We start from the raw sequence: 55961 nt of genomic DNA on the forward strand, positions 1-55961 counted from the left end.
GTACCGCCCGGCCGGCGGCGCCTCGCCCTCCACCACCGGGCGGCCCCAGCGGGCGAGCACGACCTGACCGGCCACGAAGGACATCAACGGCACGCCCGCGCAGGACAGCGCCGCCACCAGGTCCAGCCCGGTCACCGGCAGCGACGAACCCACTATCGCGATCAGCATCAGCAGCGAACCGACGAGCGCACAGCCCGCGTACACCACCACCGCCCGCGCCGGCGCCGACCAGGTGGGCAGCAGCACCGGCGTGCGGGCCAGCGCGTCGGCCTGCTGCCCGAACACGTCGGCCTCCTCGGCCAGCCGCCCCGCCGCCGCCAGCTCCGACGCCGGGTCGCCGGCCCGCGGCGCCGGAACACCCCCCGAGGGGTACGCCCCGACGTCCGGCCGCCCCGGCGCGTCGGCTGCGCCGCCGGTCACCCCGTCCCCCGGTCCGGGCGCGGGACCGGGCGCTCCCCCACCGGCCACCATCGCCGGTGCCGTCACCTCCGCCGGGACCGACGTCATCGGCACGCCGATCGCCTGCCCGAGCCGGTCCAGGTGCTGCCCCTGGGCGGCGAGCCGCTGCCCGAGCGTGTCGACGGCGGACTGGAGGCCACGGCGGCGCTCCGCCTCGGCCGCGATCTCCCGCTCCCCGCCGCGCTGCCGGGTGGACAGCTCCCGCAGCAGCGCCGCGTACTCGTCGAATCCGCTCATGATGGATCTCCCCCGGTGGCGAACGGCACGATCAGCGCGGTGCGGTGCTCGTGCCGGTCCACCAGCAGGGCGCGCCCCTCGCGCGGGACGTACGCCAGGTCGTGCACGCCGAGGTGCAGGCCCAGGTCGGCGGCGGGGACGTTCAGCGCGACCAGGCCGGTCACGTCGTCGCGGTGCCCGCTGCCGCCGAGGTCGTCGGTGAGGCGGCGCAGCCCGCGCCACCAGCCGAGCACGTGCACCCCGCGCGCGGGGCCCTGGCGCAGCACGGCGCGCAGGTCGTCGTACCCGGAGCGGAACGTCGCCGGGTCGGAGGCGGCCAGCGTCGTCGCGGCGGCGTCCATCCCGAACACCACCAGGTAGGTGCGCCCGGTCGCCGGGGCGTCGCCGGTCGCGGCCTCGGCGAACTGGGCGCGCAGCGCTCCGGCGTCGAGACGCCGGACCGGGTGCCCGGCGGCGGCGAGCGTCATGGCCAGGTCGTCGGCGGCGTCCGTGGTGCCCGGCGCCAGCGGCGCGAACAGGAACCGTGCGGTGCCGGGGGCGTGCTGGCGGGCCAGGGACAGGGTGGCCGACCGGAGCAGGTCCGCGCCGGCTGCCGAGGTGCCGACCACCGCGAGGTGCCGGCCCGGGCTGGCGTCGAGCGCGAACCCGGCCGGGCTGCCGGGGACGTCGACCACGCGGCCGACGAGCGCGTACGGCGGGTCGGTGCCCGGGGTCAGCGCCGCCCAGGCGGGGTCGTCGGTGAGCCGGGGCGTCTCGTGTCCCCGGAAGACGGCAGGCGGGCGCGCCCCGGCCGGGCGGGACGCGTGCAGCTCGTGGCGCAGCGCGGCGAGGTCGGCCGAGGCGGCGTGCGCGTCGGGGAACCGCACCTCGGCGTCCGAGCCGGGCGCGCCCGCGCCGGTGTTCACCACTGCCGTGCCGACGGTGAGCCCGCGTGCGGCGTCGTTGCGCGGGTCCAGCACGGCGTCGCCGCCTGGTAGCGCGATCCGCAGCGGGAACTGCCCGAAGATCGCCTCGGCCCGGCCGTAGAGCGCCTCGACGCCGGTGGTGCTCTGGCTCGCCAGCACCAGGTGCAGGCCGTACGAGCGGCCCTTGCGGGCCAGTTCCTCGATCAGGTCGACGGCCTGCCGGGCCAGCGCGTCGTTGCCGGCGAACAGCACGTGGAACTCGTCGACGACGGTGACGATCCGGGGCGGCCGGGCGTTGGGCGGCAGGTCCGCCAGGCGGCTGACGCCGTGCCGCTTCAGCAGGTCGGCGCGGCGGCCCAGCTCGGCGCGCAGCTCGCGCAGCACCGCCACGCCGTACTCGCGGTCGGACTCGATGCCGACCGCGTCGGCGTGCGGCAGCCAGGACGGGTCACGGTCGGTGGGCACGAACTCGGTGAAGCTGACGCCCTCCTTGAAGTCGAGCAGCATCAGCCGCAGCTCGGCCGGGGAGTAGCGGGCGGCCAGCCCGTAGAGCACGTCGAGCAACAGGACCGTCTTGCCGGCGCCGGTCCGCCCGCCGATCAGCCAGTGCGGGGTGGCGTCGTCGAACGCCACGCTCAGCGGACGGCGTCCGGCCCGGCCGAGCACGGTACGCAGCCCGGAGGCGGCGGACCCGGCCCAGCGCTGTGCCGGGAGCAGGTCGGTGAACGTGACGCCGTCCTGGCCGGCGGCCTCGGCGTACCGGCGGGCCAGCGCGGTGACGGTGGCGTGCGACGGGTCGCCGTCGAGCACCACCGGCGCGGCCAGTCCGCTGCCGTCGGTGCTGAACGGGCGCCCGGGCGGGTCGCCGACGAGCGTGTACCGCTCGGTGACGCGCAGCTGGGTGGTGGCGCCCAGCGGCGGCGCGGCGGACGGCCCGGCCGGTGGGTGGCCGGCCAGCAGCACGCAGACCGCAGCGGCCGGGCCGGCGTGGGTGAGCGCGGCGAGCCGGGCCAGCTCCCGGGGCGGCGGCGCGGACGCGGCGACCACCACCAGCAGTTCGCGGTCCTCCGGCGCGGATCGCTGGGCGGTACGGGCGTGCCGCTCGGCCAGGTCGAGCAGGGCCGTCGTCTCCGCCTCGGTGGTCGCCGTCGCGGCGAGCACCCCGGCGTCGTGCAGCGGGCGCAGCGGCAGGAACGCCGCACCGAAGGCGGCCTGGTCGATGCCGGCGACCCGGATCGCGCCGGCCGGAGCGGCGGTCAGCAGCCGTACCACCACCGCCCGCAACAGCTCGCCGACGCGCGGGTCGCGGGCGTCCTGATCGAGCGCCAGGTGCGCGCCCGCGCCCACCGGCACGAGCACCGGGAACGCGCCGTCGACAGTGGTCGCGGCGCCGAGGCGTACCGGAACGGGGTGGGTCGCGACGCGGGCCGTGCCGGGCACCGCGGCGGCCAGCTCACCGCCGAGGCGGGCCAGCCGCGCGACCAGCTCGGGGCTGCCCACGGGCGCCGGGCCCGCGGCGCCCAGCAGCCGCCGGGCCGCCTCCCAGTGCCGCACCGCCCGCCGATGCCGATCGACCGCCTGCCGGTACGCCGCCGCGAGTCTGCCCACCGTCCGCCCTCCGACGTTTGCGATCGAAGGGAACCCTAACGGACGCGCGCCGCACCGGCACCTGGTGCTCCGCACCGGGGATTCGTCCACTGTTCACCCGGCTACGGACGGGCGCGCCGCCCGCCGTTCCCCCGGCCCCGCTTGCCTTCCGTCAGGCAATCGTGCGCACAGGAAGGCGACGACGTGACCACCTCACCTCTCCCCCGGCGGTCCCTGCTGCGCGGCGGCGTGGCCGGCGGCCTCGGCATCATGGTGGCCGGCAGCCTGGAGGCGATCGCCGGTCCGGCGGCGGCCCGGCCCGCGTGCCGCCCCGCCGTCGGCTACGGCGACCTGGTGCCGGACCCGGCCGGCCTGCTGGCGCTGCCGCCCGGCTTCTCGTACACGGTCGTCGCGAAGGCAGGCGCGACGCTGCTGGAGTCCGGGCAGCCCACCCCGAGCGACGCGGACGGCACCGGCTGCTTCCGCGGCCCGCACGGCTCGGTGCTGGTCAACAACCACGAGATCGGCGGCGACGAGCCGTACCCGGTGCCGGCGCTACCCGGCCTCACCTACGACCCGGGCGCCCGCGGCGGCACCACCACCATCGAGGTGGACCGGCACGGGCGGCGGCTGCGCGAGTACGTCAGCGTGGCCGGCACGCACAACAACTGCGCCGGTGGCATCACCCCGTGGGGCACGTGGCTGACCTGCGAGGAGACCGAGCAGCGGGCCGGCGGGCGGTATCTGAAGGACCACGGGTACGTCTTCGAGGTCGACCCGCACGACAGGTCCGCCAACACCGATCCGGTGCCGCTGACGTTCCTCGGGCGGTACTCGCACGAGGCCGTCGCGGTCGACCCGTACACCCACTCGATCTACCTGACCGAGGACGCGAGCGGGCCCAACGGCCTGTACTTCCGGTGGACGCCGCCGCCCGGCTTCCGGGCCGGCAAGGGCGCGCTGCGGGCGCTCGCCCAGCGGCCCGACGGCGGCACCGCCGGCAGCCTCGCCGCGATGCGCTGCCTGCGCGGCGACACGCACGTGGCCGACCTGTCCGAGGCCACCACGCCCGGCACCCGCTACCGGGTTGAGTGGATCGAGGTACCCGACCGCGACGCCCGCACCGTGTCCGTACGCAAGCAGTTCACCGACGCCGAGGTGACCCGCAGCCGCAAGCTGGAGGGCGCCTGGTGGGGCGACGGCGGCGCGTACTTCGTGGCCAGCTACGCCCGCCACGACGACGGCAGCGCCAACGAGCACGACGGTCAGGTGTGGTTCTACGACCCGCGCCGGCAGACCGTGACGCTGAAGACCATCTTCGGGGTGAACACCGACCCGGAGGCCGACACCGGCAACTACGACGGGCCGGACAACATCACCGTGTCGCCGTACGGCGGGGTGATCCTGGCCGAGGACGGCGAGGGCGTGTCGCACCTGGTCGGCGTCACCGAGCAGGGCAAGGCGTACCCGCTGGCGCGCAACGAGCTGAACGACAGCGAGTTCACCGGGCCCACGTTCAGCGCGGACGGGCGGACGCTGTTCGCCAACATCCAGTCACCGGGGTACGTGTTCGCGATCACCGGACCGTGGGGGCGGCCGGGCAACGGGCACCGCTGAGGAAGCGCCGGCCGGCGGTTCCCCTGGGGGCGGGAACCGTCGGCCGACCCGCCTCACCTCGGCGATCTTGCACTTGCGGCCCCGAAGGATGGGTGCATAAGCCGCAGTTCGCCGGCCGAAAGTGCAAGATCGGCGCGCTGCACCGCGCCGACGATATCCGCGCGGACGCTCTCGGCGATCGCGGAGCGTGGCGGGGTCAGCCGCGCCTCGTCATCCCCTTCCCACGGAGATCTTGGAAGCTGACGGCCCCCGGGAGGGCCGTCAGCTTCCAAGATCTCGCAGCGTCCGCGACTACGGCGACTCGGGACGCTCAGCGACGAACACCCCGAGGCCGTGTACGCCCTCTACCCATCCCTGCGTCTGAAGCACGAGGATGGCCTGGCGGACCACTGTCGTTGAGACGCCATGCTCCGCCTTGAGCTGCGCTGTGGACGGCAACTTGTCTCCGGGCGAGAGTTCTCCTGACTGAATCTGAGTGCGGAGCTGGTCCGCGAGCTGTTCCCACTTCGGTTTGACGGGCATATGGACTCCCAGGTCTGCCCCGCCATTCGATCACGCACAACTAGTCGTGACAAGCAACGTGTTGTCGTGCTTGCTATGCGTGACTAGTTGTGTAAAGCTCCAGCTGACCGGCTCCCAGGTCTGCAAACCGGAGTTGGTCCGTTCCCACCGCGCAAAGTGCTCGGTCGACCAATCCCCCGGTCGGCCGGGCGTGCGCACCTGTCATCCGCACGTCGTACCCGGCGGGAGGCCCGATGGGCGAGCGCACCGACAACCTCAACCCCGGCGAGCCCTTCGCCTCGGCGCAGGACCATGCCTGCCCGGAGGTGGCATGCACGCGCCTGACCAAGGCCGCCGTCATCCGTTCCGACGCTCCCCGGTGAAGGCCGGTCCCATCCTGGCGGGCGACCTCCTCCACCTCGACCGCGCAGCGAGCGTGCAATTCTGCCGCCCGATCACGGTGCGATTCATCCGGGAGATCACCGACCGCCAGACGTTCGACGGCTGGGCGTGGATCGAGGCGTACGAGTTGAACGCCGGGGGCGACGCGATCGCCAGGCGAAAACTGTTCGTCCAGCCGGCCGGGCTGCGCTGGCTCAACCCGGCCGTCGCCGACTGCGGCCACACGGCGAGACGACCACGGATACCGGCGTGAGCACCGGCGCACGCCCGCATCTGCCCATGCGCCCGCTCTGGATCTGCAAACGCTGCGCCTATCCGTGGCCGTGCGCGGAGGCTCGACTCGACCTGCTCGCCGAGTACGCGAACGATCGTGTCGCCCTGTCGATCTACCTGTGTGGGCAGCTCTATGACGCAGCCCACGAGCTACATCGACTCAACCCGTACGAGGCTCCCAGCCCACAAGCGTTGTTCGCTCGATTCGTCGGCTGGGCACGGCCGTGCCCGCCACTTCCTCCCGGACAGCGCAGCCCTTGATGCGTCACGTCAACAGACGGCCGGGCGACAAGACGTATCAATTCATGCCCGCCGGCGGGCGCAGGCCGTCCAGCGCGATGGCCAGGACGCGGTCGCGCTGGGCCGGGTCCGGGAACTGGTACGCGGCCAGCCCGCTGATCAGCCGGATCACGTCGTCGAAGCCGGCGTCCGTCCGGGCCGCCCCGGCCTGCTGCGCGCGGCGCAGCAACGGCTCGCCGGTCGCGTAGATCTCGGTGCGGCAGCTGCGGAACACCTCGGAGTCGTGCACCAGTTCCTCGGCCAGCGCCCGCTTGGTGGCGACGTAGGCGACGAACCGGTGCAGCCAGCCGACCAGGGCGTCCCACGGCGGCTCGTCGGCCAGGTCGGCGGCGGAGGCACTGAGTGCCCGCACCTCCTCGACGTAGACCGCCTCGAACAGCTCCCGCCGCTGCGGGAAGTTGCGGTAGAGCGTGCCGATGCCCACGCCCGCCCGGCGGGCGATCTCCTCGAGCGACGCACCCGCGCCGCGCTCGCCGAAGACCTCGCGGGCGGCGGCGATCAGCGCGTCGTAGTTGCGGCGGGCGTCGGCTCGCTTGGGGCGGCGCGCGAAGACCTCGCCGGACACGTCGACGTCAGCCATGACGCGCGTCACCCCTTCCGCCTTGCAACCGGAGGCACCCCTCCGCTAGGTTAATGGAGGCACGCCTCCGGTTGCTGACCGGAGCCACCCCTCCGGATAGCTTACTCCGGACTTCCGGCCGCCCTCCGGCCACGCGATCCTCGCGCCACGACACGGACCCGGGAGGTCCCACCATGCCCGCCGACCGCTGAGCGCCCGCACGCCCCGGCCGCCACCACCGCACGACTGCGCGAGCGGCCACCAGTCTCGTACCGACAACGGGGAGTTCTCCCACATGATCCACTCATCAGGGCGCGGCTCGCGCCGGCTCACCTTCCTCGTGCTGGCCGCCGGCACCGGATTCTTCGCGATGCTCCAGTCGCTGATCACGCCGGTGCTGCCCACCATCCAGCACGACCTGCACACCTCGCCCAACACGGTGACCTGGGTGCTCACCGCGTACCTGCTCTCCGCGTCCGTCTTCACGCCGATCATCGGCCGCATCGGCGACATGGTCGGCAAGGAGAAGACGCTCGTCTTCTCGCTCGCCGCGCTGGCGCTGGGCTGCCTGCTGGCAGCCGTCGCCCCCAGCATCGGCGTGCTGATCGCCGCCCGGGTGGTACAGGGCGTCGGCGGTGCCGTGTTCCCGCTGTCGTTCGGCATCATCCGCGACGAGTTCCCGGCCGCCCGGGTCAGCTCGGCCGTGGCCTCGATCTCCGCCGTCGTCGCCGTCGGCGGCGGGCTGGGCGTGGTGCTGGCCGGGCCGATCGTGGCCACCCTGGGCTACCGGTGGCTGTTCTGGATCCCGCTGGTGGTGGTCGGCCTGACCGCGCTCGCCGCGCACCGGTTCGTGCCACGCTCGCCGGTACGCACCCCGGGCCGGATCAACTGGCTCAGCGCCGTACTCCTGTCCGGCTGGCTGGTGGCGCTGCTGCTGCCGGTCAGCAAGGGCGCCGCGTGGGGCTGGGGTTCCGGCCGGGTGGTCGGGCTGCTGACGCTGGCCGCGGTGCTGGCGGCCGCCTGGCTGGCGACCGAGGCCCGCGCCGCGAACCCGCTGATCGACCTGCGGATGATGCGCCTGCCCGCGGTCTGGACCACGAACCTCGTCGGGTTGCTCTACGGCGCCTCGATGTTCGCCGTGTACGCGTTCCTGCCGCAGTTCGCGCAGATCCCGACCAGCGCCGGCTACGGCTTCGGCGCCAGCGTCACCCAGGCCGGGCTGCTGATGCTGCCGATGCTCGTCGGCATGTTCGTGGCCGGCCTGCTGGCCGGACGGTTGCAGTCCCGGTTCAGCGCCAAGGCGCAGCTGAGCATCGGCGCGGTGTTCAACGTGGCGGCCGCCGCCATGCTGACCGTCGCGCACGACACCCGCTGGCAGGTCGGTATCGCCGGTGGCCTGGTCGGCCTCGGCATCGGGCTGGCGTTCGCCTCGATGGCGAACCTGATCGTGGCGAACGTGCCGGCCGGGCAGACCGGCGCGGCGACCGGCATGAACGCCAACATCCGTACCATCGGCGGCGCGATCGGCGCGGCGCTCGCCAGCGCCGTGATCACCGCGAACCCGCAGCCGAGCGGGCTGCCCCGGGAGGCCGGTTTCACGGCGGGCTTCCTGCTGCTCACCGGCATCTCGGTGGCTGCGGCGCTGGCCGCGCTCGCCGTACCCTCCGGCCGCCGCCGGTGGCCCCGGCGGCGGATCGGGCCGGCGGTGCCGGACCTGGCGCCGGCGCCGGCCGCGGAGCTGGTCCCGGCCCGCTGAGCTGAGCCCTCTCGTTCCGTGGATCTTGGTACGCCCACGCCCCGCGCGGGGCGTGGGCGTACCAAGATCTCGCCTAGCGTGGGGCGACGCGGCAGCCGGGGTCGGGGCCGGTGTCGGCCACGCCGCAGTGGAACACCTCGACCGGGGCGGCGTCCACGTCGGGCACCTTCGGCACGGTGAGCAGCGCCAGCCGCTTCGCGACCGGTTCACCGGAGTCCGGGGCGTACCGGATGAGGCCGCTGACCCCCGGGTAGCCGCCGGCGGCGTTCTGCCGCAGCACCTCGGCGTGCACCCCGACCGGGTTGACCGAGCGGGGCTCCCAGCGGCGGCCGGTGTCGGCGTGGCGCAGCCGGGCGGCGAGGCTCTCCAGCGCGCGTACCGTCATCATGGTGGCGTCGTAGGCCAGGCTGACCCGCTCGCCGACCGGCGGACCGGTCCCGGCGCGGCATCGGGGCGGGTCGAGCAGGCCGTCCGCGCCGATCCAGGTGAGGAAACTGCCCCGGGCGTCGTCGCGCCCGGCCTGCGCGGTCCGCAGCGACGCACACGTGGCCAGCGCGGCCTTCGACACGTACGTGACCGGCAGGTTGCCCGGCGCGCTGGCGCGCAGCCCCGGGTTGGCCATGTAGCGGTTCACCGAGTCGTCGGCGACCAGGTGCCGGGGCGGGTTCGCGCCGCACTCCTTGAGTGCGCGCATGAACCCGTCGAACTCCGACCAGCGGCCGGCGAAGAAGAGCATCCCCGGGTAGCCGCACTCCTGGGTGAGCCGCCGCCCGCTGCGCCACTCGTCGAGCCGGGTGATCCGGTCGCCGAAGCGTTCCCGCAGGCCGTCGACGAGGGTGGCGACGTACAGGTCGTCGGCGAGCGAGCTGCCCTCGCCGGTGGTCCAGTAGACGTGCGCCTCACCCACCCGCAGCACCTGCCGGGCGTACGCCTCGACCATCCGGGCCTGGTCGCGGTTCGGCGCGGACATGGCCAGGTAGAGGCTGGAGTTGGCGTCCATCCGGTCGGCGGACAGCGTGGGGGCGAGCACCGGCAGGCCGACCCGGTTGAGTTCGCGCAGCGCCGCCGCCGTGCTGGTGCGGCTGTCCACCAGCCCGACCACGCCGAGCACTGTGGGGTCGTCGCGGGCCAGCCCTTCCAGCATCCGTACCGCGTCGCCGGCGTGCCGCATCTGCCGGCCGGCGTTCGCCACCACGATGTGCAGCAGCGCCGCGTCGTCCGCCGCCGCCGACTCCTGGAGCAGGGCGTACTGGGCGGTGGCCATGCCCTCCAGTTCCTCCCGCTCGGAGACGTAGGACTCCTCGTCCGCGCGGGTCCGGTTGCCGGTGAGGCTGCCCAGGTAGACGAGCGTCAGGTAGGGGCGGCGGTGCTCGCTGCGCCGCCACACCTCCTCGGCGGCCCGGTTCTGGGCGAAGATGCGCCGCTGCACGGCGCGCAGCCGGTCCTGCCCGGGTTCGCTGTTGAAGACCTGCCCGGCGGTGTCGCTGTAGCCGACGCACTCCCCTCCGACGAGCCGGACGGTGACCCGGTCGGTGGGCCAGGGGCGGCAGTCCGGCGCCCACCGCCCGTGCGCCCACACGCCCAGCCCGGCGACGAGCGCCAGGGCCACCGCGGCGGGCAGGAACCGCCGCGCCCACCAGGGCGGGTCGGGTGCGACAAGGGCTGGCGGGACGCCTCCCACCGGGGCGTCGACGTCCCGGTCGTCCGCCTCCAGCAGCATCAGCCAGGCGCCGGGACGGCGCAGCCGGCGGTTCTCCGGCAGCGCCTCGACCCACTCCTCGTACGCCTCCTCGGCCTCGGCCAGCGGCCGGGCCGCGGCCGGTTCCGGCGGCGGGTCCGCGGCGACCGCGACGACGAGCAGCGGGTCGTTGCGGCCGGTCTCGTTGCGGACCTCGTCGACGAGCCGGACCAGCGTGTGCCCGACGTTGTCCGGCCGCGCGCCGTCGAGCACCAGCACCGGATAGGCGGTGCGGCGCCAGTCCCCGGGCCGCCAGAACCGCCGCCGGTACGCCAGGCGCAGGTCCTCCAGGAACGCGTGCAGCAGCAGCTTCTCCACCTGGGCCGGGTGTTCGCCGTCGCGCCAGCCGGCGGTGAGCCGCTCGGCGAAGCCGAGGAACGTCACCGACTGCCGGGGCGCCAGGTACTGCTGGCGCATGAACCAGCGGTACTGCCGTCCGACGAGCGGCACCCGGCCGGAGACGGCGATCCGGAACACGACGCCGGGTACGGCCCGCCACAGCAGCCAGAGCAGCAGGTGCAGCGCGGCGCCGAGGCCGGAGTCGCCGCCGACCTGGGGGTCCTCTCCGGCACGCCGTCCCCGCCAGTCCCGTAGCCGGCGTACCAGCGCGGCCCGGCCGCTGTCGGCGGCGTCCAGGTCCACGGCGAGCGTCTGGTGCATCAGCCAGTCGGCCAGCGGGTAGTGCCGGAACCGCAGCCGGGGCGCGCCGAACGCCTCCACGGAGAGTTGCCGGTGCAGCTCGCGCAGCACGGACGCGACGTCGTCGCCGGCGGGCCGGCCGGTCAGGTCCAGCACGGCGTGCGGTACCCGCCGCCCGGCCCGGCGCGCCGCGAAGCGCCGTAGCAGGGCCGCGACCGCGCCGTCCCCGGCGGGCCGGACCAGCCAGAGCAGCGGGAGCCGGCGGTCGCCGCGGCGTGGACGCCGCAGCAGCCGGGCCAGCAGGGTGAGCAGCTCCGGGCCGCCGGCCGGGAGCTGCTCACGGACCGGACGCGGCCGGGTCACCGGTTCACGCATGGTCACCTCCGGGTCGCACGGGGTGTCGCACCATTGTCGACGTTCGATGCAACCCGGCACGGCGGGGCCCCGCTCGACGGACGGGTGTCGAGCGGGGCCCTCTCCTCATATGGGGCACTTCCTCACATGGGATCAGCCGATCGCGGCGGTCAGCGCGGCCAGGTAGCCGTAGCGGTAGCCGTTCGCGTTCGGGTGGTACGCCTCGATGACGCCGCTGACGTCACGGATCCACGGGTCGGCGGCGCACACGCCGTGCCCGGCGAAGAACGGCCGCGCGTCGACGAAGGTGCCTCCGGCCGCGGCGGCCCGGCCGGAGATGACGCCGTTGAGCGTGTCGGCAGCCTGGTTGAGGATGGTGCGCTTGTAGCTGCTCATGGCGAGCAGTCCACAGGAGCCGGTCTCGAACAGCCGCGGGTAGCCGAGCACCACCAGCCGGGCGTTCGGGGCCCGGTTGCGGATCGCGGTGTACGTGGCGTCGAGCCGGGCGGGCAGCGTGGCGGTGGCGAACGCCTTCGACTCGTTCACCGCGCTCTCGCAGCTGGACGTGCTGCCGAAGCGGCAACTGGTCATCACGTCGGCGAAGCCGGCGTCGTTGCCGCCGATGGTGATGGTGACCAGCGTGGTGCTGCTGCTGAGCTGGCCGACCTGGTTGTTCAGCACGTCGGCGGTGACCGCGCCGCCGCAGGCCGGGAACCTGAAGCTGGTGACCGAATGGGCGGCGGCCCAGAGCGGGGCGTACGACTTCTGGCTGCGCAGGCAGGTGGACAGGTCGTACGGGCCGGCGCCGACCCCGGAGGAGTAGGAGTCGCCGAGGGCGACGTAGTTGACGGTGGCCGCCCGGGCGGCGCCGGGCAGGAGCACGGCGCCGAGTACGGCCGCCAGGAGGGCGGCGAACACGGTACGGACGCGACGGGGCATGGCAGAGCCTCCACGGGGCAGGGGTGGTGGAGCCCGTTGACCGCGCGCGTGGCCGAGGGATCGGTGCTGTTACTGGTCGGTAATGCTATCGAAACATTCGTCGAAATTGAATAGCTCCGATCGGCCGGACAGGACAGATACGTTCACATGTGTCGATTAGCTTGACGGTGACGACACCCGACGGAGGGAGTCCCACCGTGCGACGCGCACTCACGGCGGCCATCGCCGCCCTGACCCTCACCACGGCCGGCACCACAGTGACCGGTTCCCCCGGCCAGGCCGCCCCCACCGGATGGGGCCGGCCGCAACCCGCGGCGGCCACCCCGACGCCGGGCAGCCCCGGGCTGGGCGACAGCTACTTCCCCGACTACGGCAACGGCGGCTACGACGTCGGCCACTACGACATACGGCTGCGCTACGAGCCCGCCACCGACCGGCTCAGCGGCACCACCACGATCCTCGCCACCGCCACGAAGGACCTGTCCCGGTTCAACCTGGACTTCGCCCTCGACGTCGAGTCCGTGCGGGTGAACGGGTGGGCCGCCGGGTTCGCCCGGGCCGGCGACCACGAGCTGGTGATCACCCCGGCCCGGCCGCTGACGAAGGGCCAGCAGCTCACCGTCGTGGTGAGGTACGCGGGCGTGCCGTCGCAGACCACCGTCTACGGCTACACCGCGTGGACCCGTACCGCCGACGGGGCGCTCGCCGTCAACGAGCCCGAGTCGGCCTGGTGGTGGTACCCGAGCAACGACCACCCGAAGGACAAGGCCACCTGGGACGTCTCCGTGTCGGTGCCGACCGGCGTCGAGGTGATCAGCAACGGCGTGCAGCCGCGCGACCCGCTGCCCGAGGCCGGCAACCGCACCCGGTGGAGCTGGCGCAGCGTCAAGCCCGGCGCCACGTACCAGGCGTTCCTCGCGATCGGGCAGTACGACATCGTCACCGAAGTCGCGCCGAACGGGCAGCCGGTGGTGAACGCGTACAGCACCACGCTCGGCGAGCGCCTGCCGGCCGCGCGGGCCAGCATCGAACGCACCGCCGAGATCGTCGAATGGGAGAGCGGGCTGTTCGGCCCGTACCCGTTCGAGGCGCAGGGCGGCGTGGCCGGGCCCGTCGACGGCATCGGCTTCGCCCTCGAGACGCAGACCCGCCCGGTGTACGGGCCGGGCTTCTGGCGGCGCGGCGCCAACACGTACGTGGTGGTGCACGAGAACGCCCACCAGTGGTTCGGCGACTCGGTGTCGGTGGCGGACTGGCGGCACATCTGGCTCAACGAGGGCTTCGCCTCGTACGCCGAGTGGCTCTGGTCGGAGGAGCAGGGCGAGGGCACCGCGCAGGAGCTGTTCGACTTCACCTACGACAGCTACCCGGCCGACTCCGAGTTCTGGCAGGTGCGCCCCGGCGCCCCGGGCCCGAGCGGCATCTTCGACGCCGCCGTCTACGACCGGGGTGCGATGGCGCTGCACCAGATCCGGCTCGCCGTGGGCGACGCCGCGTTCTTCCGCATCCTGCGCACCTGGACCGCCAAGCGGCAGTACGGCACCGGCACCGTCGCGCAGTTCCAGGCGCTCGCCGAGCGGATCTCCGGACGGGACCTCGACGCGGTGTTCACCACCTGGCTGTTCACCCCCGGCCGGCCCGGCGTGGCCACTGCCGCGCGGACGACAGCCGCACCGGCGCAGCCGGCCTCGTGGGCGAAGATCCGGGCCGCGCACGACCTGCTCGGCCGCTGACCTCCGCCGCGCGGCGGCGGGTGTTAAGAAGGGCCCCCTCCTCTACCCGAGGCGTTAAGAGGGGGCCCTTCCTTTCACCTGGCGGCGAGCGGCTGGCGGGCCGGATCGACGGGGGCGGGCAGCTCGCCCACGCCGCCCAGGTACGCGTGGATCGCCGCCGCGGCGGCGCGTCCCTCGGCGATCGCCCAGACGATCAGCGAGGCGCCCCGGTGCATGTCACCGGCGACGAAGACACCGTCGGCGGCCTGCCAGTCGGGGCCGGAGTCGATCGCGCCCCGGCGGTTGCGGGTCACCCCGAACTGGGCCAGCAGCGGCTGTTCCTCGGTGCCCTCGAAGCCGATGGCGAGCAGCACCAGGTCGGCCGGGATCTCCCGCTCGGAGCCGGGCAGCGGGGTGACGATGCGGCGACCGTCCACCTTCTCCACTGTCACCTCGGCGATCCGGACCGCGCGGACCCGGCCGGTGCCGTCGTCCACGAACTCCTGCACCGCGACGGCGAACACCCGCTCGCCGCCCTCCTCGTGCGCCGGGTAGTTACGCAGCACCCACGGCCAGGTCGGCCACGGATCCCGGGCCGCGTCCCGCTCCGTCGGCGGCTCCGGGTAGAGGTCGAGCTGGTGGACGCCGGCCGCGCCCTGCCGGTGCGCCACACCGAGGCAGTCGGCGGCGGTGTCGCCACCCCCGATGATCACCACGTGCTTGCCGGCGGCGTCGATCGGCGTACCGTCGGGCAGCGTGGCGAGCGCGGGCCGCCCGTCCCCGGCGGCGGCCACCACCCGGTTCGCGGCGACCAGGTGCGCCATCGCCTGGTGCACGCCGCGCAGCGCCCGGCCGGGCGTCTCCGGGGTGTCCCGGCCCTGCAACGCGCCGCAAGCAAGCAGCACCGCGTCGTGCTCGGCGCGCAACTGCTCGGCGGTCACGTCGACGCCGACCTCGACGCCGGTCCGGAACCGCACACCCTCGGCGGTGAGCTGGGCCAGCCGCTTGTCGATGTGCTGCTTCTCCAGCTTGAAGTCGGGGATGCCGTAGCGGAGCAGGCCGCCGATCGCGTCGTCGCGCTCGTACACGGTGACCGTGTGGCCGGCGCGGGCGAGCTGCTGCGCGGCGGCCAGCCCGGCCGGGCCGGAGCCGACCACCGCCACCGACCGCCCGGTCGGGGCGGACGCGGGCCGGGGCCGCAGGCCGTCGCGGGCCACGGCGGCCTCGGCGATCTCCACCTCGACCTGCTTGATGGTGACCGGCTGCTGGCCGCCGAGGCCGAGCACGCAGGCCGCCTCGCACGGCGCCGGGCAGAGCCGGCCGGTGAACTCGGGGAAGTTGTTGGTGGCGTGCAGCGACTCCACGGCGGCGTCCCAGGTGCCGGTGCGGACCAGGTCGTTCCAGTCCGGGATGCGGTTGCCCAGCGGGCAGCCGTCGTGGCAGAACGGGATGCCGCAGTCCATGCACCGGGTGGCCTGCTCGCGGATCAGCTCCTCACCGGCCGGCGGGTAGACCTCCCGCCAGTCGGAGATGCGCACCGGCACCGGACGGCGGGCCGGCAGCCGCCGGTCGTAGCGCAGGAAACCGTTCGGGTCAGGCACGAGCCACCTCCTGGGCGACCGCCCGGGGCGCGGGCGGTACCGGCGCGGCCGACGGCACGCTGAGCGCGCTCATCACCGCGTCGTCGACGTCTCGGCCGGCGGCTTCGGCGGCCCGCATGATCTCCATGACCCGGCGGTAGTCGCGGGGCACCACTGCGGTGAACTCCTCCACCGCCTGCGGCCAGCGCTTGAGCAGGTCCTCGGCGACGGCCGAGTCCGTCTCGGCGAAGTGCCGCTGGACCAGCTCGTGCAGCCGGTCGCGTTCCTCGTCGCGCAGCGGCGACAGGTCGACCAGCTCGGCGTTCACCAGCCGCTGGTCGAGCCGGTGCACGAACGCGGTGCCACCGGACATGCCGGCGGCGAAGTTGCGCCCGGTCGGCCCGAGCACCACGACGGTGCCGCCGGTCATGTACTCGCAGCCGTGGTCGCCGAGGCCCTCGACCACCGCGACCGCGCCGGAGTTGCGCACCGCGAACCGCTCCCCCACCCGGCCGCGCAGGTAGACCTCGCCGCCGGTGGCGCCGTACAGGATGGTGTTGCCGGCGATGATCTGGTCCTCGGCGCGGCGGCCCGGCGTGGCGTCCACGCCGACGAACGGCGCGTCGGCGTCCGGCCGGACCACGATCCGGCCGCCGGACAGTCCCTTGCCGACGTAGTCGTTGGCGTCGCCGTACAGGCGCAGCGTGACCCCGCGCGGCAGGAACGCGCCGAACGACTGGCCGGCGGTGCCGCGCAGCCGGAACTCGATCGTGTCGTCGGGCAGCCCGTCGCCGCCGAAGCGGCGGGTCACCTCGCCGCCGAGCATCGCGCCGACGCTGCGGTGCTCGTTGCGGACCTCGACCTCGACCCGGACCGGGGTACCGTCGCGCAGCGCCGGCCCGGCCAGCTCGATGAGCCGGTTGTCCAGCGCCGCGTCGAGGCCGTGGTCCTGGGCGCGTACGCCCCGGCGGGCCGCGCCCTCGGGCAGCTCCGGCAGGTGCAGCACGCGGCTCAGGTCGAGCCCGTGGCCCTTCCAGTGGTCGATCGCGCCGGCCACGTCGAGCAGCTCGGTGTGGCCGATCGCCTCGTCGATGCTGCGGAAGCCCAGCTCGGCCAGGTAGCCGCGGACCTCCTCGGCGAGGAAGAGGAAGAAGTTCTCCACGAACTCCGGCTTGCCGGTGAAGCGCTCGCGCAGCACCGGGTTCTGGGTGGCGATGCCGACCGGACAGGTGTCGAGGTGGCACACCCGCATCATCACGCAGCCCTCGACGATCAGCGGCGCGGTGGCGAAGCCGAACTCCTCGGCGCCGAGCAGCGCCGCGATCAGCACGTCCCGGCCGGTCTTGAGCTGGCCGTCGACCTGCACCGTCACCCGGTCGCGCAGCTTGTTGAGCAGCAGCGTCTGCTGCGCCTCGGCCAGGCCCAGCTCCCACGGGGTGCCGGCGTGCTTGAGCGAGTTGAGCGGGGACGCGCCGGTGCCGCCGTCGTGCCCGGAGATCAGGATGACGTCGGCCTTGAGCTTGGCCACGCCCGCCGCGACGGTACCCACGCCCACCTCGCTGACCAGCTTGACGTGCACCCGGGCGGCCGGGTTGACGCACTTCAGGTCGTGGACGAGCTGGGCGAGGTCCTCGATGGAGTAGATGTCGTGGTGCGGCGGCGGGGAGATCAGGCCGACGCCGGGGGTGGCGTGCCGGGTGCGGGCGATCCACGGCCAGACCTTGTTGCCGGGTAGCTGCCCGCCCTCGCCGGGCTTCGCGCCCTGCGCCATCTTGATCTGGAGGTCGTCGGCGTTGACGAGGTATTCGCTTGTCACGCCGAACCGGCCGCTGGCGATCTGCTTGACCGCGGAGCGCCGCGCCGGGTCGTGCAGCCGCTCGACGTCCTCGCCGCCCTCACCGGTGTTGGACTTGCCGCCGAGCCGGTTCATCGCGATGGCGAGCGTCTCGTGCGCCTCCGCCGAGATCGACCCGTACGACATGGCGCCGGTGGCGAAGCGCTTGACGATCTCGGCGGCCGGCTCGACCTCGTCCAGCGGCACCGCCGGGCGCACGCCGGTGCGCAGCGTGAACAGCCCGCGCAGCGAGCCCGCCTGCGCGGCCAGCTCGTCGACCTTCGCGGTGTACTGCCGGAACACGTCGTACTGGCGGCTGCGGGTGGCGTGCTGGAGCAGGAAGACCGTCTCCGGGTTGAACAGGTGCAGCTCGCCCTCGCGGCGCCACTGGTACTCGCCGCCGACCTCCAGCCGGTCGGTGGCCTGCGCGCCCGGTGCCGGCCAGGCCCGCGCGTGCCGGGCCGCCACCTCGGCGTGGATCTCGTTCAGGCCGATGCCGCCGATGGTGCTCGGCGTGCCGCGGAAGTACCTGTGGACCAGGCGGGTGTCCAGGCCGACCGCCTCGAACACCTGCGCGCCGCAGTACGACGACACGGTCGAGATGCCCATCTTGGACATGATCTTCAGGACGCCCTTGCCGAGCGCCTTGACGTAGTTGCGGACCGCCTTCACCCGGTCGACGCCCGCCAGCACGCCGGTGGAGATCATGTCCTCCACCGACTCGAAGGCCAGGTACGGGTTGACCGCCGCCGCGCCGTACCCGATCAGCACGGCCGCGTGGTGCACCTCGCGGCAGTCGCCGGACTCGACGATCAGCGCCACCTGGGTGCGGGTCTGCTCGCGGACCAGGTGCTGGTGCACCGCGGCGGTGAGCAGCAGCGACGGGATCGGGGCCAGGTCGGCGTTGGAGTCCCGGTCGGAGAGCACCAGGATGCGGACGCCGTCCTCGATCGCCTCGGAGACGTGCCGGCAGATCTCGGTCAGCCGCGCCTTGATGCCGGCGCCGCCGTCGCGCAGGCGGTAGAGCCCGGAGACCCGGACCGCCTTGAAGCCGGGCAGGTCGCCGTCCTCGTCGATGGACAGGATCTTGGCCAGCTCGTCGTTGTCGATCACCGGGTACGGCAGCACGATCTGCCGGCAGCTCGCCGGGCCCGGGTCGAGCAGGTTGCCCTCCGGCCCGATGGTGGACGCCAGGCTGGTCACCAGCTCCTCCCGGATGGCGTCCAGCGGCGGGTTGGTGACCTGCGCGAAGAGCTGATGGAAGTAGTCGTAGAGCAGCCGCGGCCGGGTGGACAGCGGGGCGATCGGCGTGTCCGTGCCCATCGAGCCGATCGGCTCGGCGCCGCTGCGGGCCATCGGGCCGAGCAGGATCTTCAGCTCCTCCTCGGTGTAGCCGAACGTCTGCTGGCGGCGACGTACCGAGTCGTGGGTGTAGACGGTGTGCTCGCGCGGCGGCAGGTCGTCCAGCTCGATCAGGCCGGCGTGCAGCCACTCCTGGTACGGCTGCTCGGCGGCCAGCTCGGTCTTGATCTCGTCGTCGGAGACGATCCGGCCGTTGACGGTGTCGACGAGGAACATCTTGCCCGGCTGGAGGCGGCCCTTGGCGACCACGGTGGCCGGGTCCAGGTCGAGCACGCCCGCCTCGCTGCCGAGCACCACCAGGCCGTCGGCGGTGTGCCACCAGCGGCCCGGCCGCAGGCCGTTGCGGTCCAGCACCGCGCCGACGATCTCGCCGTCGGTGAACGCGACCGACGCCGGGCCGTCCCACGGCTCCATCAGGCTGGCGTGGAAGCGGTAGAACGCGCGCTTGTCGGCGCGCATGTCCGGGTCGTTCTCCCACGCCTCGGGGATCATCATGAGCACCGCGTGCGGCAGGCTCCGCCCGGCCAGGTGCAGCAGTTCGAGCACCTCGTCGAAGTTGGCCGAGTCGGACGCCGCCGGCGTGCACACCGGGAAGACCCGGCGGATGTTGCCCGGGATGCTCGGGCTCCGGAGCAGCGCCTCGCGGGCCTGCATCCAGTTCCGGTTGCCGCGGATCGTGTTGATCTCGCCGTTGTGCGCGATGAACCGGTACGGGTGCGCCAGCGGCCAGGACGGGAACGTGTTCGTGGAGAAGCGCGAGTGCACCAGCGCGATGGCGCTGACCACCCGCTCGTCGGTCAGCTCCGGATAGAACGCCGGGAGCTGGTCCGGGGTGAGCATGCCCTTCCACACCATGGTGCGGCCGGACAGCGACGGGAAGTACGCCGGCACGCCCCGCTCGGCGGTCTCCCGCTCGACCTGCTTGCGCAGGCAGAACGCCACCCGGTCCAGGTCGAGCCCGGTCAGCGGGGAGCCGGCCGGTCCGGCCGGCGAGTCGGTCAGCCGGTGCGCGGCCACGAACAACTGCCGGACCCGGGGCATCGCCGCGAGCGCGGTCTCCCCCAGGCCGGACGGGTCGGTCGGCACCTCGCGCCAGCCGAGCACGTCGGCGCCCTCGACCAGCGCGTACTTGTCCACCACCTGGCGGGCACGGGCCTCGGCCGCGTCGTCGTCGGGCAGGAACACCAGGCCGGTGGCGTACTGACCGGCCGGGGGCAGCGGGACGTCGACGGTGGCGCGCAGGAACGCGTCCGGCACCTGGATCATGATGCCGGCGCCGTCCCCGGTGTTGTGCTCCGCGCCCCGGGCGCCCCGGTGGTCCAGCCGGCACAGCGCTCCGAGGCCGTTCGCGACGACCTGGTGCGAGCGCCGCCCGTGCAGGTCGGCCACGAAGGCCACGCCGCAGGCGTCGTGCTCGTACGCGGGGTCGTAGAGCCCGGTCGTCCGCGGGGCCGACTGCGGGCTGTGAGGGTACGGAAAGGCCACCGGGCCTCCTGTCGTCACTCAGGATGGATCATGATGGGGACGACGTCGGCCCTCTGCGGTTTATTGAGTCTACGTTAGGGCTTCCGGCACAAGGCCAGTTCAGATTGATCACACTTCCAGATGCTGGGACGTGTAGTCTCGCGCGGTGGATCTCGCGCGCGCTGACGTACTCGCCCGGTTGGAGCGGTTCTACGACGCGGTGCCCCGCGACGGGGCCCGGACCGAGGATCACGGTGCCCTGGTGCTGTTCGTCCGCGACGGTGCCGGATGGCCGTTCTACGCCCGCCCCCGGCTCGACGCCACCGACGCGCCCACGCTCGCCGACGTGACGGCGGTCCGCGCCCGGCAGCGCGAACTGGGCCTGCCCGAGGCGTTCGAGTGGGTGCACGAACACCAGCCCGACCTGCTGGCGGTGGCCCGCTCGGCCGGGCTCAGCGTGCTGGAGGCGCCGCTGATGCTGCTGGAGCCGGAGCGCCTGCCCGATCCGGGGACGTTCAGCGACGTACCGGTGCGGGTGCTGGACCCCGGCGACCCCGGCTTCGCGGCGGACATCGCGCTGCGCCGGGCGGTCGCGGCGGTCGGCTTCGCCAACGGCGGCACCGCGCGCGGCGACGCCGGACCGGCCGAGCGGGACGCCGGCCTCGCCCAGCTGGACGTGGCGGCGCTGGAGGAGGAGGCGACCCGGGTCGCCGACGGGCGGCGCATCTCGGTGCTCGCCGAGACACCCGACGAGGGCGCGCTCGCCAGCGGGATGGCGATGCGGGTCGGCGACGTGGCGGAGATCGCCGGGGTGGCCACGCTGCCGTCCGCGCGGCAGCGCGGGCTGGGCGCGGCGGTGACCGCCACGCTCGCGCGGCAACTACGCGCCGCCGGCACCGACCTGATCTTCCTGAGCGCCGGCAGCGAGGACATCGCCCGCGTCTACCTGCGGGTCGGGTTCCGCCGGATCGGCACCGCCTGCATCGCCGAGCCCGCCGCCGTCATCTGAGCATCGGCGTGGTCCACCCGCCGCGCGGGACCGCCGCCGAGTGCGGCGGGACGGTCAGGACGGCGGCTGCCAGGCGGCGGCCGCCGCGGCGGCGGTGTTGCGCAGTCGCGGGCTGATCGTGCCCAGCGCCGCGTCCCGGGCGCGCAGCGCCAACCGGCCCCGGGCCTGCAGGACCGCCGACATCCGCCGGGTCTGCCGGACCATCGTGGCCGCGCGGGGGCGGCGCAACCTGTCGTACGCGGTCACCGCATCCGGCAGCCGCGACTCCCGCAGCAGCCCGGCCAGCGTCGCCGCGTCCTCGAACGCCAGGCAGGCGCCCTGCCCGAGGTGCGGCGGCATCGCGTGCGCGGCGTCGCCGAGCAGCACCACGCCGCCCGGGCCGGCCGGGAAGCCGTACGACTTCGGCAGCGGGCGCAGCTCGCGGATCTCCTGCTGGACCACGTCCTCCGGGTCGGTCGCCTCCAGCAGCGTGCCGATCGGCGCGGGCCAGCCCGCGAACCAGCGCTTGAGCAGCGCCAGCTGGATCTCCGGCGGCTCCGGCCGGGGCGCGCCGGCGGCGGTGGCGACCCAGTAGACGCCGCCCCGGCGGGAGGCACCCGCGGTGCCCCGCTCGCCGAGCGAGGCGGCCAGGAAGCGGTAGCCGGCGCCGAGCGTCTCGCCGTGCACCGGCTGGTCGTCGGGCAGCTGCGGGGCCCGGTACCAGGGGATCACGGCCCGCCAGGCGGCACAGCCGGAGCTGACCACTGCGGTCTCCGGTGCCAGGTGCCGGCGGATCTCGCTGTCGGTGCCGTCGGCGGCCACCACGAGGTCCGCCTCGTAGGTGTGCCGGCCGTCGCCCACCGCCGGGCGCTCGCCGGAGGCCGCGCGCACCGTCCGCACTGTCACGCCGGTACGTAGTTCGACCCGGTCACCGAGGCCGGCGATGAGCGCGTCGTGCAGGTCCTCCCGGTGCACCACCACCGGCATCCGCTCGGCCGGCGTGGACCGGGCCTGCACCAGCCAGTGCCCGTCCGGGCGGCGCACACCGCCGTCGGGCAGCGGGGTGGCGATCGCGTCCAGCCCGTCGCCCAGCCCGAGGGCGCGCAACGCGCGTACCCCGTTGGGCCAGAGCACCACGGCGGTCGCCTCCGGGCGGACCCGGTCGGCGCGTTCCAGCAGCGTGACCTGCCAGCCCGACCGGGCCAGCACACCGGCCGCCGCCATTCCGCCGAGGCCGGCGCCGACCACCACCGCGCTGCGCATGACTCCCCCGCTCAGCTGTCCCGGTCCGCCGGGCGCCCGCCGTCGGCCCGGCCGGCGTTCGTCCGCTCGGCGTCCGCCCGTTCCGGGTCCGTGCCGGCGTCGGGGGCGTCGCCGTCCGTCCGCTCGGCCGTCGCGGCGTCGTCGTCCGTGCGGCCCGTCGCGGCGTCGTCGTCGACGGGCTCGGCCCGTGCCGCTTCGTCGTCCGCCGCCGGCTCCGGGGGCAGCTCGCCGGTCTTCCGGTACGCCTCGAACTGTTCCTCGGTCACCACCCGGTAGCCCTCGGGCGCGGCCGGCCGTGCGGCGGCCTCCCGGGCGGACAGGTCGACCTGGGACACGTCACCGGCCGGGCCGGCCACGGGGGCCGGCTCGCCCACCGGCACCAGGTATTCGCGCGGGCCCCGGACCCGGATGAAGTAGGCGAGCGCGCCGAGGAAGACCAGCGCGGCGGTCCAGACGTTGAGGCGTACGCCGAGGATCAGGTTCGCCTCGTCGGTACGCATCAGCTCGATCCAGAACCGGCCCGCCGTGTAGCCCATCACGTAGAGCGCGAACGCCCGGCCGCGGCCGAGCCGCAGCTTGCGGTCGAGGAACAGCACCAGCGCGGCGACGCCGACGTTCCAGAGCGCCTCGTAGAGGAACGTCGGGTGGTAGAGCCCGGGCTGGAGCACCGGGTTGCCGGCGTCGTCGCGCAGCGCGTGACCCGGGTTGTCCGGATCCATGACGTGCACTTCCAGGCCCCACGGCAGCGTGGTCCGCCCGCCGTACAGCTCGTTGTTGAACCAGTTGCCCAGCCGGCCGACGGCCTGCGCCAGGGGCAGGCCCGGCGCCAGCGCGTCGGCGACGACCGTGAGCGGGATGCCGAGCTGCCGCGCGGCGAGCCACGCGCCGACCGCGCCACCGGCCACCGCGCCCCAGATGCCGAGGCCACCCTCCCAGATGTAGAGCGCCTTGATCGGCTCGCCGCCGGCGCCGAAGTATTTCTCCGGCGAGGTGATCACGTGGTAGATCCGCGCGCCGATGATGCCCGCCGGCACGGCCCACACGGCGATGTCGAGCACCGCGCCCGGCGCCACACCGCGGCGGCGCAGCCGGTACTCGGTGACCACGCAGGCCACCACGATGCCGAGGATGATGCAGAGCGCGTACGCCCGGATCGGAACCGGACCGAGCTGCCAGACGGCGGTGCTGGGGCTGGGCATGGCCGCCAGTGGGGTCATCGGGGCGATGGTCACGGGTGCACACGGTACCGGTGCGGACTGTGTGTGCGGCACCCCGGGCCGCCTGCCGCACGGGTCGGATGACTTCTGGTTTGCACGGTCGTAGGCTGTTTGTCCATGAGCCCGCTCACCTGGGCGGTCGCCGCCGTCGTCACCGACGCATCCGGCCGGCTGCTGCTCTGCCGCCGGTCCGAGGGGGCCCGGCGCTGGGGCCTGCCGGGCGGGCGGCTGCGTCACGACGAGAGCCCGGCGGACGCCGTCGTCCGGGCGGTCCGCGCCGAGACCGGCTGGGCGGTGGCGCCGGCCGACCTGGTCGGCCTCTACCGGGTCACCGACCCCCAGGTGCCCGCGCCGCCGGCCGGGCGCTGCGGCGGGCGGCCGGACGTGCTGGTGCACGTGTTCCGCGCCGGACCGGCCGACGCCGGACCGGCGGGCGAACCGGCGACCGGGTGCCTGCCTCGGTGGTGGCCGCCGTAAGAGCTGCCCGACGTGCTGACCCCCACGACGCGCGCGGCGATCGCGGACGCGCTCGCCGGCCGCGCCGGCGTGCTGCGGCACACGACCACCGCCGACGCGCTCACGCCACCCGGCGACGGACAGCCCGGCGACGGGCAGCCCGCCCCGCCCGGCCAGCGCGCCTCCGAGCAGGCCGACAGCAGTAGCCGCTGACCGCCCTCCCGCTCGCTCGCTCGATCGACACCAGTTCGGCGAGGTGGCGGTGTCCCGGCGTCCTGGACCACGCCAGCTCGGCGAAATGGAGTCGATCAAGCGGGTGGTGCGGACAGCAGCCGCTGACCACCCTCCCACTCACGCGGGACACCTTGAAGATCTTGGTACGTTTCGGCCCCTATGAGGGCCGTTTCGTACCAAGATCTCGGGCGGCCGGGTCGCGCTCGCGCATGATCGACACCAGATCGGCGAAGTGGCGGTGTCCCGGCGTCCTGGACCACGCCAGCCCGGCGAAATGGAGTCGATCAAGCGGGTGGCGACGGAGCGGACCCCGGGCGTCAGCGAGCGGGGTTGCGGACTCCCTCGGCCAGTTCGGCGCTGAGCGTGCGCAGGGCGGTCAGGCCGGCGGCCTGGTCCGGGGCGTCCAGCACGCAGCGGACCAGCGCGCTGCCCACGATCACCGCGTCGGCGTACCCGGCGACGGTGGCGGCCTGCGCGCCGGTGCCCACGCCCAGCCCGACGCCGACCGGGATGTCGGTGACCTCGCGCAGCCGGGAGACCAGGATCGGCGCCGCCTCGGAGGTCTGCGCCCGGGCGCCGGTGACGCCCATGATCGCGGTGGCGTAGACGAAGCCGCGGCAGTGCTCGACAGTCATCCGCAGCCGCGCGTCGGTCGACGACGGCGAGACCAGGAACGTGCGGTCCAGGCCGTGCGCGTCGGAGGCGGCCAGCCACTCGGCGGCCTCGTCCGGGATCAGGTCCGGCGTGATCAGGCCGGTGCCGCCGGCGGCGGCCATGTCGCGCGCGAACGCGTCCACGCCGTACTGCTCGATCGGGTTCCAGTAGGTCATGGTGACCACGCTCGCCCCGGTCGCGGCGACCGCCTCGACCACGCGCAGCGCGTCCGCGACGCGGACCCCGCCGGCGAGCGCGATGTCGCTCGCCTTCTGGATGACCGGCCCGTCCATCACCGGGTCGGAGTACGGGATCTCCACCTCGATGACGTCCACGCCCGCCTCGACCATGGCCGTCATGGCGGCGATGCTGCCCTCGACGGTCGGGAAGCCCGCCGGCATGCAGCCGACCAGCACCGCCCGCCCGTCCGCCCGTGCCTTGTCGAAGGCGACCCCGATGCGGCTCACGCTGTCACTCCTTGTCGAGGATGCCGAAGTACGCGCCGGCGGTGTGCACGTCCTTGTCGCCCCGCCCGGACAGGTTGACCACGATCACCGGCTCCCGGCCCAGCTCCTCGGCGAGCCGGGGGGCGATGGCGCGGGCGCCGGCGAGCGCGTGCGCGCTCTCGATCGCCGGGATGATCCCCTCGGTGCGGCAGAGCAGCTCGAACGCGGCCATCGCGTCGGCGTCGGTGACGGGGAGGTAGGTGGCCCGGCCGGTGTCGTGCAGCCAGGCGTGCTCCGGGCCGACGCCCGGGTAGTCCAGGCCGGCCGAGATCGAGTGCGACTCGATGGTCTGCCCGTCGGCGTCCTGGAGGACGTACGTGCGGGTGCCGTGCAGCACGCCGGACGAGCCGCCGGTGATGCTGGCGGCGTGCCGCCCGGTGTCGACGCCCTCGCCGCCGGCCTCGAAGCCGTAGAGCCGCACCCCGGCGTCCGGCACGAACGCGTGGAAGATGCCCAGCGCGTTGGAGCCGCCGCCGACGCAGGCCGCGACCGCGTCCGGCAGCGCGCCGGTCAGGTCCAGGCACTGCCGGCGCGCCTCCTCGCCGATGCCGCGCACGAAGTCGCGGACCATCTCCGGGAACGGGTGCGGCCCGGCGGCGGTGCCGATCAGGTAGTGGGTGTCCTCGACGTTGGCGACCCAGTCCCGCATCGCCTCGTTCATCGCGTCCTTGAGCGTGCGCGAGCCGGTGGTCACCGGGACGACTGTGGCGCCGAGCATCCGCATCCGGGCCACGTTGAGCGCCTGCCGCTCGGTGTCCACCTGGCCCATGTAGACGACGCATTCCAGGTCGAACAGGGCGGCGGCGGTGGCGGTGGCGACGCCGTGCTGGCCGGCGCCGGTCTCCGCGATGACCCGCCGCTTGCCCATCCGCTTGGTGAGCAGCGCCTGGCCCAGCACGTTGCGAACCTTGTGCGCGCCGGTGTGGTTGAGGTCCTCGCGCTTGAGCAGGACCCGCGCGCCGATCTGCGCGGAGAACCGCCGGGCCTCGTAGAGCAGCGAGGGCGTGCCGGCGTAGTCGCGCAGCAGCGCGCCGAACTCGGCGAGGAAGTCCTCGTCGCCCATCGCCTTCCGGTACGCCGCGTCCAGCTCGTCGAGCGCGGCGACGAGCGCCTCGGGGACGAACCGGCCGCCGAACCGGCCGAAGTGACCGGCGGAGTCGGGGACCGGGCCGGTTGCGGGTGCGGCGCTCATCGCGGGCGTCCTCTCGGGTCGGGTGCCCGGCGGCTCAGCGCACCGGGCGGGGCGTGGCCGGGTGGTTACCGGCGTTGACCAGCTCGGCCACCGCTTCGCGCGGGCTCTTCTGGGTGACCAGGCCCTCGCCCACCAGCACGGCGTCGGCGCCGGCGGAGGCGTACCGGATCAGGTCGTGCGGACCGCGCACCCCGGACTCGGCGATCTTGACGACGCTGCTGGGCAGGCCGGGCGCGATCCGCTCGAACACCGAGCGGTCGACCTCCAGGGTACGCAGGTCGCGGGCGTTCACGCCGATGACCTGCGCGCCGGCCTCCAGGGCGCGGTCCGCCTCCTCCTCGGTGTGCACCTCGACCAGTGCGGTCATGCCGAGCGACTCGATCCGCTCCAGCAGCCCGACCAGCGCGTTCTGCTCCAGCGCGGCCACGATCAGCAGCACCAGGTCGGCGCCGTGCGCACGCGCCTCGTGCACCTGGTAGCTGGAGACCACGAAGTCCTTGCGCAGCACCGGCACGTTCACCGCGGCCCGCACGGCGGCCAGGTCGTCGAGCGACCCGCCGAACCAGCGGCCCTCGGTGAGCACACTGATCGCCCGCGCGCCACCGGCCGCGTAGTCACCGGCCAGGTCGGCCGGGTCGGCGATCTCGGCCAGCCGCCCCTTGGACGGCGACGAGCGCTTCACCTCGGCGATCACTGCGACGCCGGGGCGGCGCAGCGCCGCGTACGCGTCCAGCGGTGGCGGCGCGGCGGCGGCCAGCTCCCGGATCCGCTCCAGCGGAACCTGCTCCTGGCGCCGGGCGACGTCCTCCCGCACGCCGGCCAGGATCTCGTCGAGCACCCCTGCGGACGGCGCCGCTCCGGCGTCGTCCCCCTCCGCGTGCGCATGCTCAGCAGTCACCAACGGACTCCCCTCTCCGGGCGTCATGGGCCGATGCTAGGGGGCGCCACCTGGCGACGAGTGCCGGGGGGTATGGCGCACCTCACGACATGGGCTGTGGCATGATGGCCGACTTCCGGTGAACGCCATGTCACGCAGCGCCACCGCTGGCATCGACCGTCACCCATCCCCTATCTCACCACGATCGTTCCGGGCCCGCAGGACGGGTTCCGGCGGTGGGCTGTGACCAAGCTCAAGGACCTCCGGCCCTGCCCAGGTCGTCCCCGGTGCGACAGCGTTGACCTGTGCTTCACGGCGGCGAAACGTCCACCCGGAAGCATCGTCGTCGGGCACACTCGACGCCGGCGGCTGCCGACCGTCGCCAACGATCTCGTATGGGGTGACCATGAGCGCCAACGGGCCGACCCAGACCATCGGCTTGACCACCATCTCCCGTACCGTCGCCTCCCTCGCCGTCGGCGTGGTGGACACGCTCGAACGCGCGGTGGCCGGCGACGGCCGCATGCGTACCGCCCGCGGCAACGCCTGGGAGGCCGTCTGCGCCGACCGGGCCCGGGCCGCCCAGCGCCGTGAGCTGGACCGGCTGGTGGCCGAGCTGGCCGCCGCGCGGGCCGCGGCCCGGCAGCGGCGCGACGCCCGCGAGGCGCAGCCGGTCAGCTGACCGTCGGATCCTCGCCCCGGTCCAGCGCGTCCCACGCGTCCCGGGTGCCACGTTCGACCGCCGGCCGGCCGGGCTCGTCCGCCGGAGCGGACCGCCGCTCGTACCGGGCACCCATCGCCGGCCAGCCGTCCCCGCGCAGAGCGGTGAACGCGCCACCGGCCGCCAGGGCCAGGCCACCGGCGAGCACCAGCACCGGCCACTGCCGGCTCACCCCGGCCTCGGTCAGGCCGATCCCGCCGCCGACGGCCACCGCCAGGCCGACGCCGGCCAGCAGCACACCCAGCAGCCGGCGCAGCCGGCCCCGGGTGGCGAGCACCGCGCCACCGCCGGCGAGCCCCACGTAGGTCAGCGCCAGCACCCACGGCAGCAGCTCCGTACCGGTGCGCTCGGCCCGCCCGGACGGCAGTGACCCCCGGGCGGTCGCCTCCACCGCCCAGGTCCGGGTCACCGCCCAGCAGGCCAGGCCCGCGCCGGCCAGGCAGAGCAGCACCGCGTACGCGAGTTCGCGCCGCCCGCGGGCCGCCGGCGCGGTGGTGCCGGGCGCGCTCACCGGGCGGCCCGCAGCGTCTCGGCGGCAGCGATGGCGGCGAGCACGGCGGCGGCCTTGCTGCGCGTCTCCCGGTCCTCGGCGGCGGGGTCGGAATCGGCCACGATCCCGGCGCCAGCCTGCACGTAGGCGCGGCCGTCACGGATCAGCGCGGTGCGGATCGCGATGGCCATGTCCAGGTCGCCGCCGAAGGCGAAGTAGCCGACGGTGCCGCCGTAGACGCCGCGCCGGACCGGCTCCAGCTCCTCGATGATCTCCATGGCCCGCACCTTGGGCGCGCCGCTGAGCGTCCCGGCGGGGAACGTCGCGGCCAGCGCGTCGAACGCGGTGCGGTCGTCGCGCAGCTCGCCGACGACTGTGGAGACGATGTGCATGACGTGGCTGTACCGCTCGATGGTGGCGAACTCGGGCACCTCGACGGTGCCCGGCCGGCACACCCGGCCCAGGTCGTTGCGGCCCAGGTCGACGAGCATCACGTGCTCGGCGCGTTCCTTGGGGTCGGCGAGCAGCTCGGCGGCGAGCTTCGCGTCGCCGTCCGGGGAGCCGCCGCGCGGGCGGGTGCCGGCGATCGGGTGCAGCAGGGCCCGCCGCCGCCCGTCCGGGCCGGCGCTGACCTTGAGGTGCGCCTCCGGTGACGAGCCGACGATGTCGAAGCCGTCGAAGCGCAGCAGGTACATGTACGGGCTGGGGTTGGTGGTGCGCAGCACCCGGTAGACGTCGAGCGGGTCGGCGTCGGTGGGGCGCTCGAAGCGCTGGCTGAGCACGATCTGGAAGCACTCGCCGGCCCGGATCGCCTCCTTGGCCGTCTCCACCGCCTTCGGGTAGCCGCCCTCGGGGGTGCGGCTGACCACCTCGCCGACGCCGGGCCGGTCCACTGTCGAGACCATGGGCGGAATCGGTCGGGACAGCGCGCTGGTCATCGCGTCGAGCCGGCCGACGGCGTGGTGGTACGCGGCCTCGACCAGCTCCGCCCGGTCGGGGTCGTCGAGCGGCGGCAGCACCGCGTTGGCAACCAGGATCGCCGAGCCCTCGTAGTGGTCGAGGACCACCAGGTCGGTCGCGAGCATCATGCCCAGCTCGGGCACGTCCAGCTCGTCCTCGGTCAGCTCGGGCAGGCGCTCGAAGCGGCGGACCAGGTCGTAGGCGAGGTAGCCGACCAGGCCACCGGTCAGCGGCGGCATGTCACCGGCCGGATCCCAGCCCGGCCCGGCGAGCGCGGCGACGGTCTCGCGCAGCACGGTGACCGGGTCGCCGCCGGTGGGCACGCCGGCGGGCGGGGTGCCGGTCCAGCTCGCCGCGCCGTCGCGCTCGGTCAGCGTGGCGCCGCTGCGGACGCCGATGAACGAGTAGCGCGACCAGGCGGTGCCGGCCGAGCCGACGCCCTGCTCGGCGGACTCCAGCAGGAACGTGCCGGGACCGCCGGCCAGCTTGCGGTAGACCCCGACCGGTGTCTCCGCGTCGGCGAGCAGCCGCCGGGTCACCGGTACGACCCGCCAGCGGGCGGCCAGGCCGGCGAAGGTGGTCCGGTCCGGGCTGACGGTGCCGTCGGTCACGGGGTCACCTCCGGGGAGCTGACCGGCAGTTCGGTGAAGAAGCAGGTGCGCTGCCCGGTGTGGCAGGCCGCGCCGACCTGCTCGACGCTGACCAGCAGCGCGTCGCCGTCGCAGTCGAGCGCCACCGAGCGCACGTACTGGTGGTTGCCGGAGGTGGCGCCCTTGACCCAGTACTCGCCGCGGCTGCGCGACCAGTAGGTGGCCCGGCCGGTGGTGAGCGTGCGGTGCAGCGCCTCGTCGTCCATCCAGGCGACCATCAGCACCTCGCCCGTGTCGTGGGCGCGGACCACGGCGGCGACCAGGCCGTCCGGGGTGCGGCGGAGCCGGGCCGCGATGGCCGGGTCGAGCCGGGACGGCCGGGCCGGGCCGGGAGTGGGGGCGCCGGTCAGCGGCGCGTCAGGGGCGGGCACGGTTGACCATTCTCCCGCACGCGGCCCGGGGACCGCCGACGTGTCCCGGGAGGCGGGCGTCACCGGCCCCAGCGCCCGGCCCAGCTGGGCGAGGTAGCGGTCCACCCGGCCGTCGACGAGCGCCTCGGCCAGGTCCGCGCCGTGGGTGGCGGCGATCTCGTCGGCGTACGGGCGGATCAGCGGGAGGATGCCGGTGACCAGCCGTCCGGCGGCGGCGCCGACCTCGGCCGGGTCGCCGGGGCGCGAGCCGAGGCAGAGCAGCATGTCGTCGCGGTAGCCGGGCGGCGCGACCGGCAGGTCCAGCGCGGCGGTCAGGGCGGCCCGGCGGGACACCACGCGTACCGACGGGTTGGCCGGCCGCAGCACCGAGGGGCAGAGCCGGGCCAGGTCGGCCGCGGCGAGCCGGACCCCGGCCGGGTCGTCGGCCTCCCGGGCCGCGGCGACCTTGCCCAGCGTCGCGATCAGCTCCTCCAGGCGCGGTTCGTCGGCGGGCTGGCAGAGCACCGGCAGGTCGATCCGGCGGCGCCATTCCGGCGCGGCCCAGAGCAGCCGGGCGGGCGCGGTGACCGGGAGCCCGAACGCCCAGTCGGCGGGCTGGCCCAGGCGGCGCACCCAGGAGCGGATGTCGCGGGCGGCCACCGACACGTGCACGAGGCGACCGCCGAACTCGGCCAGGTACGCCCGCCGGGCCGCGTACGGGGTGCCGCGGCGGGACGTGGGCTGCCGGGCTCCGGCGGCGACGCATCCGTCGTCGGCGGCGACGAGCACGTCCACGTCGACGTCGCTGTGCTCGGTGGCGGCCCGCCGGGCGTGGCTGCCGCGCAGCATGATCCCGACGACCGGCCGGTCCGCGACCTGCCGGAGTCGGGCGGCCCAGTCGTCGAGGAACCCGCTTTCGGGCAACGGAGCTGGACCCACGGCGTCATGGTGCCGAGATCCGATCTTCCGGTGCCGGACTCCCTGTCCGCCGTCGGGCGCGGTCAGCCCGACTCCTCCTCCGCCCGGCGGTACGCGTCGATCTTGTGTTCGAGGACCTTCAGATCCTCCTCCAGCTCGGCCATCCGGGCCAGCACGCGGGCCCGGTGCGCCTCGAACAGCGCACGCCGCGCGCCGAGCGTGCTGTCCCCGTGCCGGGCCAGCTCGGCGTAGCGGCGCATGTCGCGTACCGGCATCCCGGTGCGCCGCAGCCGGGTGAGCAGGAACAGCCAGTTGACGTCGGACTCGGTGTAGCGCCGGCGGCCGGACGAGTCCCGCCCGACGCGGCCCACCAGGCCCTCCTGCTCGTACCAGCGCAGCGTGTAGGTGGTCAGGCCGACCCGTTCCGCCGCCTCACCCACGGTGAGGCTCATCTCCCGCGTGCTGATGTCCACGCCCTCCAGGCTTCCAGTTCGAGCGCACTCGAAGTCAAGTCCCTCATTGCCTCGCCGACAGAATTCACCTACCGTTGAGTTCAACGGGTGATGAATTGATGGAGGCGAGCATGGACGACGCGGTGTCGGTCCGCGGGCTGGTGGTCGACCGGGGCGGGCGGCGGGTGCTGCACGGCATCAGCTGCGCGGTGCCCCGGGGCACGGTGACCGGGCTGCTCGGGCCCAGCGGCAGTGGCAAGACCACGCTGATGCGCGCGGTGGTCGGCGTGCAGACGGTCGGCTCCGGCACCGTCGACGTGCTCGGCCGCCCGGCCGGCTCGGCCGACCTGCGCCGCCGGGTGGGCTACCTGACCCAGGCGCCGAGCGTCTACGCCGACCTGACGGTGCGGGAGAACGCCCGCTACTTCGCGGTGCTCCAGGGCCGGGGCCGCGCCGAGGCCGACCGCGCGGTGGCCGACGTCGGCCTCGCCGAGGCGGCCGACCAGCTCGTCGGCACGCTCTCCGGCGGTCAGCGCAGCCGCGCCTCGCTCGCCTGCGCGCTCGTCGGCGAACCGGAACTCGTCGTCCTCGACGAACCCACTGTCGGCCAGGATCCGGTGCTGCGGGCCGACCTGTGGGCCCGGTTCCACGCGATGGCCGCGAACGGCACCACGCTGCTGGTCTCCAGCCACGTGATGGACGAGGCCGCCCGCTGCGACCGGCTGCTGCTGATCCGCGAGGGCCGGCTGGTCGCCGACGACACCCCGGCCGCGGTCCGCGCCGCCACCGGGACCGACGACCTGGAGGAGGCGTTCCTGCGCCTGATCCGCGACGCCGAGGGAGAGGCGCGATGAACGGACGGATCCTGGCCGCCACCACCGGGCGCATCCTGCGCCAGCTCCGCCACGACCGGCGGACCGTGGCGCTGCTCGTCGTGGTGCCGTCGGTGCTGCTCACGCTCGTCTACTACATGTACGTCGACCAGCCCGCCCCGCCCGGCGGGCCCAGTACGTTCGACCGGGTGGCCCTGATCATGCTGGGCTTCTTCCCGTTCATCATCATGTTCCTCGTGACCAGCATCGCCATGCTCCGCGAGCGCACCACGGGAACGTTGGAGCGCCTGCTCACCACGCCGCTGGGCAAGCTCGACCTGCTGTTCGGGTACGGCATCGCGTTCGGCCTGGCCGGGGTGCTCCAGTCCACTGTCGCCTCGGTCGTCGCGTACCGGGTCTTCGGCTTGGAGACCGCGGGCAGCGCGTGGCTGGTCGTGCTGATCGCCGGGGTGAACGCGGTGCTCGCGGTGGCGCTCGGGTTGTTCTGCTCGGCGTTCGCCCGCACCGAGTTCCAGGCGGTCCAGTTCATGCCGGTGGTGGTGGCGCCGCAACTGCTGCTGTGCGGCCTGTTCGTGCCGCGCGACCAGATGGCCGGCTGGCTCCAGGCGATCAGCGACGCTCTTCCGCTGTCGTACGCGGTCGAGGCGTTGCAGGAGGTCGGCGCGCACGCCGAACCGACCGGGACGATGTGGCGGGACGTGGCGATCGTGGCCGGGGCGGCGGTGGCGGCGCTGGTGCTGGCCGCCGCGACGCTGCGCCGGCGCAGCGGGTGAACGCGCGGCGCACCGGGCGGCGGCCCGGCACCCCGGACACCCGCGAGGCGATCCTCGCCGCGGCCCGGGAGGCGTTCGCCGAGCGCGGGTTCGACGCCGCGTCCATCCGGGCCATCGCCGCGGCGGCCGGAGTGGACCCGGCGCTCGTGCACCACTACTTCGGCGGCAAGGAGGAGCTGTTCCGGGCCGCGACGGCGTTCCCGGCCGACCCGGGACGGCTGCTGCCGGCGGTGCTCGCCGGTGGCCCGGACGCGCTCGGCGAGCGGATGGTCCGGGTGTTCCTGGAGGTCTGGGACTCCCCCACCGGCACCGCCGCGGTGGCGCTGCTGCGCTCGGCCGTCAGCAACGACTGGACCGCGCGCCTGCTGCGCGAGTTCCTGGTCACGCAGGTGCTGCGGCGGGTGCTCGACCAGCTCGACGTCGACCCGGCGCAGCGCGCGCTGCGCGGCGGGCTGGTCGCCACGCAGCTCGCCGGGCTGGCCATGATGCGGTACGTGCTCCGCCTCGACGCGGTCGCCACCGCCGAGCCGGCGACGCTGGTGGCAGCCATCGGCCCGACGGTCCAGCGGTACCTCACCGGCGACATCACCTGAGCCGGGCGCGCCCGGCGGCTCAGGCGGCGGCGCGGGGGCAGAGCATCGGGTGCAGCAGGCGGGACAGCTCCGCCACGTCGGCGACCGGCCGGGGGAAGGCGAGCCGGGCCCGCCGGGTCGCGCCGGGCCGCCCGTGCGCGACCAGCAGCCCGTACCTGTCGATCCGGACCACCCGCGGGATCTGGTCGCCGGGCAGGTCCAGCCGCCGCCGCAGGTAGTCGCCGACCTGCTCGGCGTGGTGGTCGGCCAGGTCGGCCAGGAGGTCGGACTCGACCGGGTGCAGCGGGTCCGGCTCGGCCTCCGCGTACGCCTCGGGGTCGACCCGGCGCATGCGCCCGGCGCGTTCCCAGCGGGCCTCGGCCACCTCGAAGCGGTGCAGGTGGAACCGGCTGCCCACGTCGAGCAGGTCGCCGGTCGGGTCGGTGGCGGCGAAGTCGACTGCCGCGTCGCGCGCCGCGTCGCCGTCCAGCCGCGTCGCCCACCCGGACACCCAGGCCCGGCCGAGTGAGGGCGCCCCGGCCGCGGGCGGCAGGTCGAGTACGTCGAGCACGGTGGCCACGTCGGCGTCGCCCGCCGGCGGCACGAGCGCCGCGGCGAGGTCACTGACCACGGGTACGAGCAGCAGCACCCGCCCGTCCGGGTCGACGGCGTGCCGGACCTGGTGCGGGCCGGGGTGCCGGGCCAGGTGGACGAGGGCGGGCAACCGGCCCGCGACAAGGGTTCGCACGATCTCCGCCGGGCTGGGCCGCATGATCCCGACCTCCTCAAGATAGGTTAGGCTTACCTAAGAAGCAGGCTAGACGATCGGAGACGTCGACGTGAACCACCCCCGGCCCAAGGCACGGCTCTCCCGCGCCCTCGGTATCCCGCTGACCCGCAAGTGCGTGCGGTACTTCGAGCGGCGCCCCTATCCCCCGGGCGTGCACGGCCGGTCCCGCCGCACCACCTCCGACTACCAGGTGCGGCTGCTGGAGAAGCAGCGGCTGCGCCACCAGTACAACGTCAGCGAGGCCCAGCTGCGCCGCCTGTTCGACGAGGCCGCCCGGGGCGCCGGCAAGACCGGCGAGACACTCGTCGCGCTGCTGGAGCGGCGCCTCGACGCGGTGGTGCTACGCGCCGGGCTGGCGCGCAGCATCTACCAGGCCCGCCAGCTCGTCGCACACGGCCACATCACAGTGGACGGGCGCAAGGTCGACCGGCCGTCGTACCGGCTGCGGCCCGGCCAGGTGGTCGGCGTACGCGAGCGCAGCCGCGCGCTGCCGCCGTTCCAGCTCGCCGCCGCCGGGGCGCACGCCGACGCGCAGCCCCGGCCGTACCTGTCGGCGCAGCCGGCCGAGCTGCGCGCCACGCTGGTACGCGAACCGGCCCGGCACGAGGTGCCGGTGGTCTGCGACGAGCAGCTGGTGGTGGAGTTCTACTCCCGCTGACCGCCGCTCCCGCGCTGACCCGCCGAGATCAGCGGGTCTGCTCGAGCCAGGACGCGTACAGCAGGGCGTAGACCGAGTCGGCGTCACGGACCAGTTCGTCGTGCGGGCCGCGCTGCACGATCCGGCCCCGGTCCACCACGATCACCTCGTCCGCCGCCTGCGCGGTGGACAGCCGGTGCGCGATGGCGAGCGTGGTCCGGCCCCGGGTCACCGCGTCGAGCGTCCGTTGCAGGCGGACCTCGGTGGCCGGGTCGACGGCGCTCGTCGCCTCGTCCAGCACCAGCAGGTCCGGGTCCGCGACGTACGCCCGGGCCAGCGCCACGAGCTGCCGCTCGCCGACGCTCAGCGCCTCCCCGCGCTCGCCGACCGGCGTGTCCAGCCCGGACGGCAGCCCGTCCAGCCAGTCGGAGAGGCCAAGCTCGGCGAAGGCGGCGGTGAGCCGCTCGTCGGTCAGGTCGGGGCGGGCGAAGCGGACGTTCTCCCCGACCGTGGCGTCGAACAGGAAGCCGTCCTGCGGCACCATCACCACCCGGGCGCGCAGCGAGTCGAAGCGCACCTGCCGCAGGTCGACGCCGGAGAGCAGCACCGCGCCCTCGGTCGGGTCCATCAGCCGGGTGAGCAGCTTGGCGAACGTGGTCTTGCCGCTCCCGGTCTCGCCCACCACCGCCACCCGGCTCTTCGCCGGGATGTCCAGCGTCACGTCGTGCAGCACCGGCGGCCCGCCCGGGTAGGCGAACGTCACGCCGGCGAACCGGGCGTCCAGCGGCCCGGGTGGCAGCTCCCGGCCCTGCTCGCCCGGGTCGGCCACGTCCGGGGAGACGTCCAGCACGTCCAGCACCCGGCGCCAGCCGGCGATCGCGTTCTGCGCCTCGTTGAGGACCTCGGTGGCGATCTGCACCGGCTGGATGAACAGCGTGACCAGGAACAGGAACGCGGTGAGCTGGCCGATCGACAGCGTGCCGTCGACGCCCAGGCTGACCCCGACCACCACCACGCCGGCCAGCGCCAGCCCGGCGGCCAGCTCCCCCACCGAGCTGCCCATGATGCTGATCCGGATCGCCCGCTGCTGGGCCACCCGCTGCCCGTCGATGGCCGTGTCGAGCCGCCGCGCGGTGCGCCCGGCGATGCCGTACGCCCGGATCACCGGCGCGCCCACCACGCTCTCGCCGATCGCGCCGAGCAGCGTGCCGGTGCGCTGCCGCACCAGCCCGTACGCCCCGGCGAGCCGGCGCTGCAACTGACGGATCACCAGCACCGCCGGCGCGAAAGCGACGAGCACCACGAGCGTCAACTGCCAGGAGTACGCGAGCATCACGGCTGTGGTCACCAGCAGCTGGCCCAGGTTGACGATCAGGATCACGCCGCCCCACTGGAGGAACTGGGTGATCTGGTCGACGTCGCTGGTCACCCGGGAGACGAGCGACCCGCGCCGCTCGGACTGCTGGTGCAGCATGGACAGGTCGTGCACGTGCCGGAACGCCCGGGTGCGCACCCCGGCCAGCGCCGTCTCGCTGACCGTGAACAGGCGGCGCATCATCAGGTAGCCGCAGGCGGTGGTGACCACCAGCACCCCGGCGGTGATCGCCACGGTGAGCGAGATGACGTTCAGGTCGAGGCCGCCGACGATGCCGCCGTCGATGCCGCGCTGCACCGCCACCGGCACGGCCACCCGGCCGACCATGTAGACCAGCGCCAGCGCCAGCGTGCCAGCGAGGCCGGTGCGCAGCTCCGGGGAGAGCGCCAGCCCACGCCGCAGCGTCCGCCAGGTCGACTCGGTGGTCTCGGCGCTCTCCCCCGTGGTCGTACTCACCGCTCCACCTCCAGGCCGGAGGCCAGCGGCGTGACCTCGTCGTACGTCCGATTCTGCTCGCGTTCCTGCTCGGCCTGCTCGTACGCGGTGACCAGGTCGGCGTAGCCGGGCACGGTGGCCAGCAGCTCGTGGTGGGTGCCGCGGGCGACCACCCGGCCCTGCTCCACGTAGATCACCTCGTCGGCGAGCGCGATGGTGGCCCGGCGGTACGCCACCACCAGGATCGACGCCGGAGCGCCGCCGTCGGCGGGCGCGCGCAGCCCGGCCAGGATGGCCGCCTCGACGCGCGGGTCGACGGCGCTGGTGGCGTCGTCGAGCACCAGCAGCCGGGGGCGTCCGGCGAGCGCCCGGGCCAGCGTGAGCCGCTGTCGTTGCCCGCCGGACAGCGAGGTGCCCCGCTCGCCGACCATGGTGTCCAGCCCGTCCGGCAGCGCGGCCACGAAGCCGTCCGCCTCGGCCAGCCGCAGCGCCGCCCACACCTCGTCGTCGCCGATGCCGGCCCGGTCGAGCGCGATGTTGGCCCGGACCGTGTCGTCGAAGACGAACGGCACCTGCGCCACGAGCGCCACCGTGCCGGCGAGCGAGGCGGCGGTCAGCTCCCGCACGTCCACGCCGTCCAGCGTGACCCGTCCGGCGCCCGGGTCGACCAGGCGCACGGCGAGCGACGCGATCGTCGACTTGCCCGCGCCGGTGGGGCCGACCAGCGCGACCGTCTTACCGGCCGGCACGGTGAACGTGACCTCGCCGAGCACCTGCGCGCCGGGCAGGTGCGCCTCGGCCGGCTCGTACGCGAAGTGCACGTCGTCGAAGCCAAGCGTGGCGGGCTCGCGGGTGGCCGGGTCGAGCGTCGTGGTGCCGTACGGCATCTCGCCCGTCGCGTCGAGCACCCGGCGGACCCGGTCCCAGCCGGCGACGCTGCGTGGCAGCTCGGCCAGCACCCAGCCGATGGCGCGTACCGGGAAGGCCAGCACGGTGAACAGGAACGCGACGCTGACCAGCTCGGTCACGCTGATCGCGCCCTGCCGCAGCCGGATCGCGCCGACCACCAGCACGGCGAGCGTGCCGAGACTGGGCAGCGTCTCCAGCATCGGGTCGAACACGCCGCGCAGCCGGCCGACCGAGATCAGCGCGTCGCGCAGCTCACCGGCGCGCGAGGCGAAGCGGGCCGTCTCCTGGGCCTCGCGGCCCATCGTCTTGACCACCAGCGCGCCGTCGAAGCTCTCGTGCGCGATGCCGCTGACCTCGGCCCGCAGCCGCTGCGCCCGGGCCTGCCGGGGCGCCATCCGGCGGGAGTAGACGACGTTGAGCGCGAACAGCGCGGGGAACACCGCGAGGCCGACCAGGGCCAGCGCCCAGTCGGTGAAGAACAGCGAGGCCACCGCGCCGACGAGCATCACCAGCGTGCCGACCGCGAACGGCAGTGGCGCGATCGGATACCAGGCCGCCTCCACGTCGGAGTTGGCGTTCGACAGCAGCGTGCCGGTGGAGTTGCGGTGGTGCCAGGCCAGCGGCAGGTCCAGGTAGCGGCGGGTGACCCGGCGGCGATAGGCGGCCTGGAGCCGGTACTGCATGTAACCGGCGCCGAGGCGGCGGCCGAAGATGCCGACGACCCGCAGCACGCTGATGCCGAACAGCGCCGCCGCGGCGAGCGCCAGCGCCCCGCCGGCCACCTCGCCGCGCTCCACGGCCGGCACGACCACGTCGCCGACCACCGCGCCGACCACGTACGCGCTGGCGATCACCAGGAGGCCGAACAGCACGCTGCCGCTGACCGCGACCGCGAAGATCCGTGGCTGTTCCCGGATGGCCCGGCCGAGCACCCGTAGCCCTCTGCCGAGCACGTCCCGACTTGTCCCGCTCGCCACGCTCTCCCCCGCCGTAAGCCACAGTTTTCTCCCCCATCCTTACCGCTCGGGGCCGGTCCCGCCGACCCGGCCCGGATATGTCCGCCGTCACGTTCCCACCGGAGCTGGGCCGACGGCGGCCGGGAACGATCCGGCGGTCCGATCCCGCCGGGCGTGGCGCGCCGATCGGCCGGGACCGGCCTACGATCGGGCCATGCCGCGGTACGCCCGAGCGGAGCGCGAGGCGCTCGCCGACCTGATGCTGGAACTGGGACCGGACGCACCGACTGTGAACGAGGGGTGGTCGACCCGTGACCTGGCGGCGCACCTGCTGGTGCGGGAACGCCGGCCGGACGCGGCGGGCGGGATCCTGCTGCCGCCGCTGCGCGGCTACGGCGAGTCGGTCCGCAGGCGGATCGCCGCCGGGCCGTACGCCGATTTGATCGCCCGGGTGCGCCGCCCCCCGGTGTGGAGCCCGGTGAGCAACCCGCTCACCGACGAGCTGGCGAACGGGATGGAGTTCTTCATCCACCACGAGGACGTGCGGCGCGCCCGCCCGGGCTGGCACCCGCGTGATCTGCCGGCCGGGCAGCAGGCGATGCTGTGGAAACGGGTGTCCCTGCTGGCCCGGATGGCGCTGCGGCGGTTCCCGGCCGAGGTGCTGGTGCAGGCACCGGGGTACGGCGAACTTCGGGCCGGCGCTGGCGGCGAACGGCTGCGGCTGGTCGGCGCGCCGGGCGAGCTGGTGCTGTTCCTCACCGGCCGGCAGCGGGTGGCCCGGGTCCAGGTGGACGGCCCGGCCGACCGCGCCGAGCGCCTGCGCACCGCCGAGCTGGGACTCTGACCGAGGGTGTGCAGCCGGTCGCTCGCTGACTGTGGAAAGTGGACGGACCGGCTTCGATAGCGGTTACTTCCTCCCGTACGCTCCTGCGCACCGGCCCGACCCCACGGGGCGGCGGACAGGGGACGACGATGCGCGACTTCGCCCTCTCGGCACTGCACGAGCCGCCCTTTCCCTCCCGGCGCCACCCCGCCGTCGACGTGGCGGCCGCGGAGAGCGCCGCCTGGGTACGCGACTTCGGCCTGGTCAAGGACCAGGCCGGGCGCCGGCGACTGGCCGGTGCACACGCGGCGGAGCTGGCCGCACGCGCCTGCCCCGAGGCGTCGCCGGCCGGGCTGCGGATGCTCACCGACCTGATCAACTGGCTGTTCGTGGTCGACGACGCCTGCGACGACGACGGGCTCGGCGCGACGCCCACGCTGCTGGCGCCCACGCTGGCCGCGCTACTGGCGGTGCTCGACCGGCACGGCGACCCGGAAGCGCCCGCGCCCGCCGACGGCGGCCCGATCGCCCTCGGGCTGCACGACCTGTGCCGCCGGGCCCGCGACCGGGGCCGGCCGGCCCACCTGCTGCGCCTGGTCAGCCAGTTGCGGGAGTACCTGCTGGCGCTGCTCTGGGAGGCCGCCAACCGGGAACGCCACCGGGTGCCGGGGGTGGCCGAGTACACGCAGATGCGCCGCCACACCGGCGGCGTGCGCCCCAGCTTCACGGTGACCGACCTGGCCCGCCCGTCCGCGCCCCGGGCCGACCAGCGGGTCGCGCCGGCGCTCACCGCGCTGGACGCGCTGGCCACGGACCTGGTCTGCTGGTGCAACGACCTGTTCTCCTACGGCAAGGAGCGGGGCACCGCCCCGGAGGCGCACAACCTGGTCACCACGATCGCGGGCGAGACCGGGCAGGACGAGACGGCGGCGCTGTACGCGGCGGCGGACCGGTTCAACACGGCCCTCGCCACGTACGCGGAGCGGGACGCGGCGCTGAGCGCGGTGGCCGACGAGGGGATGCGGGTCTTCCTGGACACCCGCCGGGACTGGATCCGGGCCACGTACGACTGGTCCCGCACGGCCGGCCGGTACGCCTGACCGGTTCCAGCAGGCGGGACCGCCGGCGACTCGGCCGATCAGGGCTAGCCGCTGGCCGGGTGCACGCAATACCCTTCGGTAACCGCAGACCGGCGTGACCCCCGTCACGTCCCTCCACCCCTGAAGGCGGCTACAGCGATGGCTCTCGATGTACCGTACCGTTCCGTACCCGACATGTTCCTCAAGCGCGTGGCGGACTCCCCCGACCGGCACGCCTTCGCCCACCCCGCACCCGACGACTCGGGCCCGGTCTGGCTGACGTGGGAGCAGGTCGGGCAGCGCGCCAAGGCGATCGCGGCCGGGCTGCACGGGCTCGGTGTCGGCCTGGAGAACCCGGTGGCGATCCTGGCCAACACGCGCCTGGACTGGGTGCTCGCCGACTTCGGCATCATGTGCGCCGGTGGTGCCACCACCACCGTCTACCCCACCACCGAGCCCGAGGACGCGGTCTACATCATCGCCGACTCCGGCTCGAAGGTGCTGTTCGCGGAGAACCCGGCCCAGGCGGCGAAGATCGCCGGAGCGGACCTGCCCGCGCTGACCCACGTGGTCCTCTTCGACGGCACGCCCGACCCGGCGGCGGCCGTCCCGCAGCTCACCCTGGCCGACCTGGAGGAGCGCGGCGCCGCCGCGCTGACCGCCGAGCCGGACCTGATCGACATGCTGGTCGCCGGCATCGGCCCGGACCACCTGGCCACGCTGATCTACACCTCGGGCACCACCGGGCGCCCGAAGGGCGTGGAGCTGCTGCACGGCGGCTGGTGCTGGGAGGGCGTGGCGCAGGCCGAGCTGGGCCTGCTGCGCGTCGACGACCTGCAGTACCTGTGGCTGCCGCTGTCGCACTCGTTCGGCAAGACGCTGCTCTGCGGCGCCACCCACGTCGGCCTGCCCACGTACGTCGACGGCCGGGTGGACAAGCTCGTCGACCTGCTCGGCGTGGTGCAGCCGACGCTCATGTGCGGCGCGCCCCGGGTCTTCGAGAAGGTCTACAACAAGGCGGTCACCACCGCGCAGGGCGCCGGCGGCGCCAAGGCCAAGATCTTCGCCTGGGGCGTCGCGGTCGGCAAGGAGAAGGTCGCGCTGGAGCAGGCCGGCAAGCCGGTCCCGGCCGGGCTGCGGATGAAGTACGCGCTGGCCGAGAAGCTCGTGTTCAGCAAGCTCCAGGCCCGGCTCGGCGGCCGGATGCGGGTGCTGGTCTCCGGCGCGGCGCCGCTGAGCAAGGAGATCGCCACCTTCTTCGCCGCCGCCAACCTGCCCATCTCCGAGGGCTACGGCCTGACCGAGACCAGCGCGGGCGCGTTCGTGAACCCGCCGGACGGGCTGAAGATCGGCAGCGTGGGCCGGGCCATGGGCGACCTGGAGTGCCGGATCGACACCGACGGCGAGGTCCTGCTGCGCGGCAAGCCGGTCATGCGCGGCTACCACAACCTGCCGGAGGAGACCGCCGCCGCGTTCACCGAGGACGGCTTCTTCCGCACCGGCGACATCGGCACGCTCGACGACGAGGGCTACCTGCGCATCACCGACCGGAAGAAGGACCTGGTCAAGACGTCCGGCGGCAAGTACGTCGCGCCGTCGCACATCGAGGGCATGTTCAAGGCGGTGTGCCCGTACACCTCGCAGGCGGTGGTGATCGGGCAGGCGCGCAACTACTGCACCATGCTCGTCACGCTGGACCCGGACGCGATCAAGGGCTGGGCCGCCGGCACCCCGCTGGAGGGCAGCGACTACACCACGATCGTCACCTCGCCGCAGGCACGGGAGATGGTCGAGGGGTACGTGGCCGAGCTGAACGCCAAGCTCAACCGCTGGGAGACGATCAAGAAGGTGACGATCCTCCCCCGTGACCTGACCATCGAGGACGGCGAGGTCACGCCGTCGCTGAAGATCAAGCGCCGCAGCGTGGAGACGAACTTCGCCTCGGAGATCGACAAGATGTACGAGGGCACGCTCGCCGAGCTGTGACCCGCACCGCCACACGACCGCGCCGGCCGTGCCCCACCGTCCCGGGGCACGGCCGTACGCCGTTCAGAGGTGCCCCCGCCGCCACCGGCTCTGCTCGGCCTCGGCGGCGATCTGCTCCTCGAGCGCGAGCTGGCGTACCCGGCGCCGGACGCCGTCCTCGCGGCGCGTCTCCCAGGCCACACCGGCACCGGTGATCACCGCGAGCACACCGAGCGCGATCAGCTCCGGGACGCGGAAGACGAACGGGCCGACCACCGCCAGCGCCACCACCGCGGCCAGCAACGGCCGGTGCACCTCGCGCAGCGCGAGCCACCAGCACCCGGCGAGGCTGAGCAGGTACAACGCCACCCCGCCGAACAGGATCGCGCCCCAGAAGTCGCCCAGCGGCAGCCCCCAGGTGGGCGTGGCCGGGTCGGCGGCCTCGGCCAGCAGGTCCTTGAGGCCGAGCGCGTAGAGGATGACCCCGGCGACCATCGGCAGGTGCATGAACGTGTAGACGTCCCTGGCCAACCGGAGCCGGGTGGCCTCGTCCCGGGCGTGGTGCAGCGCCTGTTCCAGCGCGAACGCGAGCGTGTCGAAGTACGCCCACCACAGCGCCGCGACGACCACGATGCCGAGCAGCGCCGACACCGCCACCGGCCCGGTCAGCGGCAGCCCGTGCTTCGGGCCGAAGCCGAGGGCGATGATCGACTCACCGAGCGCGACCAGCACGATCAGCGCGTGCCGTTCGGCCCAATGCCCGGCCGAGACCACCACCCACCACTGGCGGGCGAGCGTCACCCCGCCGACGTACTCGACGAGCAGCGCCAGCGTCCAGAGCGCCAGTTGCAGCGGGATCGCGAACCGCTCCTGCGGCAGCCGCGTCGGCACGGTTCCGGCGATGACCAGCAGCACCGTGGCGGCGGCCGGGAACGCGGCGCGCAGCAGCAGCCGGCGGCGCCGGACCGGGTCGGCGCGGTCCACCCAGCCGAAGACGGTGAGCTGGGCCATCCGGATCACGAAGTAGCAGCCGGCGAAGACCAGCGGGCCGGGCAACCCGCCGGGAAGATCCTCGAACGCGCTGGGCTCGCTGAGCACCAGCAGGAACGTCGCCGCCACGGTGACGAAGCCGACCAGCGGCAGCACACCCTGGTCGGCGCGGAAGAAGTTGCCCATCCGGGCGAAGCCGGTCCACGACCACCAGAGCAGCGCCAGCACCAGCAGGAAGCGGTAGAGGTTGGCCGGCGTGAGCTCCGAGGCGGTGAGCGTGGTGACGTTCAGGAACGCGAAGACGAAGACCAGGTCGTAGAAGAGTTCCAGCCGGGTGGTGCGGGATCCCGGGGCGGCGGACCGCACGGTCCACGACCGCCGGACTCCCCTCCCGTTCCCCACCCGGGCAGTCTGCGGGCACCGGACGGCCCGGAGCCGCACTTCGGGCCGATCACCACCGGATCGGGCGGCCGGGCCGGGTCAGGCGATGACGCTCGGCTCCCGCCACTGCGGCCGGCTGGTCCGGTCCAGGTCGTAGCGGACCGCGGCGAGGCGCCCGACCGCCTCCACCAGTTCGTCGGCGGGCAGCGTGAAGGGCAGCCGCAGGAAGCGTTCGAGCGTCCCGTCCAGGCCGAACCGGGGTCCGGGCGCCAGCCGTACGCCGACCTCCTCGGCCGCGCGAGCCAGCGCGCTGGAGATCGGGCCGTCCAGCTCGGCCCAGAGCGTGACGCCGCCGCTCGGCACGCGTACCCGCCAGTCGGGCAGCCGGTCGGCGAGCGCGGCGACCAGGGCGTCCCGCTGGGCGACGAGCTGCGCCCGGCGGGCCGCCACGATGGCCGGCGCCTCGGTGAGCAGGTGCACGGCGACGAGCTGGTCGAGCACCGGGCTGGCCATGTCCACCCCGACCCGGGCCGCGGCCAGCCGCTGCACCTGGGGCGCGGAGGCGCGGACCCAGCCGATCCGCAGCCCGCCCCAGTAGGGCTTGCTCATGCCGCCGATGCTGATCACCCGGGAGTGCCTGTCGAAGACGGCCACCGGCGGCGGCAGCGTGGTGTCGTCCAGTGGCAGGTCGACGAAGGACTCGTCGACCACCAGGTCGGTGCCGGCCGCGTGGGCCGCGCCGACCAGCCGTTCGCGCAGGTCTGCGGCCATCAGGTGGCCGGTCGGGTTCTGGAACTCGGGGATCACGTACGCGAGCTTCGGCCGGGTCTGCCGGAGGCTGCCGAGCAGCAGTTCGGCGTCCCAGCCCTCGTCGGACAGGCCGTGCGTGGCGATCCGGGCCCGGCGGGCGGACAGCGCGGCCAGCGCGTTGGGGTAGGTGGGCGACTCGACGAGCACGCCGCCGCCGGGCGACAGGGCCAGCCGCAGCACCAGGTCCAGCGCGTGCTGGGTGCCACTGGTGACCATGATCTGCTCCGGGCTGGTGGGCAGTCCCCGGTCGGTGTACGCGCGGGCCACCGCCTCGCGCAGCTCGATGATGCCGGTCGGGTGGTAGCCGGCGCCGCCGAGGTAGCGGGGCAGGTCCTCGGCCGCGGCCCGGGCGGCCGGGACGAGCTGCGGGGGCGCGGACAGCGCGGCCACGCCGAGGTCGATCATGTCGCGGTCGTCGAGCGGCGTCCACAGCCCGGTGCTGGCCACCCGGTGCCCGCCGGGCAGCATGGTCCAGCTCCCCGCACCCCGGCGGCTGGCCAGGTGGCCGCTCTCCCGCAGTTCCCGGTACGCGGCGGTGACAGTGGTGCGGCTGATCCGCAGCGCCTCGGCCAGTTCCCGCTCGGCCGGCAGGCGTACCCCGAGGGGGAGCCGCCCGTCGGCGAGCAACCCGCGGACGGCGCCGGCGAGCGCGGCGTAGTCGGGGCTGCGGCGGCGGCCCGGCAGGGCATGCCACTGGCCGAGGAGCCGCGCCAATTGGACGCCGCGCACCTGACTGGTCATAGCCACACCCCCAAAATTGGCACGCTTGAGGACCACGATTGGCCCCTAGGGTGGCATGCATGGCACAGCTTGGCAATCTCCGGCACCGGCCGGCGCGACGGCTCACCCAGCTCTACGCCGGGCTGGTCCTCTACGGCGTGAGCATGGCGCTGATGATCCGCTCGGAGCTGGGGCTGGACCCGTGGGACGTGTTCCACCAGGGGCTGGCCCGGCAGACCGGCCTGTCCTTCGGGACCGTCACCATCGCCGTCGGCGCCCTCGTGCTGCTGCTCTGGATCCCGCTGCGGCAGCGGCCCGGCCTCGGCACGGTCAGCAACGTCGTGGTGATCGGGCTGGTCGTCGACGCCACCCTGGCCGTACTGCCGCCCGGGGAGGGCATGCCGGCCCGGGTCGCGCTGCTCGTCGCCGGTATCGTCGCCAACGGGGCCGCCACCGGCCTCTACCTCGGCGCCGGGCTCGGCCCCGGCCCGCGCGACGGGCTGATGACCGGCTTCGTCGCCCGCCACCCCCGGTTCTCGGTCCGGCTGGTCCGCACCGTCATCGAGGTCACCGTGCTGGCGCTCGGCTGGCTGCTCGGCGGCACCGTCGGCCTCGGCACCGTGGCGTACGCGCTGACCATCGGCCCGCTGGCCCAGTTCTTCATCCCGGTCTTCGCGCTGCCCGCACGACCGGCGGCCGGTGCCTACGCTACGTGAGCGCAGCCGGGCCGACCGCCACGGCCCGGTCCAACCCGCAACGCGCTGAGCTGCGACGACACACAACCGGGAAACCAGGTGTTTCCTCCGCCGTCGCGGCCGGGCATCATTCCTGCATGGGGGAGAACGGATGGCGTTGGAGCGACGCCTGGATCTTCGTCGCGCTTGTCATCGCCAGTGGCGCCGGCCGGCACCGGCGGGCCGCCGCGACACGTCGCCCCGAAGGCGTACGGCTGGCCGACGTCCTCTCCACCGCCGACCACCTCAACCAGGCAATCCCGGAACGGCACGAGGTGGAGGGCGCGGTCCGGCGGCTGGTCGGTGCGGGCCTGGTCAGCGTCGCCGACGGCTGGTTCCGGGTCACCCCGGACGGTGAGCGGCTCTGGCGCACCCGGCCCAGCGCCGGGCTCGGCACCACGGTGGACACGGTGCAGGGCGTGCTGACCCGGCGGCACCCGCCCGCCGAGTCCGAGTGGCAGCTCGCCGAGGACGACCACGCCGCCGCCGTGCAGGAGTACGTGGTCCGGTCGATCCCGATGCCGCGCCGATCCCCCGAGGGGCACTCCGGCCGGCAGTGACCACCGGCTCAGCGCACCGGGTGCCCGGCGCCGCGCAACGCGTCCTTGACCTCGCCGACTGTCAGTTCGCCGAAGTGGAAGACGCTCGCCGCGAGCACCGCGTCCGCCCCCGCCCCGACGGCCGGCGGGAAGTGGGCCACCTCGCCCGCGCCGCCGCTGGCGATCACCGGCACGTCGACCACCTCGCGGACCGCCTGGATCAGCGGCAGGTCGAACCCGGCCTTCGTGCCGTCGGCGTCCATCGAGTTGAGCAGGATCTCGCCCGCGCCCAGCTCGGCGCCGCGCGCCGCCCACTCGACAGCGTCCAGCCCGGTGCCCCGGCGGCCGCCGTGCGTGGTCACCTCGAAGCCGCTCGGGGTCGTGCCGTCCGGGGCGCGGCGCACGTCCAGCGAGAGCACCAGGACCTGCCGGCCGAACCGGTCGGCGATCTCGGCGATCAGCTCCGGCCGGGCGATGGCGGCGGTGTTCACGCCGACCTTGTCCGCCCCGGCGCGCAGCAGCGTGTCGACGTCGGCGACCCGGCGGACGCCGCCGCCGACGGTGAGCGGGATGAAGACCGACTCGGCGGTGCGCCGCACCACGTCGAGCATGGTGCCCCGGTCGCTGGACGAGGCGGTGACGTCGAGGAAGGTCAGCTCGTCCGCGCCGGCCCGGTCGTACGCCGCCGCCAGCTCCACCGGGTCGCCGGCGTCACGCAGGTCGAGGAAGTTGACCCCCTTGACCACGCGCCCGGCGTCCACGTCCAGACACGGGATGACCCGTACCGCCACCGTCATGCCCCGAGCCTAACGAACGCGCGGGCGGTGGTGACCCGCCGGTGAGGCCGGTCACCACCGCCCGCTGTGGTGCGCGTTCGCGCCGGTCAGAGACGGACCAGCATCTTGCCGAGATTCTCGCCGCGCAGCAGGCCGAGGAACGCCGCCGGGGCCTGCTCGATGCCGTCGACGATCGTCTCGTCGTACGACAGCCGGCCCTCGCGCAGCCAGCCCGCCACCTCCTGCACGAACTGCTCCCGCAGGTGACCGTGGTCACCGACGAGGAAGCCGCGCAGCGTCAGCCGCTTGCCGATCACCAGCGCCAGGTTGCGCGGCGCGGCGGGCGGCTCGGTGGCGTTGTACTGCGCGATCATGCCGCAGATGGCTGCTCGGCCGTGCAGGTTCATCGCCCCGATCGCGGCCTCCAGGTGGTCGCCCCCGACGTTGTCGAAGTACACGTCGACGCCGTCCGGGGCGGCGGCCCGCAGCTGCTTGGACACCGGGCCGTCGTGGTAGTCGAAGGCGGCGTCGAAGCCCAGCGCGGTGAGCCGTTCCACCTTCGCCGCGGAACCGGCGCTGCCGATCACCCGGCCGGCGCCGCGCAGCTTCGCGATCTGGCCGACCATGCTGCCGACCGCGCCGGCCGCGCCGGAGACGAACACCGTCTCCCCCGGCTTCATCGCCGCCACGTCCAGCAACCCGGCGTACGCGGTCAGCCCGGTCATGCCGAGCACGCCCAGGTACGCGGTGACCGGCGCCAGGCCGGGGTCGACCTTGCGCACGCCCTTGGCATCCACCAGCGCGTACTCGCGCCAGCCGAGCCCGTGCAGCACGGTGTCGCCGGGCTTGACGCCACCGGCCTCGCCGGCCACGACCTCACCGATCGCGCCGCCGTCCAGCGGGGCGTCGAGCGCGAACGGCGGCACGTACGACTTGACGTCGTTCATCCGCCCGCGCATGTACGGATCGACGGACATGAACCGGTTGCGGACCACCACCTGTCCCGGGCCGGGCGTCGGCACCTCGCTGGTGACCAGCCGGAAGTTCTCCGGCGTCGGCCAGCCCTCCGGCCGGGACGCCAGATGGATCTCCCGGTTCGTCCCGCTCATCGGGCCTCACGGACCGTGCGGGTCACCTCGACGTTGCCACGGGTCGCGTTGGAGTAGGGGCAGACCTGGTGGGCCGCGTCGACGAGCTGCTCGGCGGCGGCGCGCTCGACCGCCGGCAGGTCCACCACGAGCGTCACGGCCAGGCCGTAACCGCCGCTGCCGTTCGGGCCGATGCCCACCTCGGCCTCCACGACGGAGCCGGAGACGTCCGCCTTGGCCTGGCGGGCCACCACGCGCAGCGCGGAGTGGAAGCAGGCCGCGTAGCCGGCCGCGAAGAGCTGCTCCGGGTTGGCCGCGCCACCTGCGCCACCCATCTCCTTCGGTACGGCGAGGTCCAGCTCGACCGTGCCGTCGGAGGTCCGGACGTGACCGTCGCGGCCGTCGCCGGTGGCGCGGGCGGAGGCGGTGTAGAGCACCTGCATGTCACTGCTCCTTCTGTCGGTGGATCGTCTCGGTGACCCGGGTGAGGATGCCGTGGAGGAAGACCAGCTCCTCCTCGGAGAGCCCGGTGGCGGTGGCCACCCGGCGCGGCACGTCACCCATCCGCTCCCGCAGCGCCCGGCCCCGGTCGGTGAGGCCCACCTCGACCCGGCGCTCATCCGCCGCCGATCGGGTACGCACCACCAGACCGGCCGCCTCCAGCCGCTTGAGCAGCGGGGAGAGCGTGCCGGAGTCGAGCCGGAGCGCGGCGCCGAGCTCGGAGACCGTGGGGGCGTCGTCGTCGTGCTCCCAGAGCACCAGCAGCACCAGGTACTGCGGGTAGGTCAGGCCGTGCTCGTCGAGGATGGGCCGGTAGACGTCGGTCAGGGCGCGCGACGCCGCGTAGAGCGCGAAGCACACCTGCCGGCGCAGTACCAGATCATCGGTCACGCCCAGAACGGTAGCGTGCAATCAAGTTGTGCACAACTTATCGGGCCGCGGAACGATGCGGCGCCGGTCACCCGGGCACCGGTCAGCGCTCCGGGAGGTACGCCTCCAGCTCGACCTCGACCAGGAGATCCGGGTCGATCAGCCCGGCCACCACCACCATCGTGGCGACCGGGCGCACCGGGCCGAACACCGCGTTGTGCGCCCGGCCCACCTCGTCGGCGAAGATCCGGTCCGTCACGTACATCCGGGTCCGCACCACGTCCCCCGGCCCGGCGCCGACCTCGGCCAGCGCGTCCAGGCCGATCCGGATCGCCTGCGCGGTCTGCGCCGCCGCGTCACCGGCGTGCGCCACCCGGCCGTCCACCGTGGAGGTGCAGCCGGCCGTGATCGCCAGCGAACCCGCCCGGACCACCCGCGAGTAGCCGTAGAGCGCCTCCCACGGGCCGCCCGAGCCGAGCCGGGTCACCACCCCGGCGTCGGCGGACGGCTCGGCCGTCACGCGCCGGCCCGCAGCGTCGCCAGCGCCTCGGCGACGGTGAACGCGCCCGCGTAGAGCGCCTTGCCGGCGATCACGCCCTCCACCCCCACCGGCTCCAGCGTGGCGAGCGCCCGCAGGTCGCCCAGCGTGGACACACCACCGGAGGCGATCACCGGGGCGTCGGTGCGGGCACACACCTCGCGCAGCAGGTCCAGGTTCGGCCCGCGCATGGTGCCGTCCTTGGTGATGTCCGTGACCACGTACCGCGCCGCGCCCGCGGCGTCCAGCCGGGCCAGCACCTCGTACAGGTCACCGCCGTCGCGGGTCCAGCCGCGCGCCGACAGGGTACGGCCGCGCACGTCCAGCCCGATCGCCACGCGGTCGCCGTACTCGCCGCAGATCCGGTCGCACCACTGCGGATCCTCCAGCGCGGCGGTGCCGATGTTGACCCGGGCCGCCCCGGTGCCGAGCGCCGCCCGCAGCGACTCGTCGTCGCGGATACCGCCGGACAGCTCCACCTTCACGTCCAGCTTGCCGACCACCTCGGCGAGCAGTGCGGCGTTGGAACCCCGCCCGAACGCGGCGTCCAGGTCCACCAGGTGGATCCACTCCGCGCCGTCGGACTGCCAGGCCAGAGCCGCGTCCAGCGGGTCGCCGTACGCGGTCTCGCTACCGGCGGCGCCCTGCACGAGCCGGACGGCCTGGCCGTCGGCGACGTCCACGGCGGGCAACAGGGTGAGGCTCAACGCTTCTCTCCTCGGATCCTCAACGACGGTCCAGCGCGATCACCACGATCGCGGGCAGGACCAGCAACAACAACACGACCAGCACCAGCCGCAGCGCGAGGTCGTCGACCAGACTCCAGATGGCCACCACCGCCACGGCGGTGAGCACCAGGATCGTCGCCCGCTCGCGGCGGGTGTGCCGGCGCAGCCGGCCGGTACGGCCACGCCGCAGCGACGGCGTCAACCGGCGTACCAGGGAACGACGCCGCTCCCGGCGTGCCACCCGGCGGGCGCGGACGGCGCGCGCCCGCTCCTGCTCGGCCTCGCGCGCCGCGCGGCGGCGGGCCCGCTCCTTGCTCACGCGGACGCCCGCGTGCCCGGCAGCGGGCCGGTCACAGCGTGCCGAGCCAGTTGCGCAGCAGCGCGGCCCCGGCGTCGGCGGACTTCTCCGGGTGGAACTGCGCGGCCGAGAGCGGCCCCCGCTCCACCGCCGCGACGAAGTCCGCGCCGTGGTGCGCGGTGGTCACCGTGGCGCCCGCCTCGGTCAGCGCCGCCGGGTCGGTCACCCCGTAGGAGTGGACGAAGTAGAACCGGGTGCCCTCGGGCAACCCGGCGAACAGCGTCGAGCCGGCCGGCGGGCGCACGGTGTTCCAGCCCATGTGCGGCAGCCGCCGCGCGGGCAGCCGGGTCACCCCGCCGGGCAGCAGCCCCAGCCCCTTGGTGACCACGCCGTGCTCCTCGCCGTGCCCGAAGAGGATCTGCATACCGACGCAGATGCCCAGCACCGGCCGCCCGGCGGCGACCCGGTCGGCGATGACCGGCCCGGCGCCCAGCGCCTCGATCCCGGCCATGCACGCGGCGAACGCACCCACCCCCGGCACCACCAGGCCGTCCGCGGACGCGGCGGCGTCCAGGTCGTCGGTGACTGTCACCTCGGCGCCGGCCCGCGCCACCGCGCGCTCGGCCGACCGCAGGTTGCCCGAGCCGTAGTCGAGCACCACCACCCGTGCCATCAGCCCTCCCCCGGCAGCAGCCAGAGCACCCCGGCGGCGGTCGCCAGCAGCGCCAGCAGGCCGGTGATCACCACGGCGGCGCGCGGCGCGCCCTGCTTGAGCAGCGACCACGTCCCGCCGACCAGCAGGCCGGCCACGATCAACAGAAGAGTGGGCAGCACCTTCATCAGAGCCCGCCTTCATTCGCGACTGCGGGACTCCGCTGCGCTGCGTTCCTCGCGCTCATCAGAGAGCGCCCTTCGTGGACGGCACCACACCCGCGTTACGCGGGTCCAGCGCGGTGGCCTCGCGCAGCGCGCGGGAGACGGCCTTGAACTGCGCCTCGACCACGTGGTGCGCGTCCGGGTGGCCGCCGGGACGGGCCGCGCGCAGCACGTCCACGTGCAGCGTGATCCGGGCCGACTGGCCGAACGACTCCCAGATGTGCCGGGTCATGCTGGTCGGGTAGACCGGACCGATGTACGGGGCCAGCGCCGGCTCGTCGTGCACCACGTACGGGCGGCCGGACAGGTCGACGGCCGCCCGGACCAGCACCTCGTCCATCGGGACGGTGGCCGAGCCGTACCGCCGGATGCCGGCCTTGTCGCCCAGCGCCCGGTCGAACGCGGCCCCCAGCGCGAGCGCGGTGTCCTCCATCGTGTGGTGCGCGTCGATCTCCAGGTCGCCGACGGTGTGCACGGTCAGGTCGAAGCCGCCGTGCCGGGCGATCTGGTTGAGCATGTGGTCGTAGAAGCCGACGCCGGTCTCGATGTCGGCCTTGCCGGTGCCGTCGAGGTCGATCTCGACGAGCACCTTCGTCTCGTTTGTGACCCGCTCGATCCGGGCGATCCGGCTCATGAAACGTTCTCCATCGCGGTGAGGAAGGCGTCGGTCTCGGTCGGGGTTCCGGCGGTGACGCGCAGCCAGCCGGGCAGGCCGACGTCGCGCACGAGCACGCCGGCATCGAGCAGGGTACGCCAGGCCACCGCCTGGTCCCCCTCGACGGCGAACAGCACGAAGTTGGCGTCGCTGTCGGCCACCCGGTGGCCCCGGGCGCGCAGCTCGGCGACGATCCGGTCCCGCTGCTGCATGATCGCGGCCACGGTGCCAAGCAGGGCGTCGCGGTGCGCCAGCGCCGCGCGGGCGGCGGCCTGGGTGAGCGCGGACAGGTGGTACGGCAGCCGGACCAGCTGCACCGCGTCCACCACCGCCGGGTCGGCGGCCAGGTAGCCGAGCCGCCCGCCGGCGAAGCCGAACGCCTTGCTCATGGTGCGGGTCACCACCAGCCGCGGGTGACCGGGCAGCACCGCGAGCGCGCTCACCGTGCCGGGCCTGGCGAACTCGGCGTACGCCTCGTCGACGATCACCATGCCCGGTGCCTCGTCCAGCACGGCGGCGACCACTGCCGGGTCGAGCGAGGTGCCCGTCGGGTTGTTCGGCGAGCAGAGGAACACCACGTCCGGCCGGTGCTCGCGGACCTGGGCCACCGCCTCGCCGGCGGTGAGCCCGAAGTCCTCGCCGCGCCGGGCGGGCACCCACCGGGTGCCGGTGCCGAGCGCCAGCAGCGGGTGCATCGAGTACGCCGGGGTGAAGCCGAGCGCGGTGCGCCCGGGACCGGCGAACGCCTGGAGCAACTGCTGCTGGATCTCGTTGGAGCCGTTCGCCGCCCACACGTGCTCGGCGGTGAGCCCGTGTCCCAGATAGGCGGCCAGGTCGGCGCGCAGCGCCACCGCGTCCCGGTCCGGGTAGCGGTTGAGGTCCCGCAGCTCGGCGGCGACCGCCTTGCCGATCGCCTCCACCACCGGCTCGGGCACCGGGTAGGAGTTCTCGTTGGTGTTCAGCCGCACCGGCACGTCGAGCTGCGGCGCCCCGTACGGCGTCCGCCCGCGCAGGTCGTCGCGGATCGGCAGGTCGTCGAGCGTGGTCACGACGCCCCGCCCGCGGGGAACCGGACGCTGACCGCCTGGCCGTGCGCGGGCAGGTCCTCCACGGTCGCCAGCGTGACCACGTGCGGCGCCACCTCGCGCAGCGCGTCCCGCGTGTATTCGACCAGGTGCACGCCGCGCAGGAAGGACTGCACGGACAGCCCGGAGGAGTGCCGGGCGCAGCCGCCGGTGGGCAGCACGTGGTTGGAGCCCGCGCAGTAGTCGCCGAGCGACACCGGCGACCAGGCGCCCACGAACACCGCCCCGGCGTTGCGGACCCGCAGCGCCCACTCGCGGGCGTTCTCGGTCTGGATCTCCAGGTGCTCGGCCGCGTACGCGTCGACCACCCGCAGCCCGGCCTCCAGGTCGTCGACCAGGACGACGCCGCTCTGCTCGCCGCGCAGCGCGGTGCCGATCCGCTCGGCGTGCTTGGCCGCCGGCGCCTGCCGGGCCAGCTCCGCGTCGACCGCGTCGGCCAGCGCCGTGGACGGGGTGACGAGCACGCTCGCGGCGAGCGGGTCGTGCTCGGCCTGGCTGATCAGGTCGGCGGCGACGTGCGCCGGGTCGGCGGTGTCGTCGGCCAGGATCGCGATCTCGGTCGGGCCGGCCTCGGCGTCGATGCCGACCACGCCGCGCAGCAGCCGCTTCGCGGCGGTGACCCAGATGTTGCCCGGGCCGGTGATCATGTCGACCGGCTCGCAGCGCTCGTCGCCGGCCGGGTCGACGCCCGCGCCGTACGCGAGCATGGCGACCGCCTGGGCGCCTCCGACCGCGTACACCTCGTCCACGCCGAGCAGCGCGCAGGCCGCGAGGACCCGGCGGTCCGGCAGGCCGTCGTTGTCCTTCTGCGGCGGGCTCACCACCACCAGCGAGCGCACCCCGGCCGCCTGGGCCGGGACCACGTTCATCACCACCGTCGACGGGTACATGGCCAGGCCGCCGGGGACGTACAGGCCGACCCGGTCGACAGGCACCCACCGCTCGGTCACCGTGCCGCCGGGCATCACAGTCGTGGTGTGGTCGGTGCGGCGCTGGTCGGCGTGGACCTTGCGGGCCCGGGTGATCGACTCCAGCAGCGCGGCGCGGACCTGCGGGTCCAGCTCGTCCTCGGCGGCGCGGATCGTCTCGACCGGCACCCGCAGCCGCTCCGGCGAGACGCCGTCGAACCGTTCGCTCGCCTCCCGGATCGCCGGGTACCCATGGTCCCGGACCGCCTCCACGAGCGGGCGGATCCGCTCGACCGCCACGGAGACGTCGAGCTGGGCACGGGGCAGCAGGCGGCGCGGGTCACGGGTCCCGCCGCGCAGGTCGATCCGATTCAGCACGCCTGCGAGTCTAGGCTGCCGCCGGTGTCACCGGCCGGGCCCGCCCGCACGCCGGGACGGTGAGCCGGGACACGCGCGGGCGGGCAGGTTGGGGATACGCTCGATCACGTGAGCGCACGGCTGCCGGTGTTCCCGCTCGGGACCGTCCTCTTCCCCGGGCTGGTCCTTCCGCTGCACATCTTCGAGGAGCGCTACAAGGCGCTGGTGCGCCACCTCGTGGGCCTGCCCGAGGGCGCGCCGCGCGAGTTCGGCGTGGTGGCGATCCAGGCCGGCTGGGAGGTCGCGCCGGCCGGG

Annotated in this window: 54 protein-coding genes and 1 pseudogene (2 of these 55 running past the window's edge); 20 read left to right on the forward strand and 35 right to left on the reverse strand. The window is 74.4% G+C overall.

Translation table 11 applies throughout. From position 1 onward, the window contains the following. Together NMK34_RS21065 and NMK34_RS21070 are read right to left on the reverse strand one after the other, a co-directional pair. Positions 1-696, reverse strand: partial view of a hypothetical protein gene (locus NMK34_RS21065; RefSeq protein WP_318334872.1) — the 5' portion only. The gene continues 84 nt to the left of window position 1, outside the view; 696 of the gene's 780 nt are visible here — the first part of the coding sequence; it begins with the start codon at positions 694-696; the stop codon falls past the left edge of the window. Beyond that, entirely contained in the window at positions 693-3209 is a 2517-nt protein-coding gene (locus NMK34_RS21070; RefSeq protein WP_318334873.1) for an FtsK/SpoIIIE domain-containing protein, read from the reverse strand. The genes NMK34_RS21065 and NMK34_RS21070 overlap by 4 nt, the downstream gene beginning before the upstream one ends. A gap of 183 nt (positions 3210-3392) precedes the next feature. Between NMK34_RS21070 and NMK34_RS21075 the strand changes: the two genes are divergently transcribed. Continuing rightward, positions 3393-4805 (forward strand): alkaline phosphatase PhoX, encoded by a 1413-nt coding sequence (locus tag NMK34_RS21075; protein WP_318334874.1) that lies wholly within the window; start codon positions 3393-3395, stop codon positions 4803-4805. 291 nt (positions 4806-5096) lie between these two features. On the opposite strand, the gene NMK34_RS21080 is transcribed toward NMK34_RS21075, so the two are convergent. Next, positions 5097-5327: a winged helix-turn-helix domain-containing protein gene (locus tag NMK34_RS21080; protein WP_318334875.1), complete on the reverse strand. Its 231-nt coding sequence runs from the start codon at positions 5325-5327 to the stop codon at positions 5097-5099. Positions 5328-5560: 233 nt separating this feature from the next. On the opposite strand from NMK34_RS21080, the gene NMK34_RS21085 reads away from it, so the two are divergent. Genes NMK34_RS21085 through NMK34_RS21095 form a run of 3 tightly spaced genes read left to right on the forward strand, consistent with a single transcriptional unit; the run spans position 5561 to position 6242 of the window. Beyond that, on the forward strand, positions 5561-5689 hold the full coding sequence (locus NMK34_RS21085; RefSeq protein WP_318334876.1) for a hypothetical protein: 129 nt from the start codon (positions 5561-5563) through the stop codon (positions 5687-5689). Beyond that, positions 5686-5961 (forward strand): hypothetical protein, encoded by a 276-nt coding sequence (locus NMK34_RS21090; protein ID WP_318334877.1) that lies wholly within the window; start codon positions 5686-5688, stop codon positions 5959-5961. Before NMK34_RS21085 ends, NMK34_RS21090 begins: the two co-directional genes overlap by 4 nt. Before the next feature lie 26 nt (positions 5962-5987). Then, positions 5988-6242 (forward strand): hypothetical protein, encoded by a 255-nt coding sequence (locus tag NMK34_RS21095; RefSeq protein ID WP_318336390.1) that lies wholly within the window; start codon positions 5988-5990, stop codon positions 6240-6242. Between the two features lie 37 nt (positions 6243-6279). On the opposite strand, the gene NMK34_RS21100 is transcribed toward NMK34_RS21095, so the two are convergent. Continuing rightward, on the reverse strand, positions 6280-6861 hold the full coding sequence (locus NMK34_RS21100; RefSeq protein WP_318334878.1) for a helix-turn-helix domain-containing protein: 582 nt from the start codon (positions 6859-6861) through the stop codon (positions 6280-6282). Between the two features lie 274 nt (positions 6862-7135). Here NMK34_RS21100 and NMK34_RS21105 point away from each other — a divergent pair, with 274 nt between their 5' ends. Next, positions 7136-8596 carry an MFS transporter gene (locus NMK34_RS21105; protein ID WP_318334879.1) on the forward strand — a complete coding sequence of 487 codons (1461 nt, stop codon included), beginning with the start codon at positions 7136-7138 and terminating at the stop codon, positions 8594-8596. A 73-nt stretch (positions 8597-8669) separates the two neighbouring features. Here NMK34_RS21105 and NMK34_RS21110 read toward each other — a convergent pair whose 3' ends face one another. Together NMK34_RS21110 and NMK34_RS21115 are read right to left on the reverse strand one after the other, a co-directional pair. Further along, positions 8670-11348: a hypothetical protein gene (locus tag NMK34_RS21110; protein WP_318334880.1), complete on the reverse strand. Its 2679-nt coding sequence runs from the start codon at positions 11346-11348 to the stop codon at positions 8670-8672. A gap of 132 nt (positions 11349-11480) precedes the next feature. After that, entirely contained in the window at positions 11481-12266 is a 786-nt protein-coding gene (locus tag NMK34_RS21115) for an SGNH/GDSL hydrolase family protein (protein WP_318334881.1), read from the reverse strand. A gap of 197 nt (positions 12267-12463) precedes the next feature. Between NMK34_RS21115 and NMK34_RS21120 the strand changes: the two genes are divergently transcribed. Beyond that, entirely contained in the window at positions 12464-13999 is a 1536-nt protein-coding gene (locus tag NMK34_RS21120; protein WP_318334882.1) for a M1 family metallopeptidase, read from the forward strand. 74 nt (positions 14000-14073) lie between these two features. On the opposite strand, the gene NMK34_RS21125 is transcribed toward NMK34_RS21120, so the two are convergent. Together NMK34_RS21125 and gltB are read right to left on the reverse strand one after the other, a co-directional pair. Continuing rightward, a complete protein-coding gene (locus tag NMK34_RS21125; protein ID WP_318334883.1) occupies positions 14074-15579 on the reverse strand; it encodes a glutamate synthase subunit beta in 1506 nt (501 codons plus the stop codon). Beyond that, the gene (gltB, locus tag NMK34_RS21130; protein WP_318334884.1) at positions 15572-20239 is read right to left on the reverse strand and encodes a glutamate synthase large subunit; all 4668 of its coding nucleotides are present in this window, start codon (positions 20237-20239) and stop codon (positions 15572-15574) included. The genes NMK34_RS21125 and gltB overlap by 8 nt, the downstream gene beginning before the upstream one ends. A 145-nt stretch (positions 20240-20384) precedes the next feature. Between gltB and NMK34_RS21135 the strand changes: the two genes are divergently transcribed. Further along, complete coding sequence (locus NMK34_RS21135) at positions 20385-21227, forward strand: GNAT family N-acetyltransferase (RefSeq protein ID WP_318334885.1); 843 nt, start codon at positions 20385-20387, stop codon at positions 21225-21227. A gap of 54 nt (positions 21228-21281) precedes the next feature. On the opposite strand, the gene NMK34_RS21140 is transcribed toward NMK34_RS21135, so the two are convergent. Together NMK34_RS21140 and lgt are read right to left on the reverse strand one after the other, a co-directional pair. Continuing rightward, positions 21282-22469 carry an FAD-dependent oxidoreductase gene (locus NMK34_RS21140; protein WP_318334886.1) on the reverse strand — a complete coding sequence of 396 codons (1188 nt, stop codon included), beginning with the start codon at positions 22467-22469 and terminating at the stop codon, positions 21282-21284. 11 nt (positions 22470-22480) lie between these two features. Beyond that, on the reverse strand, positions 22481-23686 hold the full coding sequence (lgt, locus tag NMK34_RS21145; RefSeq protein ID WP_412098960.1) for a prolipoprotein diacylglyceryl transferase: 1206 nt from the start codon (positions 23684-23686) through the stop codon (positions 22481-22483). Between the two features lie 117 nt (positions 23687-23803). Between lgt and NMK34_RS21150 the strand changes: the two genes are divergently transcribed. Both NMK34_RS21150 and NMK34_RS21155 read left to right on the forward strand, forming a co-directional pair. Next, the gene (locus NMK34_RS21150) at positions 23804-24163 is read left to right on the forward strand and encodes an NUDIX hydrolase (RefSeq protein ID WP_318334888.1); all 360 of its coding nucleotides are present in this window, start codon (positions 23804-23806) and stop codon (positions 24161-24163) included. A gap of 12 nt (positions 24164-24175) precedes the next feature. Beyond that, on the forward strand, positions 24176-24355 hold the full coding sequence (locus tag NMK34_RS21155; RefSeq protein WP_318334889.1) for a hypothetical protein: 180 nt from the start codon (positions 24176-24178) through the stop codon (positions 24353-24355). A 338-nt stretch (positions 24356-24693) separates the two neighbouring features. Here the strand turns inward: NMK34_RS21155 and trpA are convergent, their stop codons facing one another. From trpA to trpC, 3 genes are read right to left on the reverse strand one after another with little or no spacing between them, the layout of a single operon-like run. Continuing rightward, complete coding sequence (trpA, locus tag NMK34_RS21160; RefSeq protein ID WP_318334890.1) at positions 24694-25497, reverse strand: tryptophan synthase subunit alpha; 804 nt, start codon at positions 25495-25497, stop codon at positions 24694-24696. Between the two features lie 4 nt (positions 25498-25501). After that, the gene (gene trpB / locus NMK34_RS21165; protein ID WP_318334891.1) at positions 25502-26728 is read right to left on the reverse strand and encodes a tryptophan synthase subunit beta; all 1227 of its coding nucleotides are present in this window, start codon (positions 26726-26728) and stop codon (positions 25502-25504) included. A gap of 34 nt (positions 26729-26762) precedes the next feature. After that, on the reverse strand, positions 26763-27566 hold the full coding sequence (trpC, locus tag NMK34_RS21170; protein WP_194801305.1) for an indole-3-glycerol phosphate synthase TrpC: 804 nt from the start codon (positions 27564-27566) through the stop codon (positions 26763-26765). Positions 27567-28011: 445 nt separating this feature from the next. On the opposite strand from trpC, the gene NMK34_RS21175 reads away from it, so the two are divergent. Then, positions 28012-28287 (forward strand): hypothetical protein, encoded by a 276-nt coding sequence (locus tag NMK34_RS21175; RefSeq protein WP_318334892.1) that lies wholly within the window; start codon positions 28012-28014, stop codon positions 28285-28287. Here NMK34_RS21175 and NMK34_RS21180 read toward each other — a convergent pair. The 5 genes and pseudogenes from NMK34_RS21180 to NMK34_RS21200 form a co-directional block, all read right to left on the reverse strand. Then, entirely contained in the window at positions 28280-28837 is a 558-nt protein-coding gene (locus NMK34_RS21180; protein ID WP_318334893.1) for a Trp biosynthesis-associated membrane protein, read from the reverse strand. The two genes, NMK34_RS21175 and NMK34_RS21180, sit on opposite strands and share 8 nt — an antisense overlap. Next, positions 28834-30387: an anthranilate synthase component I gene (locus tag NMK34_RS21185; protein ID WP_318334894.1), complete on the reverse strand. Its 1554-nt coding sequence runs from the start codon at positions 30385-30387 to the stop codon at positions 28834-28836. Before NMK34_RS21185 ends, NMK34_RS21180 begins: the two co-directional genes overlap by 4 nt. Continuing rightward, the gene (hisI, locus tag NMK34_RS21190; RefSeq protein ID WP_318336391.1) at positions 30384-30797 is read right to left on the reverse strand and encodes a phosphoribosyl-AMP cyclohydrolase; all 414 of its coding nucleotides are present in this window, start codon (positions 30795-30797) and stop codon (positions 30384-30386) included. Before hisI ends, NMK34_RS21185 begins: the two co-directional genes overlap by 4 nt. Before the next feature lie 180 nt (positions 30798-30977). Further along, a pseudogene (locus tag NMK34_RS21195) lies at positions 30978-31625 on the reverse strand (phosphoribosyl-AMP cyclohydrolase); the annotation flags it as partial. A 152-nt stretch (positions 31626-31777) separates the two neighbouring features. Next, the gene (locus NMK34_RS21200) at positions 31778-32167 is read right to left on the reverse strand and encodes a MerR family transcriptional regulator (RefSeq protein WP_013287558.1); all 390 of its coding nucleotides are present in this window, start codon (positions 32165-32167) and stop codon (positions 31778-31780) included. Positions 32168-32277: 110 nt separating this feature from the next. On the opposite strand from NMK34_RS21200, the gene NMK34_RS21205 reads away from it, so the two are divergent. From NMK34_RS21205 to NMK34_RS21215, 3 genes are read left to right on the forward strand one after another with little or no spacing between them, the layout of a single operon-like run. Then, a complete protein-coding gene (locus NMK34_RS21205) occupies positions 32278-33000 on the forward strand; it encodes an ABC transporter ATP-binding protein (RefSeq protein ID WP_318334895.1) in 723 nt (240 codons plus the stop codon). Next, the gene (locus tag NMK34_RS21210) at positions 32997-33752 is read left to right on the forward strand and encodes an ABC transporter permease (protein WP_318334896.1); all 756 of its coding nucleotides are present in this window, start codon (positions 32997-32999) and stop codon (positions 33750-33752) included. The genes NMK34_RS21205 and NMK34_RS21210 overlap by 4 nt, the downstream gene beginning before the upstream one ends. Beyond that, complete coding sequence (locus NMK34_RS21215) at positions 33749-34345, forward strand: TetR family transcriptional regulator (RefSeq protein WP_013475814.1); 597 nt, start codon at positions 33749-33751, stop codon at positions 34343-34345. The genes NMK34_RS21210 and NMK34_RS21215 overlap by 4 nt, the downstream gene beginning before the upstream one ends. Positions 34346-34364: 19 nt before the next feature. Here the strand turns inward: NMK34_RS21215 and NMK34_RS21220 are convergent, their stop codons facing one another. After that, a complete protein-coding gene (locus NMK34_RS21220) occupies positions 34365-35096 on the reverse strand; it encodes a DUF2470 domain-containing protein (RefSeq protein WP_318334897.1) in 732 nt (243 codons plus the stop codon). A 67-nt stretch (positions 35097-35163) separates the two neighbouring features. On the opposite strand from NMK34_RS21220, the gene rpsD reads away from it, so the two are divergent. Continuing rightward, positions 35164-35772 carry a 30S ribosomal protein S4 gene (gene rpsD / locus NMK34_RS21225; RefSeq protein WP_047892216.1) on the forward strand — a complete coding sequence of 203 codons (609 nt, stop codon included), beginning with the start codon at positions 35164-35166 and terminating at the stop codon, positions 35770-35772. Positions 35773-35800: 28 nt separating this feature from the next. Here rpsD and NMK34_RS21230 read toward each other — a convergent pair whose 3' ends face one another. After that, positions 35801-37582: an ABC transporter ATP-binding protein gene (locus tag NMK34_RS21230; RefSeq protein WP_318334898.1), complete on the reverse strand. Its 1782-nt coding sequence runs from the start codon at positions 37580-37582 to the stop codon at positions 35801-35803. Next, positions 37579-39447, reverse strand: a complete 1869-nt coding sequence (locus tag NMK34_RS21235) for an ABC transporter ATP-binding protein (protein ID WP_318334899.1) — start codon at positions 39445-39447, stop codon at positions 37579-37581. Before NMK34_RS21235 ends, NMK34_RS21230 begins: the two co-directional genes overlap by 4 nt. Before the next feature lie 193 nt (positions 39448-39640). On the opposite strand from NMK34_RS21235, the gene NMK34_RS21240 reads away from it, so the two are divergent. From NMK34_RS21240 to NMK34_RS21250, 3 genes are all read left to right on the forward strand, one after another. Beyond that, positions 39641-40270 (forward strand): TIGR03085 family metal-binding protein, encoded by a 630-nt coding sequence (locus NMK34_RS21240; protein ID WP_318334900.1) that lies wholly within the window; start codon positions 39641-39643, stop codon positions 40268-40270. Positions 40271-40398: 128 nt separating this feature from the next. Then, a complete protein-coding gene (locus tag NMK34_RS21245; RefSeq protein ID WP_318334901.1) occupies positions 40399-41349 on the forward strand; it encodes a terpene synthase family protein in 951 nt (316 codons plus the stop codon). 138 nt (positions 41350-41487) lie between these two features. Beyond that, positions 41488-43314 carry a long-chain fatty acid--CoA ligase gene (locus NMK34_RS21250; RefSeq protein ID WP_318334902.1) on the forward strand — a complete coding sequence of 609 codons (1827 nt, stop codon included), beginning with the start codon at positions 41488-41490 and terminating at the stop codon, positions 43312-43314. A 63-nt stretch (positions 43315-43377) separates the two neighbouring features. Here the strand turns inward: NMK34_RS21250 and NMK34_RS21255 are convergent, their stop codons facing one another. Both NMK34_RS21255 and NMK34_RS21260 read right to left on the reverse strand, forming a co-directional pair. Then, positions 43378-44649 carry a low temperature requirement protein A gene (locus tag NMK34_RS21255; RefSeq protein ID WP_318336392.1) on the reverse strand — a complete coding sequence of 424 codons (1272 nt, stop codon included), beginning with the start codon at positions 44647-44649 and terminating at the stop codon, positions 43378-43380. A 114-nt stretch (positions 44650-44763) separates the two neighbouring features. Next, positions 44764-46215 carry a PLP-dependent aminotransferase family protein gene (locus NMK34_RS21260; RefSeq protein ID WP_318334903.1) on the reverse strand — a complete coding sequence of 484 codons (1452 nt, stop codon included), beginning with the start codon at positions 46213-46215 and terminating at the stop codon, positions 44764-44766. A 59-nt stretch (positions 46216-46274) separates the two neighbouring features. Between NMK34_RS21260 and NMK34_RS21265 the strand changes: the two genes are divergently transcribed. Beyond that, positions 46275-46910, forward strand: a complete 636-nt coding sequence (locus tag NMK34_RS21265; RefSeq protein WP_135241259.1) for a YczE/YyaS/YitT family protein — start codon at positions 46275-46277, stop codon at positions 46908-46910. A 116-nt stretch (positions 46911-47026) separates the two neighbouring features. Then, positions 47027-47488 carry a hypothetical protein gene (locus NMK34_RS21270; protein ID WP_128137455.1) on the forward strand — a complete coding sequence of 154 codons (462 nt, stop codon included), beginning with the start codon at positions 47027-47029 and terminating at the stop codon, positions 47486-47488. A gap of 8 nt (positions 47489-47496) precedes the next feature. On the opposite strand, the gene hisF is transcribed toward NMK34_RS21270, so the two are convergent. From hisF to hisD, 12 genes are all read right to left on the reverse strand, one after another. Continuing rightward, complete coding sequence (gene hisF / locus NMK34_RS21275; RefSeq protein ID WP_013287573.1) at positions 47497-48264, reverse strand: imidazole glycerol phosphate synthase subunit HisF; 768 nt, start codon at positions 48262-48264, stop codon at positions 47497-47499. 86 nt (positions 48265-48350) lie between these two features. Beyond that, positions 48351-49352 (reverse strand): NADP-dependent oxidoreductase, encoded by a 1002-nt coding sequence (locus NMK34_RS21280; RefSeq protein ID WP_318334904.1) that lies wholly within the window; start codon positions 49350-49352, stop codon positions 48351-48353. Next, positions 49349-49774, reverse strand: coding sequence for an organic hydroperoxide resistance protein (locus tag NMK34_RS21285; RefSeq protein WP_091045350.1), 426 nt, complete (start codon positions 49772-49774; stop codon positions 49349-49351). The genes NMK34_RS21280 and NMK34_RS21285 overlap by 4 nt, the downstream gene beginning before the upstream one ends. 1 nt (position 49775) lies before the next feature. Then, positions 49776-50222 carry a MarR family transcriptional regulator gene (locus NMK34_RS21290; RefSeq protein WP_318334905.1) on the reverse strand — a complete coding sequence of 149 codons (447 nt, stop codon included), beginning with the start codon at positions 50220-50222 and terminating at the stop codon, positions 49776-49778. Positions 50223-50304: 82 nt separating this feature from the next. Then, positions 50305-50721 carry a RidA family protein gene (locus NMK34_RS21295; protein ID WP_262014612.1) on the reverse strand — a complete coding sequence of 139 codons (417 nt, stop codon included), beginning with the start codon at positions 50719-50721 and terminating at the stop codon, positions 50305-50307. After that, complete coding sequence (gene priA / locus NMK34_RS21300) at positions 50718-51446, reverse strand: bifunctional 1-(5-phosphoribosyl)-5-((5-phosphoribosylamino)methylideneamino)imidazole-4-carboxamide isomerase/phosphoribosylanthranilate isomerase PriA (protein WP_318334906.1); 729 nt, start codon at positions 51444-51446, stop codon at positions 50718-50720. The genes NMK34_RS21295 and priA overlap by 4 nt, the downstream gene beginning before the upstream one ends. 19 nt (positions 51447-51465) lie before the next feature. Beyond that, positions 51466-51786: a hypothetical protein gene (locus NMK34_RS21305; protein ID WP_318334907.1), complete on the reverse strand. Its 321-nt coding sequence runs from the start codon at positions 51784-51786 to the stop codon at positions 51466-51468. Between the two features lie 31 nt (positions 51787-51817). Continuing rightward, positions 51818-52438, reverse strand: coding sequence for an imidazole glycerol phosphate synthase subunit HisH (gene hisH, locus NMK34_RS21310; RefSeq protein ID WP_318334908.1), 621 nt, complete (start codon positions 52436-52438; stop codon positions 51818-51820). Beyond that, positions 52438-52605: a hypothetical protein gene (locus NMK34_RS21315; RefSeq protein WP_318334909.1), complete on the reverse strand. Its 168-nt coding sequence runs from the start codon at positions 52603-52605 to the stop codon at positions 52438-52440. The genes hisH and NMK34_RS21315 overlap by 1 nt, the downstream gene beginning before the upstream one ends. Positions 52606-52663: 58 nt before the next feature. Further along, a complete protein-coding gene (gene hisB, locus NMK34_RS21320) occupies positions 52664-53275 on the reverse strand; it encodes an imidazoleglycerol-phosphate dehydratase HisB (protein ID WP_030500263.1) in 612 nt (203 codons plus the stop codon). Continuing rightward, complete coding sequence (locus NMK34_RS21325) at positions 53272-54345, reverse strand: histidinol-phosphate transaminase (RefSeq protein ID WP_318334910.1); 1074 nt, start codon at positions 54343-54345, stop codon at positions 53272-53274. The genes hisB and NMK34_RS21325 overlap by 4 nt, the downstream gene beginning before the upstream one ends. Next, positions 54342-55667, reverse strand: a complete 1326-nt coding sequence (hisD, locus tag NMK34_RS21330) for a histidinol dehydrogenase (protein WP_318334911.1) — start codon at positions 55665-55667, stop codon at positions 54342-54344. The genes NMK34_RS21325 and hisD overlap by 4 nt, the downstream gene beginning before the upstream one ends. Positions 55668-55775: 108 nt before the next feature. Here hisD and NMK34_RS21335 point away from each other — a divergent pair, with 108 nt between their 5' ends. Beyond that, on the forward strand, positions 55776-55961 hold the 5' portion of the coding sequence (locus tag NMK34_RS21335; protein WP_318334912.1) for an LON peptidase substrate-binding domain-containing protein. It continues 519 nt past the right edge of the window; only the first 186 of its 705 coding nucleotides appear in the window; its start codon is at positions 55776-55778; its stop codon lies off the right edge, out of view.

Source organism: Micromonospora sp. BRA006-A (genome assembly GCF_033433935.1).
GTDB classification, from domain to species: Bacteria; Actinomycetota; Actinomycetes; order Mycobacteriales; family Micromonosporaceae; genus Micromonospora; species Micromonospora aurantiaca.

Coding starts and splice junctions, on each gene's coding strand:
- NMK34_RS21205 (WP_318334895.1), top strand. CDS start 32,278: ATGGACGACGCGGTGTCGGTCCGCGGGCTGGTGGTCGACCGGGGCGGG.
- NMK34_RS21280 (WP_318334904.1), bottom strand. CDS start 49,352: ATGAGCGGGACGAACCGGGAGATCCATCTGGCGTCCCGGCCGGAGGGC.
- NMK34_RS21245 (WP_318334901.1), top strand. CDS start 40,399: ATGCGCGACTTCGCCCTCTCGGCACTGCACGAGCCGCCCTTTCCCTCC.
- NMK34_RS21100 (WP_318334878.1), bottom strand. CDS start 6,861: ATGGCTGACGTCGACGTGTCCGGCGAGGTCTTCGCGCGCCGCCCCAAG.
- NMK34_RS21260 (WP_318334903.1), bottom strand. CDS start 46,215: ATGACCAGTCAGGTGCGCGGCGTCCAATTGGCGCGGCTCCTCGGCCAG.
- hisF (WP_013287573.1), bottom strand. CDS start 48,264: ATGACGGTGGCGGTACGGGTCATCCCGTGTCTGGACGTGGACGCCGGG.
- NMK34_RS21175 (WP_318334892.1), top strand. CDS start 28,012: ATGAGCGCCAACGGGCCGACCCAGACCATCGGCTTGACCACCATCTCC.
- NMK34_RS21240 (WP_318334900.1), top strand. CDS start 39,641: ATGCCGCGGTACGCCCGAGCGGAGCGCGAGGCGCTCGCCGACCTGATG.
- NMK34_RS21140 (WP_318334886.1), bottom strand. CDS start 22,469: ATGCGCAGCGCGGTGGTGGTCGGCGCCGGCCTCGGCGGAATGGCGGCG.
- trpB (WP_318334891.1), bottom strand. CDS start 26,728: ATGAGCGCCGCACCCGCAACCGGCCCGGTCCCCGACTCCGCCGGTCAC.
- NMK34_RS21095 (WP_318336390.1), top strand. CDS start 5,988: ATGCGCCCGCTCTGGATCTGCAAACGCTGCGCCTATCCGTGGCCGTGC.
- NMK34_RS21285 (WP_091045350.1), bottom strand. CDS start 49,774: ATGCAGGTGCTCTACACCGCCTCCGCCCGCGCCACCGGCGACGGCCGC.
- NMK34_RS21150 (WP_318334888.1), top strand. CDS start 23,804: ATGAGCCCGCTCACCTGGGCGGTCGCCGCCGTCGTCACCGACGCATCC.
- NMK34_RS21315 (WP_318334909.1), bottom strand. CDS start 52,605: ATGAAGGTGCTGCCCACTCTTCTGTTGATCGTGGCCGGCCTGCTGGTC.
- NMK34_RS21210 (WP_318334896.1), top strand. CDS start 32,997: ATGAACGGACGGATCCTGGCCGCCACCACCGGGCGCATCCTGCGCCAG.
- lgt (WP_412098960.1), bottom strand. CDS start 23,686: ATGACCCCACTGGCGGCCATGCCCAGCCCCAGCACCGCCGTCTGGCAG.
- NMK34_RS21085 (WP_318334876.1), top strand. CDS start 5,561: ATGGGCGAGCGCACCGACAACCTCAACCCCGGCGAGCCCTTCGCCTCG.
- NMK34_RS21250 (WP_318334902.1), top strand. CDS start 41,488: ATGGCTCTCGATGTACCGTACCGTTCCGTACCCGACATGTTCCTCAAG.
- NMK34_RS21270 (WP_128137455.1), top strand. CDS start 47,027: ATGGGGGAGAACGGATGGCGTTGGAGCGACGCCTGGATCTTCGTCGCG.
- NMK34_RS21110 (WP_318334880.1), bottom strand. CDS start 11,348: ATGCGTGAACCGGTGACCCGGCCGCGTCCGGTCCGTGAGCAGCTCCCG.
- NMK34_RS21080 (WP_318334875.1), bottom strand. CDS start 5,327: ATGCCCGTCAAACCGAAGTGGGAACAGCTCGCGGACCAGCTCCGCACT.
- NMK34_RS21220 (WP_318334897.1), bottom strand. CDS start 35,096: ATGCGGCCCAGCCCGGCGGAGATCGTGCGAACCCTTGTCGCGGGCCGG.
- NMK34_RS21105 (WP_318334879.1), top strand. CDS start 7,136: ATGATCCACTCATCAGGGCGCGGCTCGCGCCGGCTCACCTTCCTCGTG.
- NMK34_RS21265 (WP_135241259.1), top strand. CDS start 46,275: ATGGCACAGCTTGGCAATCTCCGGCACCGGCCGGCGCGACGGCTCACC.
- hisB (WP_030500263.1), bottom strand. CDS start 53,275: ATGAGCCGGATCGCCCGGATCGAGCGGGTCACAAACGAGACGAAGGTG.
- NMK34_RS21115 (WP_318334881.1), bottom strand. CDS start 12,266: ATGCCCCGTCGCGTCCGTACCGTGTTCGCCGCCCTCCTGGCGGCCGTA.
- hisH (WP_318334908.1), bottom strand. CDS start 52,438: ATGGCACGGGTGGTGGTGCTCGACTACGGCTCGGGCAACCTGCGGTCG.